55 protein-coding genes and 1 tRNA gene are annotated in these 51,261 nt (G+C 56.8%); 27 read left to right on the plus strand and 29 right to left on the minus strand.

Features of this window, described 5'->3' with window-relative positions:
* Positions 1-70: 70 nt before the first annotated feature.
* The 15 genes from APR53_10685 to APR53_10755 all read right to left on the minus strand — a co-directional run bounded on the left by APR53_10685 (position 71) and on the right by APR53_10755 (position 12,543).
* Positions 71-994, minus strand: coding sequence for an ATP phosphoribosyltransferase (locus APR53_10685; protein ID KQC04301.1), 924 nt, complete (start codon positions 992-994; stop codon positions 71-73).
* A complete protein-coding gene (locus tag APR53_10690) occupies positions 930-2,135 on the minus strand; it encodes an S-adenosylmethionine synthetase (GenBank protein ID KQC04302.1) in 1,206 nt (401 codons plus the stop codon). The genes APR53_10685 and APR53_10690 overlap by 65 nt, the downstream gene beginning before the upstream one ends.
* A 149-nt stretch (positions 2,136-2,284) precedes the next feature.
* On the minus strand, positions 2,285-3,091 hold the full coding sequence (locus tag APR53_10695) for a hypothetical protein (GenBank protein ID KQC04303.1): 807 nt from the start codon (positions 3,089-3,091) through the stop codon (positions 2,285-2,287).
* On the minus strand, positions 3,088-3,954 hold the full coding sequence (locus APR53_10700) for a succinate--CoA ligase (protein ID KQC04304.1): 867 nt from the start codon (positions 3,952-3,954) through the stop codon (positions 3,088-3,090). The genes APR53_10695 and APR53_10700 overlap by 4 nt, the downstream gene beginning before the upstream one ends.
* Entirely contained in the window at positions 3,951-5,036 is a 1,086-nt protein-coding gene (locus APR53_10705) for a succinyl-CoA synthetase subunit beta (protein ID KQC04305.1), read from the minus strand. Before APR53_10705 ends, APR53_10700 begins: the two co-directional genes overlap by 4 nt.
* Positions 5,033-5,569 carry a 2-oxoglutarate ferredoxin oxidoreductase subunit gamma gene (locus APR53_10710; GenBank protein KQC04306.1) on the minus strand — a complete coding sequence of 179 codons (537 nt, stop codon included), beginning with the start codon at positions 5,567-5,569 and terminating at the stop codon, positions 5,033-5,035. The genes APR53_10705 and APR53_10710 overlap by 4 nt, the downstream gene beginning before the upstream one ends.
* A complete protein-coding gene (locus tag APR53_10715) occupies positions 5,566-6,354 on the minus strand; it encodes a 2-oxoglutarate synthase (GenBank protein KQC04307.1) in 789 nt (262 codons plus the stop codon). The genes APR53_10710 and APR53_10715 overlap by 4 nt, the downstream gene beginning before the upstream one ends.
* Positions 6,351-7,451 (minus strand): 2-oxoglutarate ferredoxin oxidoreductase subunit alpha, encoded by a 1,101-nt coding sequence (locus APR53_10720; GenBank protein ID KQC04308.1) that lies wholly within the window; start codon positions 7,449-7,451, stop codon positions 6,351-6,353. Before APR53_10720 ends, APR53_10715 begins: the two co-directional genes overlap by 4 nt.
* A complete protein-coding gene (locus tag APR53_10725; protein ID KQC04309.1) occupies positions 7,448-7,720 on the minus strand; it encodes a 4Fe-4S ferredoxin in 273 nt (90 codons plus the stop codon). Before APR53_10725 ends, APR53_10720 begins: the two co-directional genes overlap by 4 nt.
* An 81-nt stretch (positions 7,721-7,801) precedes the next feature.
* Positions 7,802-8,353: a fumarate hydratase gene (locus tag APR53_10730; GenBank protein KQC04310.1), complete on the minus strand. Its 552-nt coding sequence runs from the start codon at positions 8,351-8,353 to the stop codon at positions 7,802-7,804.
* Positions 8,350-9,189 carry a fumarate hydratase gene (locus tag APR53_10735; GenBank protein KQC04311.1) on the minus strand — a complete coding sequence of 280 codons (840 nt, stop codon included), beginning with the start codon at positions 9,187-9,189 and terminating at the stop codon, positions 8,350-8,352. Before APR53_10735 ends, APR53_10730 begins: the two co-directional genes overlap by 4 nt.
* A gap of 102 nt (positions 9,190-9,291) precedes the next feature.
* Positions 9,292-9,798, minus strand: a complete 507-nt coding sequence (locus APR53_10740; protein ID KQC04312.1) for a hypothetical protein — start codon at positions 9,796-9,798, stop codon at positions 9,292-9,294.
* Positions 9,799-9,859: 61 nt separating this feature from the next.
* On the minus strand, positions 9,860-10,621 hold the full coding sequence (locus APR53_10745) for a nitrate ABC transporter ATP-binding protein (GenBank protein ID KQC04352.1): 762 nt from the start codon (positions 10,619-10,621) through the stop codon (positions 9,860-9,862).
* On the minus strand, positions 10,618-11,412 hold the full coding sequence (locus tag APR53_10750; GenBank protein KQC04313.1) for a sulfonate ABC transporter permease: 795 nt from the start codon (positions 11,410-11,412) through the stop codon (positions 10,618-10,620). Before APR53_10750 ends, APR53_10745 begins: the two co-directional genes overlap by 4 nt.
* 135 nt (positions 11,413-11,547) lie before the next feature.
* Positions 11,548-12,543 carry a sulfonate ABC transporter substrate-binding protein gene (locus APR53_10755; GenBank protein KQC04314.1) on the minus strand — a complete coding sequence of 332 codons (996 nt, stop codon included), beginning with the start codon at positions 12,541-12,543 and terminating at the stop codon, positions 11,548-11,550.
* Positions 12,544-12,840: 297 nt separating this feature from the next.
* Between APR53_10755 and APR53_10760 the strand changes: the two genes are divergently transcribed.
* The 20 genes from APR53_10760 (at position 12,841) to APR53_10855 (ending at position 31,189) form a co-directional block, all read left to right on the plus strand.
* Positions 12,841-14,319 carry an argininosuccinate lyase gene (locus APR53_10760; protein KQC04315.1) on the plus strand — a complete coding sequence of 493 codons (1,479 nt, stop codon included), beginning with the start codon at positions 12,841-12,843 and terminating at the stop codon, positions 14,317-14,319.
* 44 nt (positions 14,320-14,363) lie between these two features.
* Positions 14,364-15,560 (plus strand): glutamyl-tRNA amidotransferase, encoded by a 1,197-nt coding sequence (locus APR53_10765; GenBank protein ID KQC04353.1) that lies wholly within the window; start codon positions 14,364-14,366, stop codon positions 15,558-15,560.
* Positions 15,550-17,379 (plus strand): glutamyl-tRNA amidotransferase, encoded by a 1,830-nt coding sequence (locus tag APR53_10770; protein ID KQC04316.1) that lies wholly within the window; start codon positions 15,550-15,552, stop codon positions 17,377-17,379. Before APR53_10765 ends, APR53_10770 begins: the two co-directional genes overlap by 11 nt.
* Positions 17,380-17,440: 61 nt before the next feature.
* On the plus strand, positions 17,441-17,740 hold the full coding sequence (locus APR53_10775; GenBank protein KQC04317.1) for a hypothetical protein: 300 nt from the start codon (positions 17,441-17,443) through the stop codon (positions 17,738-17,740).
* Positions 17,741-17,802: 62 nt separating this feature from the next.
* Positions 17,803-18,159, plus strand: a complete 357-nt coding sequence (locus APR53_10780; protein KQC04318.1) for a hypothetical protein — start codon at positions 17,803-17,805, stop codon at positions 18,157-18,159.
* Positions 18,146-18,673, plus strand: a complete 528-nt coding sequence (locus tag APR53_10785; protein KQC04319.1) for a nitroreductase — start codon at positions 18,146-18,148, stop codon at positions 18,671-18,673. Before APR53_10780 ends, APR53_10785 begins: the two co-directional genes overlap by 14 nt.
* 22 nt (positions 18,674-18,695) lie before the next feature.
* Positions 18,696-19,034, plus strand: a complete 339-nt coding sequence (locus APR53_10790; protein ID KQC04320.1) for a hypothetical protein — start codon at positions 18,696-18,698, stop codon at positions 19,032-19,034.
* Entirely contained in the window at positions 19,031-19,927 is an 897-nt protein-coding gene (locus tag APR53_10795) for a sugar kinase (protein KQC04321.1), read from the plus strand. The genes APR53_10790 and APR53_10795 overlap by 4 nt, the downstream gene beginning before the upstream one ends.
* A 27-nt stretch (positions 19,928-19,954) precedes the next feature.
* Positions 19,955-21,694, plus strand: coding sequence for a hypothetical protein (locus APR53_10800; GenBank protein ID KQC04322.1), 1,740 nt, complete (start codon positions 19,955-19,957; stop codon positions 21,692-21,694).
* A complete protein-coding gene (locus APR53_10805; GenBank protein KQC04323.1) occupies positions 21,691-21,912 on the plus strand; it encodes a hypothetical protein in 222 nt (73 codons plus the stop codon). The genes APR53_10800 and APR53_10805 overlap by 4 nt, the downstream gene beginning before the upstream one ends.
* 85 nt (positions 21,913-21,997) lie before the next feature.
* Complete coding sequence (locus APR53_10810; GenBank protein KQC04324.1) at positions 21,998-22,378, plus strand: hypothetical protein; 381 nt, start codon at positions 21,998-22,000, stop codon at positions 22,376-22,378.
* A 251-nt stretch (positions 22,379-22,629) separates the two neighbouring features.
* Positions 22,630-23,079: a hypothetical protein gene (locus tag APR53_10815; GenBank protein KQC04325.1), complete on the plus strand. Its 450-nt coding sequence runs from the start codon at positions 22,630-22,632 to the stop codon at positions 23,077-23,079.
* A gap of 7 nt (positions 23,080-23,086) precedes the next feature.
* Positions 23,087-25,003: an ATPase gene (locus APR53_10820; GenBank protein ID KQC04326.1), complete on the plus strand. Its 1,917-nt coding sequence runs from the start codon at positions 23,087-23,089 to the stop codon at positions 25,001-25,003.
* Positions 25,004-25,154: 151 nt separating this feature from the next.
* The gene (locus APR53_10825; protein KQC04327.1) at positions 25,155-25,367 is read left to right on the plus strand and encodes an ATPase; all 213 of its coding nucleotides are present in this window, start codon (positions 25,155-25,157) and stop codon (positions 25,365-25,367) included.
* A gap of 72 nt (positions 25,368-25,439) precedes the next feature.
* Positions 25,440-26,024, plus strand: a complete 585-nt coding sequence (locus APR53_10830; GenBank protein ID KQC04328.1) for a hypothetical protein — start codon at positions 25,440-25,442, stop codon at positions 26,022-26,024.
* A gap of 1 nt (position 26,025) precedes the next feature.
* Positions 26,026-27,075, plus strand: coding sequence for a hypothetical protein (locus APR53_10835; protein ID KQC04329.1), 1,050 nt, complete (start codon positions 26,026-26,028; stop codon positions 27,073-27,075).
* Positions 27,068-27,385, plus strand: coding sequence for an ATPase (locus tag APR53_10840; GenBank protein KQC04330.1), 318 nt, complete (start codon positions 27,068-27,070; stop codon positions 27,383-27,385). The genes APR53_10835 and APR53_10840 overlap by 8 nt, the downstream gene beginning before the upstream one ends.
* Positions 27,386-27,391: 6 nt before the next feature.
* Positions 27,392-29,128 (plus strand): ATP synthase subunit A, encoded by a 1,737-nt coding sequence (locus APR53_10845; protein ID KQC04331.1) that lies wholly within the window; start codon positions 27,392-27,394, stop codon positions 29,126-29,128.
* Positions 29,128-30,525: an ATP synthase subunit B gene (locus tag APR53_10850; protein KQC04354.1), complete on the plus strand. Its 1,398-nt coding sequence runs from the start codon at positions 29,128-29,130 to the stop codon at positions 30,523-30,525. Before APR53_10845 ends, APR53_10850 begins: the two co-directional genes overlap by 1 nt.
* A 1-nt stretch (position 30,526) precedes the next feature.
* Positions 30,527-31,189 (plus strand): ATPase, encoded by a 663-nt coding sequence (locus tag APR53_10855; protein ID KQC04332.1) that lies wholly within the window; start codon positions 30,527-30,529, stop codon positions 31,187-31,189.
* A gap of 36 nt (positions 31,190-31,225) precedes the next feature.
* Here the strand turns inward: APR53_10855 and APR53_10860 are convergent, their stop codons facing one another.
* From APR53_10860 to APR53_10910, 11 genes are all read right to left on the minus strand, one after another.
* Positions 31,226-31,558, minus strand: coding sequence for a hypothetical protein (locus APR53_10860; protein ID KQC04333.1), 333 nt, complete (start codon positions 31,556-31,558; stop codon positions 31,226-31,228).
* 253 nt (positions 31,559-31,811) lie between these two features.
* A complete protein-coding gene (locus APR53_10865; protein ID KQC04334.1) occupies positions 31,812-32,483 on the minus strand; it encodes a hypothetical protein in 672 nt (223 codons plus the stop codon).
* Positions 32,476-33,876, minus strand: coding sequence for an ATP synthase subunit B (locus APR53_10870; GenBank protein KQC04335.1), 1,401 nt, complete (start codon positions 33,874-33,876; stop codon positions 32,476-32,478). The genes APR53_10865 and APR53_10870 overlap by 8 nt, the downstream gene beginning before the upstream one ends.
* A complete protein-coding gene (locus tag APR53_10875; GenBank protein KQC04336.1) occupies positions 33,873-35,660 on the minus strand; it encodes an ATP synthase subunit A in 1,788 nt (595 codons plus the stop codon). Before APR53_10875 ends, APR53_10870 begins: the two co-directional genes overlap by 4 nt.
* Complete coding sequence (locus APR53_10880; protein ID KQC04337.1) at positions 35,657-35,989, minus strand: hypothetical protein; 333 nt, start codon at positions 35,987-35,989, stop codon at positions 35,657-35,659. The genes APR53_10875 and APR53_10880 overlap by 4 nt, the downstream gene beginning before the upstream one ends.
* Complete coding sequence (locus tag APR53_10885; protein KQC04338.1) at positions 35,986-37,182, minus strand: hypothetical protein; 1,197 nt, start codon at positions 37,180-37,182, stop codon at positions 35,986-35,988. Before APR53_10885 ends, APR53_10880 begins: the two co-directional genes overlap by 4 nt.
* Positions 37,183-37,189: 7 nt before the next feature.
* A complete protein-coding gene (locus tag APR53_10890) occupies positions 37,190-37,786 on the minus strand; it encodes a hypothetical protein (protein KQC04339.1) in 597 nt (198 codons plus the stop codon).
* Positions 37,787-37,802: 16 nt separating this feature from the next.
* A complete protein-coding gene (locus APR53_10895) occupies positions 37,803-38,531 on the minus strand; it encodes an ATP synthase subunit K (GenBank protein KQC04340.1) in 729 nt (242 codons plus the stop codon).
* Between the two features lies 1 nt (position 38,532).
* Complete coding sequence (locus APR53_10900; GenBank protein ID KQC04341.1) at positions 38,533-40,488, minus strand: hypothetical protein; 1,956 nt, start codon at positions 40,486-40,488, stop codon at positions 38,533-38,535.
* A complete protein-coding gene (locus APR53_10905; GenBank protein KQC04342.1) occupies positions 40,460-40,822 on the minus strand; it encodes a hypothetical protein in 363 nt (120 codons plus the stop codon). The genes APR53_10900 and APR53_10905 overlap by 29 nt, the downstream gene beginning before the upstream one ends.
* A 267-nt stretch (positions 40,823-41,089) precedes the next feature.
* Positions 41,090-41,707 carry a hypothetical protein gene (locus tag APR53_10910; GenBank protein ID KQC04343.1) on the minus strand — a complete coding sequence of 206 codons (618 nt, stop codon included), beginning with the start codon at positions 41,705-41,707 and terminating at the stop codon, positions 41,090-41,092.
* Positions 41,708-41,990: 283 nt separating this feature from the next.
* On the opposite strand from APR53_10910, the gene APR53_10915 reads away from it, so the two are divergent.
* Positions 41,991-42,075: transfer RNA gene (locus APR53_10915), tRNA-Leu, on the plus strand.
* Positions 42,076-42,418: 343 nt separating this feature from the next.
* Positions 42,419-42,922 carry a hypothetical protein gene (locus tag APR53_10920; GenBank protein ID KQC04344.1) on the plus strand — a complete coding sequence of 168 codons (504 nt, stop codon included), beginning with the start codon at positions 42,419-42,421 and terminating at the stop codon, positions 42,920-42,922.
* A gap of 140 nt (positions 42,923-43,062) precedes the next feature.
* Here APR53_10920 and APR53_10925 read toward each other — a convergent pair whose 3' ends face one another.
* Entirely contained in the window at positions 43,063-43,413 is a 351-nt protein-coding gene (locus APR53_10925) for a hypothetical protein (GenBank protein ID KQC04345.1), read from the minus strand.
* Between the two features lie 169 nt (positions 43,414-43,582).
* On the opposite strand from APR53_10925, the gene APR53_10930 reads away from it, so the two are divergent.
* Both APR53_10930 and APR53_10935 read left to right on the plus strand, forming a co-directional pair.
* Positions 43,583-44,269: a hypothetical protein gene (locus APR53_10930; GenBank protein KQC04346.1), complete on the plus strand. Its 687-nt coding sequence runs from the start codon at positions 43,583-43,585 to the stop codon at positions 44,267-44,269.
* A 70-nt stretch (positions 44,270-44,339) separates the two neighbouring features.
* Positions 44,340-44,825, plus strand: coding sequence for an ArsR family transcriptional regulator (locus APR53_10935; protein KQC04347.1), 486 nt, complete (start codon positions 44,340-44,342; stop codon positions 44,823-44,825).
* Positions 44,826-44,897: 72 nt separating this feature from the next.
* Here the strand turns inward: APR53_10935 and APR53_10940 are convergent, their stop codons facing one another.
* Both APR53_10940 and APR53_10945 read right to left on the minus strand, forming a co-directional pair.
* The gene (locus APR53_10940; GenBank protein KQC04355.1) at positions 44,898-45,638 is read right to left on the minus strand and encodes a hypothetical protein; all 741 of its coding nucleotides are present in this window, start codon (positions 45,636-45,638) and stop codon (positions 44,898-44,900) included.
* 593 nt (positions 45,639-46,231) lie between these two features.
* Complete coding sequence (locus APR53_10945) at positions 46,232-46,822, minus strand: hypothetical protein (protein KQC04348.1); 591 nt, start codon at positions 46,820-46,822, stop codon at positions 46,232-46,234.
* 522 nt (positions 46,823-47,344) lie between these two features.
* On the opposite strand from APR53_10945, the gene APR53_10950 reads away from it, so the two are divergent.
* From APR53_10950 to APR53_10960, 3 genes are all read left to right on the plus strand, one after another.
* Positions 47,345-48,250 (plus strand): glycine/betaine ABC transporter, encoded by a 906-nt coding sequence (locus APR53_10950; GenBank protein KQC04349.1) that lies wholly within the window; start codon positions 47,345-47,347, stop codon positions 48,248-48,250.
* A gap of 352 nt (positions 48,251-48,602) precedes the next feature.
* Positions 48,603-50,558 carry a hypothetical protein gene (locus APR53_10955; GenBank protein ID KQC04350.1) on the plus strand — a complete coding sequence of 652 codons (1,956 nt, stop codon included), beginning with the start codon at positions 48,603-48,605 and terminating at the stop codon, positions 50,556-50,558.
* Positions 50,559-50,720: 162 nt separating this feature from the next.
* A complete protein-coding gene (locus tag APR53_10960; protein KQC04351.1) occupies positions 50,721-51,158 on the plus strand; it encodes a hypothetical protein in 438 nt (145 codons plus the stop codon).
* Positions 51,159-51,261 lie beyond the last annotated feature (103 nt).

A 51,261-nucleotide genomic window follows, 5' to 3' on the forward strand; every position in this document is an offset into this window, starting at 1 on the left:
CTGACTCCCTGTACAAGCTGGACGCATCGTCCCCCGAGGATATCGACGGCAGGGAATATTTCCATCAACGTCACCTGATTATGCGGTCAATCGGCATGACAAGGATATCTCTCGCACCCGCTTTCTTCAGCAGGCTGATGAGCTGATAGATCCGCTCTTCCGCCACGACGGCGTGCACCGCCACCAGATTTTGGTCGGATGCGACGTCCATTACCGTCGGGCCCGACAATCCCGGCAACACCGTTTTGACCTCATCGAGTGCCTCACGATGAACATTCATCATTACATATGCCTGTCCCTGCGCACGAATCACGCTCTCGAGGGCGAGCCGGAGCTCCTCGATCTTTCCTGCATGAGATGTCATGCTGTCCGGGTTGGCGATAAGGATCGTGCAGGACTCGAGGATCGTATCAATTACCCTCAGGCGGTTTGTCCGGAGCGTATTGCCCGAGCTTGAGAGATCCACAATTGCATCGGCGATGCCGAGGTAGGGAGTCGCCTCGCACGCTCCGCCGACCGGGACTATCGTTACATGGAGGCCGAGGCCCGAAAAATAGCCGCGGGTGATGGCGGGAAATTCGGTCGCGATCTTTGCACCGTCCAGATCGCGTGGGTTGGCGACGCCTGCATCGTCGGGCACCGCAAGGACAAGTGTTGCGGCACCGATGCCGAGGTCGAGCAGTTCGGTGACGGTTGATCCCCGCTCCAGCACCATATCCCTCCCGGTGATGCCGATGTCAGCGGCACCGTTCGCGACATATTCGGGGATGTCGATCGGGCGTGCGAAGAGGATTTCGATTGCGGGATCGCATGTCCGTGCAATGAGCTGCCTGTCACCGCCGTTCGTCACATGCAGGCCGCTTTTTTCGACCAGATCCATAATCGGCCGTGCGATCCGCCCTTTGTTCGGAACGGCAAGTCGCAGGCGGTCAGAAGGTTTTGAGTTCACCTTTGATGACCCTCTCGGTGATGGTGGTGATGTTCGCAAGCTCATCGTTGATGATTGCCTCGACATCGCGAGAGATGGCGGTCGTGTCCGCACCCGGGAGCGGGATATACTGGACGCCTGCAACCAGCGGGTGGTCGATGGGTTTGCCGATCTGGGAGAGCAGACGGACATACATCTCCTCGATTCCCTCGACCCGGGCTACACAGTGCTGGGCCATTTCCGTTGCCAGCAGGTTGTAGATTTTTCCGATATGGTTGATGGGATTCTTGCCGCTGGTCGCCTCCATGCTCATCGGACGGTTGGGAGTGATCAGGCCGTTTGCCCGGTTGCCCCGGCCGACCGAGCCGTCATCGCCCATCTCGGCGGACGTCCCCGTTACCGTCAGGAAGAGATTGCCGGTTCCGTAATCGTCACCGGTATTGACCGCAACGGAAATTTCCCGGTCGGTATATTTCCGTGCCTGTACCGCGACTTCGTCCTGCATCATTTCGACGGCGGTGATGTAATCGTCGAGACCGGCACAGAACCGGTCGATCATCGCAGTACACAGGGTAAGAGTGATCCTGTCCTGGTCCCGAAGGCCCATGATCTTGATATCCGTCCCGATGATCGGATTTCGTGGCCGGATCACGGTGTCGATATAATCGCTGACTTCTCTCGTGATTGTTTCCAGCTCGGAGAACGGTGCGTGCCCGACTCCGAACGATGTATCGTTTGCGTGGGGAATCGGGTTGCTCCCGCCCGCCCTGAAGACTCCCTGCAGGTCGGACGATCCGCGCCCCATTCTGCAGTCCACGATGACATCCTGTTCGAGATCGAGGTAGGTAAGCGTGGAACGGAGGTAGTTGCGTGCCGCCCTCACGGCGATGGCGTCGGTCGGAATGATCCGGCCGTTGACGTCTTTTGACGCCCGTCCCGTCAGGAGAACGTAGACCGGCCGGGTGACCCTGCCACCCCCGAATTTTGGAAGGGATTCGCCTGCGACAATCTCGCCCTGGTCGGTATTGTGATGAAGCACTGCGCCGCATTCTTCAATATACGCGCTCGATAATGCCCTGCTGATGGATTCGGCGATCCCGTCCGCAAGACTGTCGGGGTGCCCGATCCCTTTGCGTTCGACGAGTTCAATCTGCTGCTTTTCAATAGGAACCTGCTGCAGTTTTTCTACTTTGATATTCCGTGTCATGTCGGCCCTCGAATCAGTCAGAATAAATATAGTAAAATTGCCGGTGAGTCACTTAACGATTTCCTTACGGATAAGATCCGGGCATTTTTCCGGCATCCATGTGCTGCCCGAAAAAGCGGGCGGCGGCATCCACCCCCCGGAGTCTTTTCTTACTGGTCGTATCTCACAATCCTAAGATCCGAGTTGATGGAGAGCTTGCACTCCCCGTCACGAAACACCCGGACGATACCGCCGCTTTCCGAAAGCGTCACACCGACGACCGGGAGTTTTTTGGTTATGGCCGCGGCGGCTCGATGCCGTCCACCGAGGCCCGCCGGTATCCGGACACAGCCGCCGTCCATATCGAGGTACCTGCCTGCCGCCCGGATTATGCCGTCCCGTTCGACGACAAAGACACCGTCGAGCAGGGAAAATTCCTTGATGCTTTCCCAGTTGTCCCTGTTTTTAATATCGCAGTCTTCCGGTTTCTGTCCGAGGAAAGGATTGAGGATTGCCTGGTGTGAGTGGGCGAAGATCTCATCGGAGTCCCCGATGATAAATGCGGTGCCCACCGGCCGCCCTTCCCGGCCCTGAACACCGATCTCCGTCGCGAGGCTGATCGCAGCGAAGATGATGTCACGCGGTACGATATCCTCATATTCCCGGATATTGATGAAATTCCGGGCCTGCTTGATGTCATAGATGAGAATGGCGTACGGGAGCACGCCGACCATCTGGCCTTCCTCAAACCGCCGTGAGAGATAGATCTGGACGGCAGCGTCAAGCAGGTGCCGTTCCGAGACTTCAAAGATGTCCTGCATCGTCAGTTCCTTCAGAACGTCAATCTGCAGATCCTGCACCCAGATGACGGGTATCTCCGACTCAAAAGGAAAGGGTTCGACAAATGAGACGATCGCCTTCGCGCCGATATGTGTGGCGAGGTCCGCCGCCGTATGCATCAGGATTTTCTGGATCATAGCAGGCTGCGTATCATTCCGGGAATTTCCGAGGGTTTCGATGCAACGGGAACCGACATCTTTTGCAGTCGCCGGATCTTCGAGCGGGCGTCGCCTTCGCCTCCTTCGATGATGGCGCCGGCATGCCCCATCCTCTTTTCAGGTGGGGCTGAAACGCCCGCGATGTAGGCAACAATCGGGATGTCGCAGCCCGCCGCCCCTTCTTCTTCAAGATGCCCCCCTACTTCGCCGATGAGAACGACGGCCCGCGTTTCGCCATCATCTTCGAACCGGCGGAGCACGTCGGAAAATGTCTGGCCGATGATGGGATCACCGCCGATTCCGACGACTGTGCTCTGGCCGATCCCTGCACGGGACAGCTCGTCGACGACTTCGTAGGTGAGCGTCCCGCTTCGGGAGATGACGCCGACGTGCCCCCGCGAGAAGAGATGGGACGGCATGATGCCGAGCTTGATCGCGCCGGGAGAGAGGATGCCCGGGCAGTTCGGGCCGACGACGGTGCAGCCCTCCGCTCCGGCATAGGCGATTGCCCGCATCGCATCGTGGACCGGGATATGCTCGGTGATTGCGACAACAAGATCGATGCCTGCGTGGGCGGCCTCCATGATCGAGTCTCCTGCCGCCCGCCCCGGCACGAACAGGACGCTTGCACCCGCATCGTGCTCCTTCATCGCCTCGCGCATGGTGTTGTAGACCGGGACGCCGTGCACAACCTGGCCCGCCTTCCCGGGCGTGACGCCGGCAACCACACCCCGTCCTCCCACGTCCCGGGCATACTGATTCATGAGGTCGAGATGGAATGCTCCCTGGTTGCCTGTTGCTCCCTGTACGATAATTCCCGTCGATGCGTCACCAAAGATCATCCGGTCGCCTCCACTGCCGCCTGCACGGCATCCTCCATGGTATCAAGCATTCGGTACCCTTTCTCCTCGAGAATACGCCGTCCTTCGATTTCGTTGGTACCTGCCAGCCGGACGATGACCGGCTGGTCGACACCGGCATCGACGATGCCGCGTGCGACTTCATCACAGCGGGTAATCCCGCCGAGCAGGTTCACCACTATCACGGATACGCCCGGCATCCCGGCAACGAGGCGTACAGCCCTGCAGACACGCTCACGGCCCGCCCCGCCACCGACATCAAGGAAATTCGCAGCCTGCCCCCCGTACTGCCCGATGAGATCGAGCGTTGCCATCGTCAGTCCCGCTCCGTTGCCGATTACACCTATCGATCCCGCGAGCTCGACGTAACTGAAACCATGCAATTCCGCCTCTTTTTCACGATCGGTCAGATCGCGGTTTACCGTGATACCCTGACGTCCGAGAGCATTGTCGTCCAGAATCAGTTTTGCATCGGCGGCATATACCCCCTGTTTCGTCGTTACGAGGGGATTGATCTCCGCAAGCAGCGCATCTTTTTCGACAAGCACGTGGTAGAGCTGGTTGATGACCGGAGCGATCTCCTTCGGCGCATCGCCGGTGAGGAACCGAAGCAGAAACTGCGGCACGTCAGCAAGCAGAGGATTGACGATCGCCCGACGGACGGCGTCAGGATCGTTTCGCGCCGTTTCTTCGATCTCCACACCGCCGGTACCGGCAAAAAGGATCATGATCTGTTTGCTCGACCGGTCGAGGGTGATGCTGAGATAGTATTCGTGCTCGATGGGCAGCCGCTCCTCGACAAGGATCTTGTCCACGGGGACGCCCTTAATCGTCCGCGAAAACAGGTCGCGTGCGGTATCGGGCGCACGAGCGGCATCCGCCATCAGGATCCCTCCTGCTTTCCCCCGTCCGCCTACGTCAACCTGTGCCTTTAAGACGACATGAGGGCCGAGTCCGGGCAGATGGAGCATCATTTCGTCCGGACTGTTGATGACCACTCCCTCGGGGATACGAATGCCGTGTTTTTCAAAAATATTTTTTGCTTCATATTCGAGCAGTTTCATGCTTCTCCCCTCTTTCCCAGTTCAAAACCTCTCTGGAGCGCTTTCATATTAAGTTCCTCCGTTCCTTTCGGCACACTGTCAAGCACCGCTTTTTCAATGGCCGAAGTGCTGACGACGCCCGTCGCCGTGACCAGTGCCCCGAGCATGACGATATTTGCAACGATCACCCGTCCGAGCGTCTTTTTTGCCTCGGCTGTTGCGGCTATTTCCCGGCATATGCAGGCGGGCCGCGAATGGACCAGATCGGAATCGATGAGCATTATCGCCTCTTCCGGCGCATCGGCCCCGTATTTTTCATACCCCTGCTGGGACATGATGACATAGATGTCGGGATGCGTCACCTTGGGAAAGAGGATCGGCTCGTCATCGATGACCACGGCACTCATTGAGGCACCGCCGCGGGCTTCGGGACCGTATACCTGTGTCTGCACGGCGTACTTCGCGTCGTAGAGCGCCGCCGCCCTGCCGAGAATGACGGCAGAGAGGATTATTCCCTGACCGCCAAATCCGGAAAACCTCACTTCGTGCCTCATTTCAGCACTCCCTGCGCCGGGCGCGCCCGCCGGACGAATTCTCCCACCGCGAACATATCCGCGGGAACCGTCTCTCCCTCCTCTTCCATCCGCTGTTTCTTCTGTATGAGCAGCGCGTGGGTCTTCAGATACGTCATCATGTCCGATACCTGCCGGAGCTTGTTCCTCCTCCCGTACGCGGTCGGGCACTGCACCATCGCTTCGATAAATGAAAATCCGGGTGTTTCGAGTCCTGCCCGTACCGCTTTTGTCAGTTCGGTCACATGGTAGGATGTCCACCGTGCAACATAGTTTGCCCCCGCCGTAACGGCAAGCGCTGAGAGGTCGAAAACCGGTTCGCACATACCGTAGGGGGTGGTGGTCGAGATTGCGCCCGCAGGCGTGCAGGGGCTTCCCTGCCCCCCTGTCATCCCGTAGATCATGTTGTTCATGCACACGCCCGTGATATCGATATTCCGGCGGCACGCATGAATGAAGTGATTGCCGCCGATTGCCGCAAGATCGCCGTCTCCCGTGAATACGACGACGTGGAGCCGCGGGTTTGCGAGTTTTACACCGGTGGCGAAGGCGAGGGCCCTGCCATGCGTCGTATGGAGCGAGTCGGTGATGATGTACCCCGGTGCCCGGGAGGAGCAGCCGATGCCGGAGATGAACACGGTATCATCGCGTTTCCATCCCATCTCCTCGACCGCCTCAAGTGTGCAGTTTATTACGGTCCCGTTTCCGCAGCCGGTGCAGAAGATATGCGGCAGCCGGTCTTCCCTGAACCAGTCCTCAAAACTCATCGGAACGCCTCCGCAACTGCCAGAAGCTCGTCGGGCGTGTGGAGCTCGCCTCCGAGTTTGGGCACGGAGAGTACCGCCGCGCAGGTATGCCGTTCGATCTCACGGGCAATCTGGCCGAAGTTCATTTCCGGGACGATAAATGCCCGGGCATGGGGGAATTCCGCGAGCATATCTTCGGGAAACGGCCAGACTATCCGCAGCTGCAGGTGCCCGAACGCTTTTTCCGGGTTGTCGTGCAGCACCTGCCAGACCGTTCGTGTCGGCGGGCCGTAGGTGACGAAGACGATCTCCGCTTCAGGATTTACCAGAGTGACATCGGCTATCGCGTGGCGTGCATCCTCCACCTTCCGGACGAGCCGTTTGACCAGGGCGGCGTGGAGCGCAGGATCGGTCGCTTCGGGATACCCGCGTTCGTCATGCGTAAGGCCGGTCACATGCACGCCGTACCCTTTCCCGAACTCGGGAAATCCGGGAACGCCGTCGTCACCTGCCGTAAACGGGAGCACCCCCGGTTCGAGGGGGCGGCGCGGGACGACCTTTACCGTGTCCGGGATTTCAATGCGCTCCCGCATATGGCCCACCACCTCGTCGGACATGACAAAGACCGGGATCCTGAATCTGTCGGCCAGATTGAACGCTTTCACCGTCAGGTCGTACATCTCCTGCACGCTTGCAGGGCAGAGTGCGATCGTGCTGTAATCGCCGTGCGACCCGAAGCGGCACTGGAGCATATCGCCCTGCGCCGCCATGGTCGGCTGTCCGGTGCTCGGACCTCCCCGCTGGATATTGATGATTACGCACGGTGTTTCCGTCATTGCCGCATAGCCGATATTTTCCATCATCAGGGAAAAACCCGGCCCGCTCGTGGCGGTCATTGCACGGGCGCCGGTCCACGACGCCCCGATGACGGCGGCGATGCTGCCGATCTCGTCCTCCATCTGTACGAAGACGCCGTCCATCTTCGGCAGACGCCGGGCCATATGTTCGGCAATCTCCGTCGACGGTGTGATCGGATAGCCACCGAAGAACCGGCATCCCGCGGCAAGAGCTGCTTCCGCACACGCCGTGTTCCCCTGCATGAATTCGATTTTCGTCAAAACTCGATCACCACCTTCCGGGCTTCGTAGGGCTTCTCTTCCTCCCAGGAAATAGCCTGATCGGGACAGATCATCTGGCAGACGCCGCAGAGGCGGCGGCCGTACAGTCCCTGAAGCCTGCAGTTCGTACATCGTTCGGGCCGGTCGAGTTCGGGAATGATAATACCCCGGTCGTTGGGCCGTGTGCCTTCGCGGAAAATGCGGTACGGGCAGACCATCGTGCACAGATTACATCCCTTGCAGCGGCGTCCGTCGATTACGAGTTTCATGAGGCATTTCCTGTATCATATCTGTTTGTATTCAAAGCCATCCTTTTCTTCCCCGGGTGATTGCCTGTCCTCTGCCGCCCTTTACCACCCGTGTTCCCTGCACAGCGTCTCAAACCTCCGGTGAGCCTGCAGTTTCACATCGTCAAAGAGGTCCCCGCCGTGGGCGTCCATCCCGACGACGAGGGGAAGCCGGTCGAGATCGATTGCCCAGACCGCCTCCGCCATACCGAGATCTTCGAACCACACACCCGCAAGGGTCATGCGGGAGGCGGCGAGAGCGGCGCACCCCCCGGTGAAAGCGAGGTACACCCCCCGTCCGGCAAGGGCCCGGCGAACCGTTTCGTCCATGCCCCCTTTTCCGATGAGTGCCCGCACTCCGGAATCGAGCAGAAATTCCGTGAGGGTGTTCATCCGCGCCGATGTCGTCGGCCCTGCGGCGATGATCCGGCCGTCCCGCACAATCGGGCCGCAGTGGTATACTGCCGCTCCTTCGGGATCAAAGGGAATCCCTTCCTCCTGCATCCGGAGGTGAGCCTCGTCGCGGGCGGTATACACCCGTCCCGAGAGCGTGACAGGGTCACCGGCCCGGAGCGAGAGCACGTCATCGCCGAGGGGTGTTACGAGGTCTGTCATGGAACGATTACCTTCTCTGTCGCCCGCCGGCAGGCCCAGCACTGGACATTCACCGCCACCGGGAGCGAGGCCGTGTGGCAGTCTCCCCTGCGGACTTTCACGGCAAGTGCCGTCGTATCCCCCCCGAGGCCCATGGGGCCGATGCCGAGTGAATTGATCGCATCGCAGAGTTCCTGCTCATAGTCGGTCATTTCATCAACGGGCTGGAGAAGCGCCTCTTTTGCGAGCGCCGCCGCACCGTCGAAGGTGCTCCCGATGCCGACGCCGAGCACGACCGGCGGGCAGGGCTTTCCCCCGGCACGCAGCATCGTTTCGGCAACAAACCGGCCGATTGCGTCTTTCTCCGACGGAAGCAGCATCCCGATGCGGGAAACGTTTTCTGAGCCCGCTCCCTTGGGAAGCACTGTGACGTCACACGCGTCCCCGTGCCGCACGTGGATAGCGGGCATGCCCCGGCCGCAGTTGTTTCCCGTGTTGGCACGGCTGAGAGGATCGACCACGTTCGGCCGCAACGGGATGGCGGCTGTCGCCGCTCGTACCCCTTCCGCGACGGCGTCGCCCATGTGGCTGGTATATGCCATACCCTCAGGAAGGGTGAGATAAATCACCGGAACTCCGGTGTCCTGGCAGATCGGAACGTTTCGCGCCGCCGCTTCGGAAATGTTCGCAAGAATATTCTCCAGTTCGGCCCGGGCGGTCGGATTCGTTTCGGTGCGGGCCGCATGGGCAAGCCTCCGCATGATATCGCGCGGCAGCTCAATCTCAGCCTTCCTGAGTGCCGATTGGGTCGCCTCCGCAATGGCGCTATAAAGGGGCGTCTGCTCCGGATGTGACATCCTTTATTAGTAAAGGTTGTATGCCTTAAAAAAATTCATGGTTGTCCGGACACGTTTTCACCGTATCCCGGCACACATGCCTGAAAAAATAGATATCCGCAATCAGTCGCGCTTCGTAATGACAACACGACCGGGTGACGGGAGTTTGTAGATACCGTGGCGGAGGGCGTCCTTTGCCTTGTCGAGATATTCTTCCGAGGTATAGATGGTAAAGATCTTCTGTTTCTCTGAAACCCGTGCCGCCGTCCCGACTGCCTTGCCAAACGCCGCCCGCATGCCCTCGGAAACACGGTCCGCGCCCGCACCGGTTGCCTGCTTGTTCTCCCGGAGAACCTGGTGGGGGTAGGTGCGGAGTTTGAGGTGGAAATTCATCCTTCCGACTTCCTTCATGAGCCTGCGGTTGATATTCACACGCGCTGCTTCAAGGGCGGTGTGGCGTATCTGGCATGCCTCTTCGACAAGGATTGATGCCTCGTACGGGAAGTCTTCCCGCAGGTTGCCCATATCGAACTGGACAATCTTGCTCCCGGGGACACCTCCCATGTATTCACGCCGAGTATATGCCTTTTTTGTGATATTCCTGTACATTTTCGCTGGTTTTCTGACCATTGACAGACACCCCTCGTTCTGTTAAACGTGCTTTAAAAAAAGGTTATATTTCCTAATAAACCTACCGACCCACCTGGCAGTGCTGCATCAGCCCGAGGACATGCCGCCGGAGTTCTGCGAAATTAGCGGATGTCCGCTCCCGGGGCCGCGGGAGATCCACCGCGATGTTTTCACAGATCCGTCCCGGCCGGGGGCTGAGGACGATGATGCGATCGGCAAGGAAGACCGCTTCGTCCACGCTGTGCGTTACGAAAACGACCGTCTTCCGGGTTTTCTCCCAGATTTCCAGCAGTTCCTGCTGCATGACATTGCGCGTCTGCGCATCGAGCGCCCCGAAGGGTTCGTCCATCAGAAGCACGTCGGGATTGTTTGCGAGTGCCCGGGCGATTGCGACCCGTTGCCGCATTCCGCCCGAGAGTTCGAACGGATAGGCGTCCCTGAACTGTTCAAGGCCGACGAGTTCGAGGTACTCCGCGGCGATCCGCATCCGGGACTCACGGTCCATTCCCTTCATTTCGAGCCCGAACGTGATATTGTCCCTGATGTTTCGCCACGGAAAGAGCGAGTACTCCTGAAACACCATTCCCCGCCTCGGATCGGGCCCGGTGATCTGCTCGCCGTCGATCGTTACCGATCCCCCCGTCGCCGTGTCGAGTCCGGCAATTATCCTGAGAAGCGTGGTCTTTCCGCATCCCGACGGCCCCACGAGGCATACGAATTCCTCGTCCTCGATATCAAGAGTGATCTCCTCGAGTGCAACGGTCGTTACTCCACCCTCTTTTTCGAAAATGCGGTTTAAATTCCGTATGGATACGCCGCTCATGACCGCACCTCCCCGGCACGCCATCGCTCCAGCCTGCTGTCCACATAATAGCGGAAGATCATGTCGATAACAAGGCCGATCAGGCCCAGCAGGAGCATATATACGACGACATTTGCGGTCTGGTGCAGGTTATAGTAAAACCAGAGTTTCTGGCCGAGGCCGAACCGCCCGCCGCCGGCTCCGAAGAGTTCCGCCGCCACAAGGCACATCCATCCCACACCCATTGCAATGCGGATCCCGGCTGCAATGGAGGGAACCGCGGAGGGGAGTGCGACGTGACGGATAAGGCTCAGGTTCGTCGTGCACCCGAGCACCCGTGCCGCCTCGACAAATATCCTCGGCACGCTCTTCAGGCCGGTATAGGTGTTGATGAGAATCGGGAAGAATGCGCCCACGAAGATGACAAATCCGGCTGACTGGTGCGTCAGTCCGAACCAGATGATGGCGAACGGGATCCATGCAAGCGGCGGAATGGGCCGGAGAATTTCGACGATCGGATTCGCGATCCGGTCGATCTCACGAAACCATCCCATCGCGATGCCGATCGGCACGCCCAGAAGCAGTGCGGCGCCGAGCCCGATGACAAAGTGCAGCAGGCTGATTCCAAAGTCGGTGAGCAGTGTCCCGCCCCCGATAAGGGAGATGAACGAGAACAGGACATCCGTAAAGCTTGGAAGGTAAAACCGGCTTTTAACAATCAGATCCGCCACTGCCTGCCAGATTATGATGGCGGTGATGATCGATGCTATCCCGAGCAGTGTGCTGTTCCTGTTATTCCGGTCCCTGTGCATGTGATACAATTCCGTTGTGGTGGTAATCCGGGAGTCTCCGTCATGCCTGTTTTTCCTGTCAGCCGGAAAAACCGGTCGTTTCTGTGCTCCCGTCCATAGTCAGTTGGTGCCCGGGGAAAAAAAAGATGCCCGTGGTTACCCGCGGGCCGTTTCGTAGAAGGAGAGATCAAAGATCTCGTCGCGGGTAAGCGGTGTCGTGATGTACCCCAGCTCGTACTGGATGTCGGTATACCCGACGACGGAATCGACGATCACATTCGGATCCGAGATCCATGTTCCATCCCACTCGTCCAGGGATTCCCTGACAAGCTCGACGTCCCACCCGGTTTTCCGGGCGAATATCTCTGCCGCCTCATCCGGATTGGCGATATTGTAATCGGTCGCTTTGATGTGGATGCGGACGATCTCGGTGACGAGATCGGGATGATCGCGGATCAGGGTCCCGCTGGCAACCAGCACGCAGCATGCATGCTCCGGCGCCATCTTCCCCGACGTGACCACGGACCTGCCGTTTCCTTCGCTTTTGATGATGCTGGGTGCGGGATGCGGGAGGAAAACGCCGTCGACCTGTCCTGCCGTGATGGCGGTGATGGCATCACCCGGGCCCATGCCGATGATCGTGACATCTTCCACGGGATCGAGACCGTTTTCTATCAGCCAGTTCCTGAGCAGTGTGTCCTGAATGGTCCCGGGGGGGAATGTGGCTATCTTCAGGCCTTTGAGATCCCCGGGTACTTCGTAGGCAATCTCGTTCCTGAGCACGAGATCCGATCCCTGTGTCTGCACAGCGGCGATGATCTTTGCATCGAGCCCGTTTGCGAGGGCCGATATCACCGGTGCGGCACCGACGTAGGCGATGTCCAGTTCACCGGCAAGCATCGCCTGCATTTCCGGGGCACCCGTCGGGAATTCGAAGTCCGTTACTTTTTCAACACCGAAACCTTCGAGATCCTGCGCCCACCAGCCCTTTTCCAAGGCGGTCATCTCGGCAATCTGATGCGTACTGGGCTGGTAGCCGATACGCAGTTCTGTCACCTTCTGTTCGGGTGCTGTGGATGTACAGCCGCAGATGAGTGCACATGCGAAAAATAACGCGATGGCGCCGACAATAATTCCTGTGCGTGAGTTCATGGTTCTTACCTCATGGACATCTGGAGTCCTGTTGTTACACACAGGTTTCGGGTGTCGCTATAAAATAGTATCGGATTATGGGAAATTAATTTGTCTTAAAAGGTAAGTTTATTTTAAATTTTAATACTAATGTTGTAAATCCTCTCAATAAGTGTCCACGATGGACCGATCTCCGCCGCAGGCGAATCCGCAGCGGCTGCCGGCCTGATCCGGGCCCGGAGCAGAGGGGAAGGACAGCACGGGGCGTGCCCTTAATCTCATTTCAGCGCATTGGTATGATCAGGGACGGGAGATACGATGCATGGTGATCCGCTACGGAAAGGACGCCTCGGAACCGGCCGCCCCCCCGCTGTCGCGGAGTTTCTCTCCTCGATGGAGGCGGACCGCTGGATTGCCGGGGCTGACGTCCTCGTTGACATTGCCCATCTCCTGATGCTGCGCCGCCAGGGGATAGTCGGGGAGGAGCACGCAGCTGCCGTGCTCAGGGCGCTCGTCGGGATGGCGGAGGACGGTGTGCCGGAGACCGCTTTTGATGACCGCTACGAAGATATCCACGCCGGTATTGAGGCGCACCTGATCGAGGTTGCGGGCACGGATGCGGGCGGGCGGCTGCATATGGGGCGGTCACGGAACGACGAGGTGGCGACCTGTCTGCGGATCCGGCTCCGACGGGAGATGCTTCTGCACATGAAAGCCGTGAATTCCCTCCGTGCCGTGCTCCTCCGTCGTGCGGCCGCCCATACTCATTCGGTGATGCCGGGATTCACCCACCTGCAGCATGCGCAGCCAACGACGCTCGCCCATCATCTCCTCGGGTATGAACAGGCGTTTGCCCGGGACTTTGAACGCCTCCGGGATGCGTTTGCCCGTGTCGACCGCTGCCCGCTCGGTGCAGCGGCATTTGCGTCGACGGGTTACCCCATCGACAGGGCGTATGCGGCGGGCCTGCTCGGATTTCCGGCACTTGCCGAAAACACGATGGATGCCGTGTCCGCACGTGATTTTGCTCTTGAAACGCTCTCCGCCTGGGCAATTCTGATGGCCACGGCAAGCCGGCTCTGCGAGGAGCTGATTATCTGGAGCTCCGCTTTCGTTGATTTTGTCCGGCTGGACGACGCATACTGCTCGACGAGCTCGATTATGCCCCAGAAGAAGAACCCCGACACCGCGGAAATCCTGCGGGCCAAAACGGGGACCACCACAGGGGCGCTCCTGGCCGCTCTCACCTGCATGAAGGGCCTTCCCATGAGCTACAACCGCGATCTGCAGGATCTCACCCCTCATCTCTGGCGTGCGGCAGAAACGGTGGGCCGGTGCCTTCCCCTGATGTCAGGCATGCTTGATTCCGCAACCTTCATGACAGCACGCATGCACGAAGAGGCGGGAAGGGGGTATTCGACCGCCACGGATCTTGCCGACGTGCTGGTCCGAGATTTCGGGCTGCCGTTCCGGACCGCTCACGGCATTGTCGGGCGGGCGGTCCGCATGGGATCGCTCACTCTCGCCACGCTGGAAACCGCAGCGCGTGAGATGGCCGACATCTCTCTTGTCGGGCGTGGCGTGACCGACGATGTCGTCGGGCGCGCTCTCGATGTCACCTTCTCGGTGACAAGCCGGAACCAGCCGGGCGGACCCGCACCGGAGGCGGCAGCCGCTTCCATCGGCGGACATGAGGAGCGGCTGGCCGCCGACAGAAGGTGGGTGGAGGACACGGAGGAACGGATCGATACGGCACTTTCGGAGCTTGTTCGCACAGCACAGGATGTGGTACGATAACTGATACGGATACGGCACGGAGCGGTGACCGGGTGTGCTGCACTATTGCCGGAACAGAACTTACCGGAACGTACATCACGTCCCGGGGGCATCATGCGGTCGTGAAACTCGACAACGGATACAATATCGGGGTGCCGGCTGCGTCGATCGTCTGCAGGGAAGCGGCTCCGGCCGTCGCCCCGGTCGTCTCTCCCGCCGAACAGAACCCGGATCTCCCCGATGTGGCGATTATCTCGACCGGCGGCACAATCGCGAGCAGAATCGACTACCGGACCGGCGCGGTCACGAGCCAGTTCTCCGCGGATGACATCCTGCGGGCGATACCCGGGCTCGCAGAGATAGCGTCGTTCCGTGCCCACCAGCTTGCCACGATCCTCTCGGAGAATATGCACTCCGGTCTCTGGCAGGATATTGCCCGCTGCATCTATGACGAGATCCGGCGCGGTGCGGAGGGCGTTATCGTGACCCACGGCACCGACACGATGTCCTATTCTGCGGCGGCGGTGAGTTTCATGCTGGAGACTCCCGTGCCGGTGATATTCGTCGGATCCCAGCGATCCGCGGACCGTCCGAGCAGTGACAACGTGATGAACGCCCTGTGCAGTGCGCAGGCAGCGATCAGCAATCTCGGCGAAGTTGCGGTTGTTATGCATGCATCGACGAGTGACGACCGCTGTTCGATTCACCGGGGCACCCGCGTCCGGAAGATGCACACGTCACGGCGCGATGCTTTCAGGAGCGTCGGCATTCCGCCCATCGGCACGGTTGAGTACCCGTCGCTCGAGGTCTCGCTCAGCCCCTCCGCCGTATTGCGCGGCAGCACCGAACCGGCACTCCGGGACCATTTTGACAATCACGTCGGCCTGGTTGCGTTTTACCCCGGGATGGATGCCTCCGCCATTGCCGCGTACGCGGGATTCCACGGGCTTGTCATCTCGGGGACGGGCCTCGGCCATGTCTCCGCCGACTGCATCCGGACGATCTCCGGACTCATCCGTGACGGGACGAATGTCGTCATGACGTCCCAGTGCTTAAACGGGCGTGTCTGTGACCGCGTTTACGACACCGGGCGCGATCTTCTCACGGCTGGTGTTATCGAAGGGGAAGACATGCTGCCCGAGGCGGCTCTCACGAAGCTCATGTGGGTGCTCGGCTCCACGGACGATCCCGACGAGGTGAAACGGCTCATGCAGACGAATCTGCGGGGTGAACTCGGGAGGTGCAGCCCCCATGGATTATGAAGCAATCGGCCTGAAGGCGGGAATCGAAATCCACCAGCAGCTTGACACGGCAGAGAAACTTTTCTGCCACTGTCCGACCCGGCTCCGGGACATTTCGGAGAGGAACGGGGAATTTTTCCGGTACTTACGTGCGACCGAGAGCGAGCTCGGCGAGATTGACCGGGCGGCGAGAGAGGAGATGAAGGAGGTTCGGCGCTTCTCCTACTATGCCTACGATACGACATGCCTTGTCGAGAACGACGAAGAGCCTCCGGCACCTCTGAATCCCGAAGCTCTCATGGTCTGCCTCACGATTGCCAAGATGACGGGCGCAACCCCGATCGAACAGGTGTACGTGATGCGCAAACTTGTCATCGACGGATCGAACACGAGCGGATTCCAGCGTACGGCATTAATCGCGCTGAACGGCGTGATCCCCGCCGGTGCCCGGATCGAGACGCTCTGCCTGGAGGAGGAGGCGGCGCAGCGGGTTCGCGACAGTACGTTTTCCCTCGACAGGCTGGGTATTCCCCTTGTCGAGATTACCACGGCTCCGGATATGCGCACACCGGAGCAGGTGAAGGAAGTGGCGGCATACATCGGCATGCTCCTCCGCTCGACCGGGCGGGTCAAGCGCGGTATCGGGACGATCCGGCAGGATGTCAACATCTCGATTGCGGGCGGTGCGCGTGTGGAGATTAAGGGGGTGCAGGAGCTCGATTTGATCGACGAGGTGGTTCGCCGGGAGGTCGTGCGGCAGCAGCAGCTCCTCCTCATCCGGGACGAGCTGCATGCCCGCGGGGCGGTGGCGGATCCCGTCCCGATCCCGGTCGGGGACCTGTTTAAAGAGACGAAATCCGCTATCCTTAAAAAAGCACCTCACATCCTCGCGATCCGGCTCCGGGGTTTTGCGGGCATCGTGGGCCGGGAGATACAGCCGGGCCGCCGCCTGGGCAGCGAGATGTCCGATTATGCGAAGAAATGCGGTGTTGGCGGCATCTTTCACACCGATGAACTGCCCGCATACGGCGTGACGGCGGAGGAAGTCTCCCTGCTCAGGGCACGCGTCGGAGCGGACGATGCCGACTGCGTCGTCATCGTGGCGGCCTCACGGCAGAAAGCCGAATGTGCGGTGCAGCAGGTTGTCCGGCGGGCACAGTATGCACTGGACGCGGTACCGGAGGAGACCCGGAAGATGCTTGAGGGGGGGAGCACGGCATATATGCGCCCCCTTCCGGGCGCCGCACGCATGTACCCGGAGACCGACGTGCTCCCGGTTTCCCTGAGCCGTGAGTGCTGGGACGGGCTGCCGGTTCCCGAACTTCTCTCCGACAAGGCCGGGCGTTTCTGCTCGGCATACGGGTTTGATGAACAGCTTGCCCGCCAGCTCGTCTATTCGGACCGGCTGTCGCTCTTTGAGCGGGCGGTGGCAGAGGGAGTGAAGCCGATGCTTGCCGCACGGGTACTCCTTGCAACGCTCCGCGAACTGCAGCGTGACGGTGTGGAAACCGGGGCTCTTGCGGACGATGCCATTCTGTCCGTCCTCGGGAAGGTCGAATCCGGCGATCTTGCCAAGGAAGCGATCCCGGACGTGCTCCGTGAGGTGGCAGCCGGGGCGGGCGTGGAGGAGGCGGCAGAGCGGATCGCGCCGCCGATCACGTCCGCCGAACTCGTGTCAATTATCAGGGCGATTCTGCTCGAAAGAGAGGAATTCGTCCGTGAACGCGGTATGGGCGCCCTTGGCCCCCTGATGGGGGTCGTCATGCAGGAAGTGAGGGGACGTGTTGACGGCCGGCAGATTGCGGAGATCCTGAAGGAGGAGCTCGCGGCACTGCTCTGAGGGATGATGCCAGCAGGTATCTTTAAGAGTATTCTTTCCCTAATTTATAAGGAGTTGTTTTATGGGTAAAACAGGCACTACAACGTGGATTCAGGTAAAAGGGGTAAACGGACAGATCCGCCTTGTACCCCAGCAGGAAGGTTCATATAAAAAACCCGGCCCGAACCAGCGGTTCAAGTCGGGCGGTCCGCTCCGGAAGGCAACGCAGACGTCGCAGGACGACAGGTTCCGCCGGGGCGGCCGGGGCGGCGGCCGGGGAGGACGGGGTCGCGGCGGTGCCCAGATCGACAAACGGTTCCGCAGGCGCATCAAGCGTGCGACATCGAAGGTCATGGGGCCGAAGCAGGCATCGAAGCGCTGATATTCCGGAATTTCCGGACGTCTTCATACATTTTTATATAGCCTCGTTTTGTTACTATGAGTATGGATCTTAAGGATGCCGTTCTTCAGTTCTCCTATGCTGAGCGTGCAAAATCCGAGTTGATAATCGTATCCGCCCTCACCGGATCGCTTGAAGGCTATAAGGGAGACGAGCGAACCGGTGCCCGAAGGATGCTCAGCTCAGTGTCGGGAGCGGTGAGCTCCGAATTGGCGTTTGCCTCGCAGGCGACATCCAATGAGGACTTTACACGGGCTGTTTCCCTGCTGAACGAGGCAATGAGCCGGATCGACGGCGAGGACTATTCGGGTGCATCGGAGACGATTGGCAGGGCTATTTCCGCCGTGACAACGGCAGCGCAGCGTGCCTGGCAGGTGCTCAGCGACAATGAACTTGTCTGATTTTTTAACGTTTCTGGAGACGCGGTCGTCGGTGCGCGAATACGACCCCGTGGTGCCCGATCCCTCCCTGATATCCTCCCTCCTCCGGTGCGCTTCACGGGCACCGAGTGCCGGCAACCGCGAGGCATGGGATGTCGTTGTTGTTACGGCTCCCTCTCTCCGTGAGGGACTGATGGAGGCGGCGTACGAACAGCGGCATATCGGGGAAGCACCGGCGGTTCTTGTGGTCTCGGCAAATTATATCCGTTCGATGAGCCAGTATGGCGAAAGGGGCATCCTCTATGCACTGCAGGATGCAACCATCGCCGCGACCTATATGATGCTGGGCGCCCACGCCGCGGGACTCCATACGTGCTGGACGGGAGCGTTTGACGAAGAGGGAGTCCGCGAACTTCTCGGCCTCCCCCAGCATTCACGCCCCGTCGTTCTGCTGGCTCTCGGACACGGGCACCTGCCCGCATACCGGACGGAGCGGATGCCCCCCGAAGAACATGTGCATTATGATACATGGTAGGATCATGTAACAGGAGGATGAAATGCCGGATTATGCCGTGGTTCTGGAATCTGCATGGGTAATTAAGGATGCAAAGACACTTGACGACGCGATCGGGATAGCGATAAGCGAGGCGGGAAAGCGCCTTAACCCGAGTGCCAAGTTCGTAGAGATCGAGATTGGCGAGCTCGCCTGCCCTTTCTGCGAAGAGGAGCTCAACAGCGGCCTCATCGTTGCGAATACGGCACTCGTCGGGCTCGTTCTCGAAATGAAGGTGTTCCGCGCCGAATCTCCGGAACATGCCTCCCGTATTGCAAAATCCGTTGTGGGGCGGGCGCTTCGGGACATTCCTCTGAAAGTACAGGACGTGCAGGAACTATGATAGCCGTTGTCGGCCATACCGCCATCGATCATATATTTCGCGTGCCGGATCTTCCGAATCGCCACCACTCGACATTCATTGTCGATCACAAGGTCTATTACGGCGGCGGGGCCGCGAACATCGCTGCCGGAATCGCGCGGCTTGGAGAGGCGTGTTCTCTCGTCTCCGCCGTAGGAGACGATTTTCCGGGCGGTGATTACGACCGGTGGCTGGAACTTCTCGCGGTATCCAAACAGCTGTATATCGTTGAGGGGGCGAGGACGGCAACCGCCTATCTCTTCAATGACGAGGCGGGCGACCAGATGACATTTTTTGAATGGGGGGCTTCATCGGCGTTTGCCGGGATGGAGGCTCCCGCTCTCAATTTTGTTCATATGGCAACGGCCGATCCCGAATTCAACGTTCGTGTTGCGGAAAAAAGTACGTTCGCATCCTTTGACCCGGGCCAGGATCTCCTGCGGTATTCGAAGGAGCAGCTTGATACCATTCTCTCGAACATCGATATTCTCTTTGCCAACCAGCACGAAGTGCAGGGGATGTGCACAATCCTCGGTGTATCCTCCGCGGATCTCATCGCCCGTGTGCCGTGCGCGGTTGTGACGATGTCGGGCGAGGGCAGCGTGCTCCACCTGGACGGGGCCAGACACCGGATTCCCGCGGTCCCTGTGCCGCTCGCGGATCCCACCGGTGCGGGCGATGCCTACCGGGCAGGTTTTCTCACCGCCTACGTCCGCGGATACACTCCGCAGCAGGCCTGCAGGATCGGAGCAGTGACGGCATCCTTTGTGGTCGAGAAGGTGGGGTGCCAGACAAACCTCCCTGACTGGCAGCGGATGAAAGAACGGTTCGAAGGCCATTTCGGTATGCTCGGGGAGCCCGGGCCGTCCCGTTGACGCGGGAAAGAGGGGAGGACTGAGTGCATGGCATCGGACGGTGATGTGAGGATCGAGGGGCTGACCCGGTTCCTCTTCACCGCCCCCTCATGGCGCCGATCGCTTGCCATCATTATTATCCTCGGGATCGTCATCGACGGTGCCGGCCTCCGCACCGGCCGGGCGATCCATTTCTTCGGGACATTCGGGTATATCCTCCCTGCGCTGGCATCATTCCTGCTGACAAAACCGCTCGTGGAATTCTTTGGAAAGAGCATCACGTGGAACCGTTCGGCTCTCCTTGCGATGGCCTGCGTGGTCTTCGGCGTGATTACCAGCCTCTCCCCTATTCTTCTCGTGGTGCAGGGCATCTTTCCGCTGCTCTTCGCCCTGTCCCTCGGTGTGATCTTCGCCATCCGCCTTCTGGTGCTTGTTGCAATCGCGGACTACCGAATCTCGCGCATGCTCCTCCCTGCGGCCACCCAGAGCATTGTCGGTGTGCTTGCCGGCACCATGTTTTTCGGGTTTCAGTTTACGACCTTCGCGCTTGTCCTGCATCTGCTCTTCGGCTCCGCCATTATACTCTTTATCTGGCTCGTCGAGCGGCCGTTGAAACGCAACTTTCACATCAGCGCCCTGAATTTTATCAATGCCTTCATCGCGCACAATACCGACGGCTCCATGCAGCTCGAAACCTTCTTCCGGGAGATCGGCGAGGCGGTTTACGTCCCGCAAACAAGCATCTTCTTCCGTCGCGAGGGTGGAAACACGGCTCTTCTGACGGTTCCGAACGTCCACCCCGGGCCCATGGGAGAGATCGGGGGCGGCAATCTCCCCCTGATCATCCACGACGCCCTCGGGAAGGATACCTTCGTTGCCCATGGCTGTGCAACCCATGACTTCAACCTTGTCTCCTCTTCCGAGGTGGACAAGATCATAACCGCCGTCAGGGACTCGGCGGATGATCTCCGGTATACATCGAAGGCGGGGAAATCGTGCCGTTTCGAGTACGGCTCGGTTCATGTGCTTGCGCAGCCTATCGGAGACACGCTCCTGATGATTGCAACACGCGCGCCTGCAATGACCGAGGACATCGATTACCCAATAGGGCTTGCAATCATGGCCGAAGGCCGGCAGCACTTCGGTCATATCGCATTTATCGACGCTCATAACAGCATGGTTGATGTGACGAGCCCCGTAATGCCGGCGTCCCTGACCGCCTACGAGTACATGCGCGCCTGCGAACTGGCAGTTGAGGGATGCCGCGGAATGGAAGTGCAGGACTTCTCAGTCGGCATTTCGCATGTGCGGGTGCCCTTCACCCGCGAGGAAGGATTCGGTGATCTCGGCATTCAGGTGCTCGTCGTCCGCGTTGGAAACCAGGATACCGCCTATGTGCTCTTCGACGGCAATAATATGGCAAGCGGGGTCAGGGAAGTGATCCGGGAGCATCTCATCGGGATTGTGGACGAGTGCGAAGTGATGACCACCGACTCGCACGTTGTCAACACTATCACCGGCAAGAATCCGGTCGGATACCGTGTATCGGCAGATGCCATGCTCCCCTACATCATCGACGGCGTCAGGCAGGCGGTGGATGACTGCCGGCGGGCGGAGGCGGCCGGCTCAACCGCCTGGTGCGAGGGCATCGTCGTCTTCGGTTCGCACAGCGTCTCCCAGCTTGCGAGCACGGTAAATGCAATGCTCGTCTATATCGCACCGCTGGGGCTCGCGATTACACTGTTTGCATTTCTGCTCTCTTTTGTCGCGTATGTGGTTCTGGTGTGACGGGTCGTATCCTTTCCGGAATTCCCTGTCGCAGGCAGGCTCTCTGCAAAAAAGATGTCCCGGGCTTTGAATCCTCAGGCTGCCGGAAATGTGTCCGCGGAATTGATCCCGTGCACGCCCGTAAGAATGCCGCGCCCGATCTGCTTCCGTCCGCATACAAAATATTTAATATTATGTTCAGGATAATAACCGCTTTAACAGGGGATTTTCCCGACTGAGGTTTGCCGTACCGGAAAGCATCCCGTCATCACCCGGGGTGCCACTATCCCCGCCATGATATCCGCGGAAACGGAGTGAGAGAAGATGAATGAAACGGCCGCACTAAAGTGCTATGAATGTGCTGTTAAAGCCGACGGCCAGATGGATCTCATTCTCAGCATACTCGGAAAACTCCACACAATCAGGTCCAATGGCGATCTCGGGGAGCGGGAGATCGGGAATGCACGGGAAGTTGCTCTCATTGCATTGTCCGAAGCGCTGAAAGAAACCAAAATGGCTCTCAATTCAACGAAAGAAGGCCGTTTCGAAAATATTGCCGAAGGCCTCGGCAGGGCGATCAGGCTTGTCGAAAGGGACAGATATTACGAAGCGGGCGATGTTGTGGCGGAGCTTGCATCAGATCGTGCCGCAATATCCCATCAGGCCATCCAGAAGATGTTCAACCGGACGCAGTCGCTCTGGTGACCATATTCGGAAAAACTGTGACCTTTTCCCTCTTTTCACTCCGATTTTCGGGGTTATGCGGGATTTATGCATATGCGCGTTCCGGGGGCGGTGTTACCTCTCGTATGCCTGAATCTCCATATTTTATAGATATATTTTTATAATTAGACGTGCATTATGTATGCCCTGAGGAAATGTATCCTCGGACAGGCCGATGACCGACATACGACTGAAAATGATTCAAAATCTGAAAAAAGTGGCGTTAGAGCGGTGTGAAGAGAGAATCCGGAGAGCACGGGAACGAAACGGACAGATCGTTCCGGCACCCGAACCGACAATCCCGGGGTACGGCATCGCTCTGCGGTGCAAACAACGCCACGGTTTATGATGAGGGTGGCATAATGGATGCAGAAAAAAGCCTTTTAACGGAGATCAGGGCCATCGAGGATGAATGCTCCCGAAAGCTCGAAGGAGCGAAGAAGCACTCGGAAGAGACCATAGCTTCCGCACAACAGGAAGCGGCGCGGAAGATTGACCGGGCGGAAAGCACTGGTGCGGAGGCGGCACGCGAGTACCTCGAAACGGAATTACGAAATATCCGGACCGAAACTGAAAAAATCAGGGAAGCTGGTGCTTCCGAGCTTGATGAGGCCAGGATGAAAGGTGAAAAAAACCTGACCGATGCACTTCAGAAAATCATGAAAGCTGTCGTTTCGGAGTGAGGCGGATATGCTCCAGAAGATGAGGAAGATCCTTGTGACGGGTTCAAAACGGAACTCGCAGGAGGTGGTTGATGTGCTCTACCATGCCGGCACGCTTCACCTTGAGGATGTTTCCAACCGCATCATGGAGATACGGCTTGACAAATGGGAGCCGGAGATTCGGGAGGAGATTACCGCGCTGCTGGTTAAAATCGGCGGACTCCTTCTGACACTGCCTGAAGTGAGGGTGGATAAGGAGCACCGGAACCAGGTATACGATGAGATATACTGGATGAAATACCCCGACCTTGTCGGGCGGACGCATGCAGTACTCAGCGCATTTGAGCACAGCGTGAAGGATCTGTCCGCCAGAAAGTCGGATCTCGGGCTTGCCCTGACCGCACTGAACCGGTATGAAAAGACGATACAGAAGATCCAGTCGCTCGAGGATCAGCTCCCGTATCTGGAAGGCTATGAAGTAACGGTACTCCTGATCCAGAAGGAATTCGAAGATGTTATCCCGGTAATCAGGAACGAGCTGATGAAGATTACCCGGAACCAGTGTGAAATGGTGGCTGCCGGGATCGACGAGGACACGATTGCAGCTATCACTGTTTTCAATAAACGGATGTCTGAAGAGGTGCACTCCTTTATCTTTTCGAAAAATGTCAATGAAGTGCGCCTGCCCCCCGAATACATGGGAATGCCCTTTACCGAGGTGCTGCAGCATATCGAGGGGAGGCGTAAGGAAATCCTTGATGAGATCCGGGAGATCGACGGCGAACTGAAAGCCCTCTCCGCCTCCGGGTTCGAGGAAATATCCGTGCTGAGAGATGTTTTGGTCGACAGGAGCAGGGAAATCGAAGCATTCGATCAATTCGGGCAGACCGGGCATTTTTTCATGGTCATGGGCTGGGTGCCGGAGATCTATCTCGACACGACCCGGGATGCACTCTTCTCCCGCTTTGGGAACCGCGTGGTGGTAACCGAGCTCAGCCTGTCCCGTGACGAATGCGAGCATGCGCCGACGTTCTATAACAATCCGCCGATTGTCCGGCCGTTCGAGTTCCTGATGCAGCTGGTGCGCCCCCCGAAATACATGGAGATTGATCCGTCTCCGCTGCTGGCGTTCTTCTTTCCCCTTTTCTTCGGGCTGATGGTGGGCGATATCGGGTACGGGCTTGTTATTCTCATCTTTGCACTCGCGGTAAAAAAGCGGTTTAAGGACCTCGACTGGGCCCAGAGCCTGATGACCATCATGATCATATCCGCCGTCCCGACGATATTCTTCGGCTATCTCTACGGAGAGTTTTTCGGCGACTTCGGAGAGCTGATGGGGTGGCTTCACCCCGTCCATCTCTTCGGGATTACGTGGAACCGGATAGAGGCGATGCTCCCTCTCCTGATCTTTACGATTGCGCTCGGGGTCGTCCATGTTTTTCTCGGTCTCTGCCTCGGCATTGTGAATGCGGTGAGGATGAAGAACAGGAAGCATCTGTGTGAAAAGGTGGGAATGCTGACAGCGGTCACCGGTATCATTCTGGTGATAGCCGCCTCTGCCGAATTAATTCCTGTCATCCTTGTATCCGCAGGAATAATTGTCCTGATTATCGCATTTCCCCTGCTCATATACGGGGGGGGTGCGGTGGCCGGCCCGCTGGAGATTATGGGCACAGTCGGCAATATCCTCTCGTATGCCCGGATTATGGCAATCGGCATGGCATCGGTGATACTAGCCATGGTGGCAAATACGCTCGGAGGTTCGATGGATGTGGCTCTCCTCGGTGTGCTGGTGGCATCCCTTATCCACATTTTAAACATCGCTCTGGCAATGTTTTCCCCGTCTCTCCACTCCATACGTTTGCACGTGGTCGAATGCTACTCGAAGTTTTACGAGGGCGGGGGGATCCCGTACAAGCCGTTTAGGAAGAAACCCGAGATATGAAAACCGGCCTGCCGGGCCCGGAATGCCCCGCATTTTTCCTATTTCGAGAGATAAAGCGACGAATAGACCATATTACTATAAATAATATTTAATATTCGTCATAAGATAGCAATATTAATATATAATATAGATATTAATTGGGGTTTTATTCATGCCAGATTTTGGACAGTCATTGGGAGCGGCAATCGCCATCGGCCTTGCTGCAATAGGTACGGCGTGGGCACAGAGTCGCATTGGATCCGCAGGTGCAGGAACGATCGCGGAAAATCCCGACCTGGTTGGTCCGGTGATTATTCTGGAGGCAATTCCTGAGACAATGGTCATTCTCGGGTTTGTGGTAGCAGCGATGATACTGATGCTCTGAGCAGTAGGCCGGAGCGCTTTCGAAAAATTGCCATCGCCGGCATAAACTGCCGGTAATCCGGGGAATGATGCCATGACACTGGAGGAATTACGACAGGAGATTGAGGAGCGATCGAAGGAAGAGATCAAACAGGTGCAGGAGAGGGGTGAGAGCGAAGCGGCAATCATAAAACAGAAAGGCGAGGAAAAGGCAGCACTGGTTCGGAAAATGCATATGGACCGGGCGCAGGAGAAGGTGAGGCGGGAACGGGTTCAATCGCTGTATACCGCATCATCGGAAATGAAGAAACAGATCAATCAGGAAAAAGAACGTATATTTCAGTCGGTTTTCGAAAAAGCCCACAATGATCTCGTAAATTTGCGGGAAAAGGATTCTTATGCACGTGTTTTCCGAAATCTGGTCGAAGAGAGTATCCGTATCGCCGGAAAGGAAAATATCGTTCTCCACGTTGATGGTAGGGATGAAAAACTCTGTAAGCAGGTTCTCGGTGATCTCGGGATTTCGTGTGAGATAGTCCCTGATCTTGAGTGCTGCGGAGGTGTGAACGTCAGTTTCACGGACAGCCATGCCACCATCTACAATACATTCGAATCGAGAATCGAACAGGCAAAAGAGATTCTGAAGCTTGAAATTTACGCCTCTCTCTACGGTGACTGACATGGACATCGGGTATGTGAATGCCAGGGTTCGCGGTATGAAAAGCCGCCTCCTCGTCCGGGATGAACTTGAAAGGCTGATGCATAAACCCGATATCGATGCGGTAGTTTCGGAACTCGAACGGTCTCCCTACATGCCGGAGATCGAGAAAGCGAGCGTACGGTACTCGGGCATCCATTGCATCGAAAACGCCCTCAGGGCGGATCTTGCGGGAACATCCCGGAAGATCCTGCATATGGTGCGGGATGAACCGTTTGAGAAGTATGTTCGCATCTCTCTCAACAAATGGGATATCCAGAACATCAAGACGGTGCTGCGCGGAAAAAACATCCATGTCCCTGCCGCGGAGATTCTTGAATGCGTGGTGCCTGCGGGGGAGCTTGACGAAGCTACCTTCGTTGAGCTGGCGAAACAGCCCGATATCCGGTCGGTAATCGATCTGCTTGCCACATGGGAGGTCGAGTATGCAATGCCGCTCACCCGGAATTATGATAAGTTCCACAAAAAGCGGGATCTTGCCGTACTCGAATATGCGCTCGATAAATATTATTATCGACGTGTTCTCGCCATCCTGAAGGGCATGTCGCACGAGGAGGCCGTTGTACGCGATTTTGTGAAAACAGAGATCGATGTCATCAATATCAAGAGCATGCTCCGGATGATCCGGGACGGGGTTCCCCCTGAAGACGGAAAAAGCATCCTGATAGAGGGGGGGAGCATTTTCACTCCCGCAATGCTTCTCGATCTGATAGGGAAAAGGAGTATCGGGGATGCGCTGTCAGCGCTCGCCGGCACACCGTATTCATTTGTCACGGACCTTCCCGTCACATGGGCAGACAGCGGGAACATATCGGGATACGAAAAAGAGCTCGACAGGTTTTTGATTCGGAAGGGGATTCAGGCCTTTCGCACCGATCCCCTGAGTATCGCTGTGGTGATTGGATACCTCTGGGCAAAAAACAATGAAATTACCAATATCCGGATCATTTCCCGCTGTATTAACGCGTTTATTCCGGATGACGAGATACGGCAGGAGGTGCTGTATGTATAGATTTATGATCGTGACGGACCCGGATAGCGCCCCGGGCTTCCGGATGGCAGGTGTCGATGTGATTGTCGCATCCGGTGTCGAGGAGGCGGGTCTTCTGCTCCCGACTCTCCTTCTGAAGGACGATACGGGGATTGTCGCGGTCAATGAGGACTTTATGGAGTCCATTGATGAAAAGCTGCTTGATAAAATCGAGAAGACGTACCGGCCTATCATTATCCCGATTCCTGCAGGAACCAAAGGAATGGACCGATCGAACTATGTCGAACGGTTGATCCGGAAAGCGATCGGCCACAACATCGTGGTGGGGTGAAGTGTAATGGCAGAAGGATTGATTTCGAGAATTACCGGCCCGGTGGTCATCGCCGAGCATATGCAGGGAGCAAAGATGTACGATATCGTCCTCGTGGGTAACGAGCAGCTGAACGGCGAGATTATCCGGCTTGACGCCGATGAAGCGGTTATCCAGGTATACGAGGATACATCGGGCCTCACAATCGGTGAGAGGGTGGCAACGACCGAACAGGCGCTCAGCGTCGAATTGGGCCCCGGTCTGATCTCCTCGATCTACGACGGCGTGCAGCGGCCGCTTCCCGTGCTGGTGGAGCGGACGGGAAATTTCATTTCGCGCGGCGTAACCATTCCCGGCCTTGACCATGAAAAAAAATGGGAATTTGTTCCCACGGTGAAACCCGGCGATAGGGTTGGACCGGGCGACATCATCGGGACCGTCCGGGAATACCATATCGAACACCGGATCATGGTGCCCCCTTCGGGCGGGGGGATTGTCAGGGAGATATCGGGCGGCGATTATACGGTTGACGACACGGTCTGCATCCTTGAGGATGGCACCGGGATTACGCTCATGCAGCGGTGGCCGGTGCGGAAGGGGCGACCGTACCGGAAAAAACTCGATCCGACACTACCGCTGCTTACCGGGCAGAGGATCTTCGACACGCTCTTTCCGGTGACGAAAGGGGGAACCGCCATGATCCCCGGCGGATTCGGGACCGGCAAGACGGTTTCCGAACAGACGCTGGCAAAGTGGTCCGATACGCAGATTGTGGTGTATATCGGGTGCGGTGAGCGGGGGAATGAGATGACGGATGTCCTGACGGAGTTTCCCGAACTGACGGATCCGAGGACGGGGCACCCTCTTATTCACCGGACGATCCTTATTGCCAATACCTCAAATATGCCGGTCGCTGCGCGCGAAGCCTCGATTTATACCGGTATCACCATCGGCGAGTATTTCAGGGACATGGGGTACGACGTGGCGCTCATGGCGGACTCCACCTCGCGGTGGGGTGAGGCGCTCCGCGAAGTCTCGGGCCGGCTTGAGGAGATGCCGGGTGAGGAAGGGTACCCCGCATACCTTGCATCGCGCCTTGCGGCATTCTATGAACGGGCGGGGCGCGTCACCTGCCTGGGCACGGACGAGCGGATGGGATCCGTCACCATCGTGGGCGCTGTTTCACCCCCCGGCGGGGACTTCTCCGAACCGATCACCCAGAACACGCTCCGGATTGCGGGCACTTTCTGGGCACTTGATACGACGCTCGCGCACGCACGGCATTTTCCGGCGATAAACTGGATTAAAAGCTATTCCCTGTACCTTGACTCGGTACAGGAGTGGTTTGCCGACCATGTCTCCGAGGACTGGCGGGAACTCCGGGAGAGGACGATGTACCTCCTGCAGAAAGAGGTCGAATTGCAGGAAATCGTGCAGCTGGTCGGCCCGGACGCTCTGCCGGAGAGTGAGAAGGCAATTCTGGAGATCACACGGATGCTCAGGGAGGATTATCTCCAGCAGAGTGCGTATGATGCCGTCGATTCATTCTGCCCCCTCGATAAGCAGTACTGGATGCTGAAGGTGATTCTTGCGTATTACGACGCCATTGCGAAAGCAATGAACAGCGGGACGTCTCTGAGGAACCTCGTGAACCTGCCGGTGAAGACCGAGATCGCGAGAATGAAGGAGCGCGGGGATGTGAATGAAATCAAGGCCATTCTCGGGCAGATTGACGAGAACATTAGTACAGTTGAGGGTGCATGATGCAGCAGAAAAGCCTTGTTTCAAAGGAGTATAAAACCTTAAATTACGTATCCGGACCCCTGATATTCGTCGAAAGGCTCACGGGAGTCTCATTCGGGGAGATTGCCCGCATCACACTCCCGAACGGGGAGGTGAGGACCGGTCAGGTGTTGGATATATCGAAGGATCTTGGCGTCATTCAGGTATACGAGGGAACCAGCGGGATCGATGATCTGCATACCACGGTGAAATTTACCGGCGAACCGCCGTGTATCTACGTGTCGTACGACATGCTCGGACGGGTGTTCAACGGTGTGGGCATCCCGAGAGACGACGGCCCGGAGATCATCCCGGAGGATCACCTTGACATCAACGGCATGCCGATCAATCCCTATGCACGCGACAAGCCGGCAGACTTCATCCAGACCGGGATCTCAGCAATCGACGGCCTGAACACGCTGGTCCGCGGGCAGAAACTGCCGATATTCTCCGGTGCCGGATTGCCGGCAAGCGAACTTGCCGCCCAGATCGCACGGCAGACGAAGGTGCTCGGCGAAGGGGAGAATTTTGCGGTTGTCTTTGCCGCGATGGGGATCACCTACAAGGAAGCGTCATTCTTTATGCGTGACTTTGAAAGAACCGGTGCCCTCGAACGCGTGGTCTTTTTCATGAACCTTGCCGACGATCCCACTATCGAGCGGATTGCGACGCCCCGATGCGCCCTGACCACGGCTGAATTCCTTGCCTATACGCACGGCCTCCATGTTCTCGTGATCCTCACCGACATGACGAATTACTGCGAGGCACTCCGTGAGATCTCAACTGCCCGCGAGGAAGTCCCGGGAAGGCGCGGGTACCCCGGGTATATGTATACCGACCTCGCGTCGATCTACGAGAGAGCGGGGAGAATTCAGGGCAAAAAAGGATCCATCACCCAGATACCGATCCTCACGATGCCCGACGACGACATCACCCACCCCGTACCGGATCTTACCGGGTATATTACCGAGGGGCAGATCGTGCTCTCCCGCGACCTTTTCCGCCGGGGCTTAAATCCCCCGATCGACGTCCTCCCCTGCCTCTCCCGGCTCATGAACCTCGGGATCGGCCCTGAAAAGACACGGGAAGACCACAGGAACGTTGCGGACCAGCTCTATGCCTCCTATGCCTATGGGAGGGACCTCCGGAAGCTGGTTGCTATTGTCGGGGAAGAGGCGCTCACCGAGCTGGATAAAAAGTATCTGTATTTTGCCGATGTTTTCGAGAAAGAATTTGTATCGCAGGGCGATGAGGACAGGTCGATTGAGAGGACGTTTGAGATCGGATGGAACCTCCTGTCGATACTGCCCGAAACAGAGCTGAAGCGGATCAAGATGAATTTCATCGAGAAGTACCACCCTGACCATCAAGAGGCCTGATATGGAGCAGGTAAATCCGACCCGGATGGAGCTGATGAAAATACGGGCCCAGATTCGTCTTGCGGAGCAGGGCAAAGACCTCCTGCAGGGTAAGATGGATGCGCTGATGAAGGAATTGCGGCCCATCGCAAGAGCTGTTACGGAATCGCGAAATGAACTCGATTCCATTTCCGAGGATGCCCAGCGTTCCCTTCTCACAGCGCAGGCCGCCGATGACCCTGTTGCGCTTACATCCGCTTCCTTCGCCACAAAACGGCAGGTCAACCTGGCAATCACGGGAAAAAACATCATGGGTGTGCCGGTCCCGGTGATCCAGAAACTCAGCGTGTCACGGAGAATATGCGAACGGGGCTACAGCATTCTCGGAGTGAGCGGACGAATCGACGAGGTTGCGGAGAAGTACGAACGTGAAATCGACCTGATTATCGGGCTTGCCGAGACGGAAACAGCACTCCGGCGGATTGGAGGTGAAATCCAGATGACACGGCGCCGGGTGAACGCCCTCGAGCAGGTTATGATTCCCGAACTGAAACAGCAGGCGAAGTATATCAGCATCACCATCGATGAGCGGGAACGTGAAGATCTCTTCAGGCTGAAAAAAGTCAAAAAGATACTTGAGCGGAAAAAGAAGGAAAAAAAGAGGGTTCGGGCTCTGGCGGAATAACCTTTTTTCAGGGCAGTGGCCGGATTTCCCCCGGGATCATTCAAACGTCCGCTTGAGAATTGCCGCCAGATTGTTCATGGCTGTGTCTTTTCCGGTTTTTCGGGCCCTGAGATTCTGCCCGATAGTGATCATGGCGTTTACGTCGTTTCGCGTGAGCCGGGAAAATGCAGATTTTTCCCAGTCGCTCCGGTCAATCCGGACCCATGCCTCGCCGAGGAGGTCGATGAGGATCTCGCGATCCGATGCGGGAATAGATGTCCATTCGGGACCCAGATGCATACGTAATTTTGCAACGACCTCTTCTACGTTCTTTTCTTTCTGCAGGAGAAAGATCTTTCTCCCGAGTTCGTCATCGGTCACCTCAGGCATGTGTCCACGTTCCGTACTCTGGGTTGGAGGAGCAGGGTTAAATATTTTTGTTAAAATAAAATCTCGGATATCCTCTCCGGGAGGCGCTGTGCCGGGAACCGTCATGCCTGATCGAAGAACGGGGGCCGTCTACAGAAGGACGAGCAGCACCAGCACAACCGCTCCGGCGGCGACCGCACAGCCCGCAGCGATCTGTATCAGGATCATAAGGACATGCAGCTGTGCCCGCACTCCCGGGCCTTCGAGCAGGTGTTCAAGCCATCGATCCCTCATCCTCCTCTCCCGCCTTCTTCCGGTGGATCAGTTTCGTTCTCTTTCTCCGGAAGAGATTTTCCCGCTCAAGCTCTTCCAGGTGCGATTCGATGTGCTTTTGTGTAGCCGCGATCTGCGGGATGAGAACCGTCTCCAGCGCATTGACCCGCCGTTTTGTCTTCTCGATCTCCTGTGCAATCCTCCGGAGGGTGTTCTCGCTCTCCGCCGCACGGAGCGCCAGTGCGAGGAGCCGATCAAACGAATCTGCCGCCTCGTCGAGTGCGGCGGTCGTGCCGGTGTACCCATAGCCTCTGCCGCCCGGATGCCTCGAATCCGGCCGGGTACCGATCACGGGAACGGGAACCCCCATGATGTGGCGGGCACGGATGGGGACCTCCCCCCGGTCGGGCACTGCACAGACGGCATCCGCCACTCCGCCCTCGCCGGCCAGCATCTGCGCAACAGTAAGTTTTTCAAACGCCTGTACGGATTCCCGTTCGAGCATGCGCCGGATATCGGCAAACTCCTCCACCATCCTGAGGAATTCGATGATCATCGCATCCCGCTTCTCCTCAAGCAGGTCATGCCCTTTCCTGGCCAGGAGCTCACGCTTCCTCAGTTTCAGGAGTTCGATGCGCGTGGGCCTGATGCCTTTGATGATTTTTTTATGCATCGTTCTCCCTTCGGTGGTCAGGATGGTACCGGGCAATCAGCTCCGGGTCAATCCGTTTGAGTTCGGGTTCCGGGAGGATCGCGAGGAGTCTCCACGCGGCATCGAGCGACTCGTCGATACTCCTCCCGATTTTCGCACCCTGGTTGATGAACTCCCTTTCGAAACGGTCCGAAAATGAGAGGAATGTCAGATCCGTGCGACTCAACCCCTCCTCCCCGACCACAGCGACAAGGCTCCGGAGCTTTTTGCCCTGTGCGTAGGCGGAATAAAGCTGGTTGTTCACGTCCTGGTGGTCCTCGCGAGTCCGTTCCGACCCGATTCCTCCCTGCATCAGCCGCGAAAGGCAGGGGAGCACATCAATCGGAGGATAGATCCCTTTCCGGTGCAGTTCCCGCGAGAGAACGATCTGACCCTCCGTAATATACCCCGTCAGGTCGGGAATCGGATGCGTGATATCGTCATCCGGCATCGTCAGGATTGGCATCTGCGTGATGGAGCCGGGCTTTCCCTTCACGCGGCCGGCACGTTCGTAGAGCGATGCAAGATCGGTATACATATACCCGGGATACCCGCGCCTTCCCGGGACTTCCTCGCGAGCCGCCGCGATTTCTCGGAGTGCCTCGCAGTAATTCGTCATGTCGGTGAGGATCACGAGAACATGCATGTCCCTGTCAAATGCAAGGTATTCTGCGGCGGTGAGGGCTATCCGGGGGGTGACGAACCGCTCAATGACGGGATCGTCCGCAAGGTTGAGGAAGAGGAGTGTCCGGTCGAACGCGCCCGTCTCCCTGAAGTCACGGATGAAGAAATTGGCCTCTTCGTGAGTGATCCCCATCGCAGCAAAGACGACTGCAAAATCCTCTTCTTTTCCCGGCACGCGTGCCTGCCGCGTAATCTGCGCCGCGAGCATGTTGTGGGGAAGCCCGGCTCCCGAGAAGATAGGCAGCTTCTGTCCCCGCACGAGGGTATTCATGGCGTCGATGGTCGAGATGCCGGTCTCGATAAAGTCGCGGGGAAAATCCCGCGAGTGCGGATTGATCGAGTAGCCGTGGATGTCCCGTACCGTTTCGGGAATGACCGGATCGCCGCCGTCAATCGGGTGGCCGAGCCCGTTTAAAATCCTCCCGAGCATCTCCTCGGACACCGGGATTGTGAGCGTTTTTCCGGTGAACCTGACGGATGTGGCATCGGTGTCGATATCCCGCGTCCCCCCGAAGACCTGCACAACGGCAAGGTTCTGCCGCGCTTCAAGCACCTGCCCGAGGCGTTTTTCCCCGGAGGGCATCGTGATGCGGGCAACCTCCCCGTAGGCGACATCCGCAATCTCATTGACGACGATCAGCGGACCGCTCACCTTCGTTATCGTTGAATATTCCCTGTTTTTCGAGATCATGGCTCTCCCCCCGCATCCCGTCCCGGTACGCCGAGCGATTCGAACTGGGTGCGCATCTCGTCGCACACTGCCCGCCACTCGTCATCGAAATTGTCGTCGGCAACGGTCCCGAGCCGTGCCATCCGTGTTCTGACGGGGAGTTCGCCGATCATCTCGTACCCCGCTCCCCGCCCGAGTGCTTTCCGGGCCATGTCGTGGAACGCGAGAATGGCGCGCATCATGGCGTACTGCTTCTCCGGCCCGCAATAGGTGTCGACCCGGTGAAACGCATGCTGCATCAGGAAGCTCTCCCTGATGATCTCCGCGATGAGGAGGATTAGTTTATCATTCTCCGGAAGAACGTCCGCTCCGACAAGCTGCACAATCTCCTCCAGTTCGCTCTCTTTCTGGAGCGTTGCCATCATGGACTTCCGCATCTCATCCCACTTCTCTCCCGCACGCTCCTGCCACCATCCGCGTATCTGATCCGAATAGAGCGAATAGGACTCGAGCCAGTTGATTGCGGGAAAATGTCGTTTGTAGGCGAGTTCGGCATCAAGCGCCCAGAAGACTTTTACAATCCTGAGCGTGTTCTGCGTGACCGGTTCGGAGAAGTCACCGCCCGGAGGGCTTACGGCTCCGATAATGGATATCGATCCGGTGCGCGCCTCCGTACCAAGCGTGGTGATCCGGCCGGCCCGTTCATAGAAATCCGCAAGGCGCGATGCAAGGTATGCGGGGTATCCTTCCTCACCCGGCATCTCCTCAAGCCGCCCGGAGATCTCCCGCATCGCTTCCGCCCACCGCGACGTGGAGTCCGCCATCAGTGCCACATCGTATCCCATGTCCCGGTAGTACTCGGCAATCGTTATCCCGGTGTAAACACTTGCCTCACGGGCAGCGACCGGCATATTGCTCGTGTTGGCAATAAGGACCGTGCGTTTCATGAGCGGTTCCCCGGTCAGGGGGTCTTCCAGCCGGGGAAATTCGCGGAGTACGTCCGCCATCTCGTTGCCCCGCTCACCACACCCGACATATACGATGATGTCGGCATCAACCCATTTTGCCAGCTGCTGCTGCACCACTGTCTTCCCCGAACCGAACGGTCCCGGCACTGCGGCGGTGCCTCCTTTTGCGATCGGGAAGAACGTGTCGATAGTCCTCTGCCCGGTGATAAGAGGAATGGTCGGCTCCAGCTTGGTGGCAAACGGCCGTGCCCTTCGTACCGGCCAGTACTGCAGCATCCGGACGGAACGTTTCTCACCCCGGGTCTCGATCGTGGCAATCGTATCTTCAATCCGGTACGAACCCTTCGCGGCAATCTCACGAACCGTGCCCTCCAAGCCAGGAGGGACGAGAATCCTGTGCGTCATGGTCGCGGTTTCGGGAACGGTACCGATGACGTCTCCCGAGACAACAGAATCCCCGGGTGCTACCGCGGGGGTAAAGTCCCACGAGGCCGAACGGTCTAGCGGATGAACCTGAATGCCCCGCTGGATGTAAAAGCCGCTTTTTTCCTCGACGACCGTCAGGGGGCGCTGGATGCCGTCGAATATGGTTCCGAGAAGGCCGGGTGCGAGTTCGACCGACAACGGCATCCCGGTGCCGATGACCGGTTCGCCCGGCGTAATCCCGGACGTCTCCTCGTACACCTGGATGGTGGCAACGTCTTTTTCGAGCCCGATGATCTCCCCGATGAGCTGCTCTGTGCCCACTCTCACCAGCTCATACATGCGTGACCCCGTCATGCCGCCTGCTGCGACAACGGGGCCGATAACCCTGATAATCGTGCCCTGCCCCTTCATGATTTCTCATCCTCCATGCTGACGGTCCGTCCGACCGCTGTCTGCATCAGTTCCCGGACGGTCTCTTCCCCGTGCCCCGCCTCATCTTTTCCCGGGACCGCGATGATGACCGGTGAGGGGAACGGCTCTTTTCCGGCTGATCTGACCGCCGGCCTGATGAGATCTGCAAAACTTTCCTGGATAATGATGACACCGATCGTGGGATCGCGGAGGAATGCGGCAAGCGCTGCCTCCGTTTCATTCACGCTGCCGGCCGTGCAGGTATTCTTCAGCCCCGCAAGCCCGAATCCCGCCACCATATCCCGGTCGCCGATTACCGCAATGTTCATCCTCTCACCCGCTCCCGGACCGTCAGGTCCCTGATTGTGCCGCCCGGCGCCGCGCCTTCGATTCCCCTGAGTATGATCCCGAGATTGCGGATTTCAATCTTTCGCGCAACAAGAAACCGGATCAGCGGCCCCGGTCCGTACCGGTATATGGTGGAGAGGTCCAGTACGGTTTCGAGGAGGTACAGATCCAGCGCCGCTTCAAGAGGAATGAGGCTCCCTGTCCGGCCGGAGGATGAAATCGCCTCGTTTATGGCGGAATGCAGCTGGAGCGCATCCAGATCGCCCAGCAGTTCCTGCAGGGTTTTCGACTCGGCCATGGTCTTCAGCGCCGGTGCGGACAGCCGGCTTCCTCCGGGGAGAAGATACTGCACAACCGTCTCCGCATCAAGCAGGTCCCTCTTTGCCCTGAGCAGGATCCGGATGTTGGTCGTGTCCACGTAGGCCCCGACAAATTCCTGCGCCGGCCGGAAATGCTCGGCATCAATAATCAGCAGTGCTGCCTGGAGTTCCCCGAAGGTGAACCTGTCGAGTGCGAGTTCGAGGGGGAGGGGAATCTGCAGATCATGATAGTGCTGGAGTGCACCGGAGAGTGCCTCCCCGTACGGCGTGGCTCCGAGCAGGGCGACAAGATCATCAACAGAGCGGGCTTCTCTCATTTTCCGGACGAGATCCGGCGTGAGCGATCCGACCGGAATAAGAGTTCCTTCCGTTTTTTCGGGAGGGTGGCCGGCATGCTTCATTCGTATGGCGTGTTTGAGCTCGTCCACCTCCTCCGTCATGCAGTACGCCCGGAACAGGGGCTTCACCGATTCGGGGGCAACGGCTTCAAGGGTGTCGCACTCGGTATGGTAGAGGGTTTTCAGTGCCTGCTCGATCTCGCCGGCTGAGGGTGCTTCACCCGTACCTACATCGATTCCGGCACGCTGCGCCTCGGAAACTGCTTCCGCGATATCCCGTGATGCGATAATGCGATCGATATGCTCCTCTGAAAGCAGGGGATTTCCCCTGACGGTGACAAGGGCGTTCGGGTACGTAAACTGTGCAATGGTTATGATAATCCTGAAATAACCCATGAATTTGATCAGGAACAGCACAACCAGCGCTATCAGTCCGAAGACGACCAGTATCACGTCCGCGGGTGCGGCTGCCAGGAGCTCCGGGAATTCCCCGATGATTTCAGTAACGGCGGACATGAGATTTTCACCTTCCGTAGAGTATCTTTGCGATGCCGAACAGGAGGTCGTCCTGCATTCGCTCCATTCGTGCCTCGAAGGTATTGTTGAGTGTGATTTTACCGGATTTTGACCTGAGTATCACTCCGCCGCCCGCGATGGCGCATTCGGACAGCAGCGTAAGGGGGGGTGCCCGACCGGACAGGTCTTTGAGGAGCGCGGCAACGAGAGTCCGGTCGCGCTCGGTGCATACCACGGAAACCTCTTCCGCACCCAGTTCGGCAAGGCCGCTCTGGATCAGGTTTTCCAGAACCTGCCTGTACCCGCTCGTCCCGACGAGGACGGTTAGCGCCTTCTCCGCTTCCATGAAACAGTGCGAGATCCCTGCCTCACGCTCCACCCGGACGATGCGCCGGGCATCCATCGATGCCTGCGAGAGGATCTTTTTCACGGCAGCACGGATCTCCCGTTTCCCGTCCGCGAGGATGCGTGCATACTCCGCATCGGCGGTTTTACGGGCATCGGCGACTATTGCCCGGACCTTTTTTTCGCATTCGGACTGTATGCTCTGGATTTCGCTATCCGTATCCGCATCAATCCGGCTGATGATGGTTTCAAGACTCATGGTTCCGATCGGCTGTTTAAGCCCCTCCGAAAAGTCCGATTCCGAACATGATCAGGATAGCTATCAGGAGCCCGAAGATCGCGAAGGTCTCGGACATCACCGCGAAGATAAGAGCCCTGCCCATGACATCGGGATTCCGGGCGGTGGCGACGATGCCCGCTCCCGCCGTGATGCCCTGACCTATCCCCGACAATCCGGCAAACCCGATGGCAATGCCGCTCCCGATTGCCGCAAAACCGACCGCCGCGGGCAGGGTGTAGACGCCCGTGAACATGCCGGTGAACGCCATCAGCAGGATGGCAACCAGCAAACCGTAAATCGCCTGCGTTTCCGGAAGGACCGAGAACACAAGGCCTTTTCCAACCGCCTCGCTGTCGCGTCCCGCGACGGCAACCCCGCTGCTTGCTGCGATGCCCTGTCCGATTGCGGAAAGCCCGGACAACCCGACTGCGATGCCGACACCGAGCGCCGTAAGGCCGACGGAAACCGGTACGTCCGCGGACCCGCCGCCAAGGACGCCCGTGCTCATGAGGAGGAGAATTGCAATAAGCAGCCCGTATATCCCCTGGGTCTGGGGGAGTGCCTGGAATACGAGGGCGACGCCGAATTTATCCTGATCGACCGCAGTGACTCCGGCGGCAGCTGCTCCTGCAATTCCAACGCCTATACCTGCTCCGAGTGCTGAGATTCCCACAGCCAGACCCGCTCCGATGATGACAAGAACCGTACCCACACTTAGCACCATATCACTCGCCTCCCTGAAGCTCTGTTCTATCCCGGCGAACGAAAAACGGTGCGAACTCCTTTCCGCCGCCACTGTAAAATTTTCCGAAAAATTCGACGAACTGCAGCCTCAGCGAGTGGATAAACGCACCGAGCGTCTGCAGGACGAAATTGAATGTCTGCCCGATGACAAAGACGGCGACCGCCGCAACCATCATCACCGGGTGGTCACCCGATACCATCTGGGTGAGAATATTGACGGTCATCGCGATTCCACCCGTTGCAAGGGCAAGCGCGAGAAGCCGGGCGTAAGAGAGCCAGTCACCCAGAAATCCGGTAAAGTCGAAGAGGCCCAGGAGGCCCTTGTCTGAGAGGACCAGTGCCACCCCGATGAGTGCCGCCGCGTAAGCCGGAATCCTGAGAAGAGTGCCCGGCGCCCCCCATCCGAAGAACTCAAAGATCATAACGGCGGCCCCCGGCTGGATCAGAAACCATGACAGCTGTTCGTGCATGAGAAGGCGCATCCGCTTTTTCCGCAGATTCTGGTGTGCGGCCAGGAGAAGGCCGAGATTGATCTGGAGCACCCCGATTATGAGGGCGATCTGCAGGAACTCTATGGGAGACTTCAGTGCATTGAAAATGACAAACGGCGGCTGTATCCCGAAAAAGCGGGGCAGAACATCTCCCATATACCCTCCCTGAAGAATGCCCGAAACAACGGTGGCTGCTCCGGCAACCATCAGGATGATGCTCATGTCCCTCATGGACGGGCTTACCCTTCCGAGCCCGTTTTTCAGCAAGGCTCCGAGCAGCACGATGAAGAGGCCGTAGACCGCGTCGCCGAGCATCAGGGCGAAGAAGATGATGAGGAGCGGGGCGGTAAAGAACGTCGGATCGATCTCATCGTAATTCGGCCGGGCAAACATCGTCGTGATCAGCTCAAACGGACGCAGCCACGGGGGATTGTCGTACACGATCGGGACGTCCCCGTCATCGCCGGGATCGGCAAACGAGCAGAATGCATGCCCATCCGTGACACCGAGGCAGAGTTTTTCACATGCCGCTGCGTTTTTTTTCGCCACCCACCCTTCGATGAAGACGGTATGGTTGGTTTTCCCGAAGTTCATGCGGGAAAGCATCCTGACTTTCTCTATCCCCAGCTCCTCGTGGACGGTGAGCAGCGGCGTGGCGAAGCGGTCATCTATCTCTGTCAGACGGGCCTTCAATGCCTTTTCCTGTTCCTCAAGCGCTACAATCTCGGCATCGATCTCCGCTATGACGTCGGCGGGTCTTCCGGATACCGGATCGTAGTCGAGAACGGCGATTCTTCGGTCGCGGAGGATTTTCTGCACGGCTTCGCGGTTCTCGCGAAGCGTGGTGATGACTGCGATGTACCGGTCCCGCATTTCCGCTGTTGCGATCACGAGTTCGTCTCCTCCGGCATCGCGGAGGGCGGCCTGGACGCTGTTCCATGCCTCCGGCGGAGCTGATACCGGAATGGTGCAGAGACAGGCGGATTCCCCGAGGTGCCGGAAATCGATATCCAGCGGGGAGAGGTACCCGGCGGTTTCACGTGTTATCTCCCTGCGTCCGATGCGTTCCCGCAGGGATTCGAGTTCCCTCCGGATGGCAAGGGCGTCATCGGCACCCGACGTCACAGCCTCCCGCTCGCGGCATAGTTCGGAGAAGTCTTTTTTCCTGACAGGTATTTTCGGAACGGGGCGGGGGAAGAGCATCTCCCGGATCGAGCGGGGTGTGGTGTCATGCGATCCGTGCAGTGCATCGAGGATCACGGTGACCTTCTGGAGTTCCTCCGTGCACCTGTCGATATCCGGCGTTCGTTCCGCCTCATGAAGCAGTGCAGAGATGTCACTCGCCCTGTCCCAGATGTTGATGATCTCCATGATACCGGCTTCATGAAGGGTTGCGATGATCGTATCCTGATATGATTCATGAACCCCGATGATTGCCTTCTGCATCTCCAGAGGTAGAAACATCCCTCTCACCCGTTACCGCGTCGAGGATAATCCGCACTGCATCCGGAATGTTCCGGCTTCGCTGCTTTTTGATGACGTCCGCTTTTTTACGGGCATCTTCCCTGATGCGGTCTGCTTCAGCGATTGCAGCCTCTTCGGCCTCGAGGCGCATCGAGAGGACGGTGTCGCCGGCTTCCTGCCTCCTTTTTAAAAGGAGGTCCGTGGCATCTTTTTCTGCCGCGGAAATCCGGGCTTCACTCTCGTGTCGTGCAGCCTCGAGGCGTGCGATCGCTGCTGCTTCCGCATTTTTAATCTCGTCAATTTCGTTTCGGGCCATAATCGATTCCCGATCCCGACGCAATACAATTAGCAGTGTGTATTACACTACTTATATTTGTTTTTTATTTGACATTATTCATAAAATTTATAGGATCCCGGTAATAATTGCACATTTTTTACGGTTGATCTTCCTGCGTCGGTGTGCAGGTCAGGGAACGTGAGATTTTGTACCCCTTTCGTGGGATGTCCCGCCCTGCATGCGATATGGCAGTTGTCCGCTGATCCCCGCGTGTCCCGGCAGGCTGATGCCTGCGGGGACCTGTCGTCACTTGCCGGGCCCGGTGCGGATCAGGGCACAGATGATCAGGAATACAAGCCCCGATGCAGCGGCCGTTTCGATAAAAAGCCCTGCCAGGAGTGCTGCGGAAAAGAAGGCCTCATATCCGGCTGTCCCGGCGGTTCCCAAGGCCGCCGCACCCGCATCGAAGGCTATGCCGAGGACGGGCAGGCGGTCCGCGAAGAGCGGTGAGGGCCCGCCCGGCCATGTTTCCGGGTTGGCGAGCAGGGCGACGAGGAACGGGAACTGGAAGACGGCACCGGCAATGAGGGCGTTTCGTCTCACGCTCCCTGACAGGCGCCCCGGAAATCCCGCAAACGGCATGAGGACACCCGTTGCCGACACCGTCGCGATTGCCCCGAGGATGGCCGCAGCCCCCGCCGCTCCGGTTCCGATCAGCCCGGCCGTCATGAGCATGACGGCCGCGAGTGCGGCGAGTGCGGCCACGATGAGGAGGACGGCGACGGGATGCCGGCGGCTGCGTGCGGAAAGGGCTTCGGGCCCGATGATGAGCCGGTCAAGGAGAACGGGATAGGCGATGACGGCTACAAGTGCGAGCACCAGCCCGGCCGGCAGGATGAATCCCGGCACACCGCTGCCCGCCATATCTCACACCGCCCCCGTCCGCATTCCCGGTCCCGTCATCAGTTCTTCAGGGAAATATCCCCGCCCGGCGGGATAAACATTTCTCGGATCCGGCGGGAGAATGGCCGAAGCGTCCGGAGCCCCTGACCCCGGGACCACCGGGGCCTGCACGCAGGCCGGCGGGCATGACCTCCGGAGACTTCCCGGACCCACAGGCCACGAAGCCCTCACACCCGGATCCCGGGGCCCTTCACTGAAAAAGGTTACTATCTCTCAGGAGAATATACGTGAGGCAAGTATTTGGGCGAGGGTTGCTGAGCCTGGCCAAAGGCGCCGGACTTAAGATCCGGTCCCGCAGGGGTCCGTGGGTTCGAATCCCACCCCTCGCATCTTTTTGTGGGGTTATTACTAAGACGAAAAAAGGCGACATTCTGATTCTGGGTGTACGCGATAGCTGATCACCCCCCTCTGTCAAGTGTTACAATTTCTACTGGGGCATTGACTTAGAAATTAGGTATAGGAAATCGACATATTTTTCTCAATATATACATGTGATAATCGGTACCGATACTACGCTATGCATGGCAGAAATTTTTATTTTATTATTTTTAATAACGGGTTGTCATATTATACTCACGTGATACTATCACCCACGTATAATGACGTTCATTGAAATTATTAGGGGGATGTCATATGAGGAAACGGATTGTACTGGGAATATTGCTGATAGCAATGTGTATTATTGGTACGGCAAGTGCAACAAAGGATTTAGAATTTGGTATTCGGGTTGATGTCGTTGCCACACCCGATCCCGTTGCACCAGGTGGTATTCTGGAGTATTACATCGACTATTCTGTTTTTAGTCTCTCACAGATTGGTGCAGATGGTAAACAAACTATAGGTATATCCTATGATCCGGCTGACCTGGAATTTATTTCGGCATCACGTTCAGCGTTGTCCGAGTCTCCGGGTGTTGTAGCGTTTGATTTAGGTTTCGGATCCGGATCGATGTCGATATACATGAAAGTACTTCGCGCAACGCCGGGTATCATCGCAACCGAATTTCATTCATTAGCCCTAACGGGCCCTCCGGAATTCTCCTATATAGGCGAAAGTCGCAGTACGATTACCACTGACGTGACAATTCCAAGTGCGGTTCCTGAATTTCCCTCGATGGCAATTCCGGTCGTGATTATTATAGGAATGGCATTTTTGATTCTCTTTATTCGTAAGTGAACGAGGGAATATAAATCATTTTTTTCAAACACTCGTTCTTGGAGATGTGACAATTCTCGCCCTCCCGCTCCCCCCCCTTGCCGGCCTGCTTTTCACGGTTGTGGCGATACGGCGGAAGAAATAGCATTCCTTCTTTTATTTCATCCCCGTTTCTCCAACCGCTTCCGCACATGCCTGTTCATCGTGAATGGCTTGTCTCTCATCGCATTCTGTTTCAGGTAATGCAGCATCACTTTCCGTGCACCCGTAGGCTGCAGTCGCAGTGCATACCTTTCCGTCCTCACAAAATCCTTCGCCGTCATCACATCTGTTTCAACACGATTGATGATCGCCATATCCACAAGGAACCGGAATAGCTCCTGCAGGTCATACGCCAGGCTGTTCTTGCCCGGCTGCATCTCGTGCAGGAACCCTACATGAGCATCAAGGCCGGTGGCGTTGATCGCCAGGAGGCATTCCGCTTCAAGAAGCGAATACCCGTAGTTCAGCATATTATTGACCTAATCCCCCGCTCCGGATGGCCGCATATTACCGGTAACGCCACGGGCGGATTCGATGATTTTACTTCCTGCGGAAGTGCATTGCATATCTTTAAGCCAATTAAAAGTTACCGGACAAGTGACTCCGGACAGGGAGTAATGATAACGGAGCGTGAAAAGCATGAAAAGTCTGGCAATCTGTACATTCGCTGTGCTTCTGCTGGCACTGGTGCCGGGTGCGGCAGCGGTTGATGTCACCATGTATGAATGGGACCTGAATGTGGATGGCGTTCTCTATAGTGCGGGAGGATCCGGCTATCCGGCCGGGGTGGACCTTACCGGTTTTGATCCTTCCACGGGACTGGGAGTAATTGCTGTCCGGGTAAACAAACCGGGAACACATACCGTTCTTGGATTTTTCGATGCAGAAATCGATGAAGTCATCAACACGTACTTCAATGAATTCGGAGACACTCACGGCTCCCCTGCTCCGGGGCAGGTCTGGGAAATTGATGAACCGGGTTATGTGTATGGGAATATCCATGATAATTTCATCGGCATGACGCTGGACAACACGAACGGTGTGCCCGCTTCATTTCCTGACGACGTATCCATGGCGACGGGATGGCATCAATTCACCCTTGGAGATGGGCAGGCGGCAACAATCCTTTTCTCTCTCTCAATGACGCCTCCTTCCTCGGGATTTTACCTTCTGCATACGGACCCGGAATCTTCTGCGACGATCTATTTACAGAGTTCGCTCGCAATTGAACCCGTCTCCGTCCCCGAATTCCCCACCCTCGCTCTTCCGCTCATCACCCTCATCGGCCTGCTGTTCACGGTCGGGGCAGTGCAAAGGATGAAGTAATTCATTCTCTTTTTCATAAATAGAGTAGTAATGAAGAGTTCGAATGCCCGTGCACAATGGGGGAGAACCAATGCGTGTAATAACGATATTCTATTCATATTCCGGGATCACCCGGGGCATTGCAGAGAAAATACAGGAGGCCTGCGGGGGTGACCTTGTCGAGGTGAAAGCCGTTACGCCCTATTCCACGATCACCGCGTACTCTCTGGGGTGCTACCGGGCAATGAAGGGGGAGTGCGACGAAATAGAGCCGGCTTCCATCGACGTTTCCGCATCCGATAGTATCGTGATCGGAACTCCCGTCTGGGCGTTTCGGGCGACTCCCGCGATCAACGGTGCGGTCGAGGCGCTCACCGGATGCGAAGGGAAAACCGCCGTCCTGTTTGCCACCTGCGGCGGGATGGCAAAGGATACGCTCCCATTCCTTGCAGAAGCGCTGGCGGCAAAGGATGTCCGGATCGCAGGAGAGTATGTGTTCGACAAAAATGACGTGGGGGACAGCGATACAATCGACGCCCTGATAGCTGCGGTCAAATTCGCCGGAGGTTCTGACTGAAAAAATCTTCTCGCCGATCTGTCATCAGATAAAGCGTAATACTTTTTAAAAATAAAAACCAAGGCGAAATCCTCAACCCAGTCTGAATGCCAGAATCCGGTGTGCTTTCTTCGCGGCGGAAAAAAGGCCGGCGATCCTGAAGATCAGTCCGTAGCCTGCATCCAGCTTTTTAATCTCGTCCGAATCAGTGAAATACCATTCCTCGACGAATGATATCCCGTCATTCCAGTCTTCGATTTCCCCGGCCTCGTCGATCCCCCAGCAGACCTCCGCACCGGTTTTATCGATGGAGGGATGCCTCGACATCCCTTTTACCGCCCGCTTGCTGAATGAGTCGAATACCAGCAGACATCCGGGAAAAGTCTCCTGCAATTTAAGAACCAGGGATTTGACATCCTCCTCCCGGAGGTACATGAACAGTCCCTCGGCGATTATGAGAAAAGGTCCCGGATTTCCGGCAGGAATCTCCGTCCAGCTCAAATCCGTCACTGATGAGGGAATCAGATGGTAACGATCCGATGCATCATGGAAATGCCTTCTCAGCTCAATCACGTCCGGATAATCAAGGTCGTACCATTCCACACGCCCATTGTCAACCCTGAAAAACCGGGAATCCAGACCGCAGCCCAGATGGAGAACCGTGCCATTCGGATTATTTTCAAGAAACGCTCTCGCGTAGTGATCGAACTGTTTCGCCCGGATGCAGATCGTAACATGGGTCTGTTTCGGCACTTTCAATAGCGAAAAGTCATAATCGATGCTCTCAACCATTCTGACGGCATTTTGATCCGATATTACAGGATTATCCTTCATGGTTTCACGGGCTTTGCAGATGAGAGGAACCAGCAGTGTTTCCTTCTCTTTATCAAATCTGATCTTATAGTGTTCCATATATGCCCCCAAACCGGTCAGGATAGCTGTTGTTGTGATGATTATTCAGAATCAGACGTTATCCATGTAATTTACTTGAAAGATCATTCAAGATTGAACAAAGAAAAAGGTATTCTCTATCAAAATTTTTCAGGCATCAGCTGTCTCTCCGGTTATGATGCATTATCTCTGGATGTTTTCCGGTACATCACTCCCTGAAAGATGGCAATCCGTGTCCCTTCCCCATCAATGATGATAACGGTATAGAAAACAAGCTTTGGATTTATGCAAATTCCTTAGCGTCTGCTATAGTGTGCCTTCCCGTGCGGCCGTGAGATCTGAGATATGGGCGTTGATGGCGGGGGGATTTTGGTGCCTGGGATGAGAAGGCTGAAGTCGCTGACTGGATCCTCCGTTGTTAATATCATTGAGGCCGGGTATTGCAAATCTCAGGCTGATAAGCGGGGGAGATTGACCGGGTGCCCAAATTCATCCGGTTAAAAATGACCATAGCCCTTTCAGGGAAAAAAAGTTGTTCAGACCGGGAGCACCCGGCCGCCATAGATCTCGTTGATGACTGCGGCAATACCCATGTAAAGCGCCAGAGCGCCGGCAACAATACCGGTAAGACCGGCAAGGGTATGGATCAGGTGCACGCCCGTCAGGTTTGCGGCCACGAGGAGCACCACCAGAAGCACGACTGCCGCGAGGGTGATCTGCAGGAGACGGTGCATTTTCAGGCTGCAGATAAAGAGCCCGACGATCAGGATACCCCAGACAGACAGGAATGCCGCGAGATCAACAGGGGTTGGTGCCGTGGCAAGGCCGAGCGCCGGCATCATCAGGATTGCCGCGAAGGAGATCCAGAACAGCCCGAAACTCCCGAAGGTGACCATGCCGAAGGTGTTGTTCTTCCTCCATTCCATAAGACCGACGATGAGCTGGGCAAGTCCGCCATAGAAGAGCGCCATCGAGACGATGGGGCTGGTCAGCCCTGTTGCTCCGGCATTGTGGATGCTGAGCAAAATTGTGGTCATCCCGAATGCACAGAGCCCGAGTGGTGCAGGGTTTGCGGTATTGTCAATCAGGAAGAGGTTGTTCCTGCTCTTTTCTTCGATTGGTTCCATAAAATTTCACTCACTCCTATAAACCGGTGCAGAAAAACCCTGACAAGCTGATAAAATTCGGCTATGATGCACCGTGCCGTTAACGTTATGGTGCATACTATTAAACGATTTTTATCTGATCATGATATAAATTAGGGGTGGTGCACCATTTTTTCGACTATGATGTGATGGTGCACCAAAATTGATCCGCACTCCGGAATACGTTACATATGGCCCCGGCGAAGCCTTCCTGAAAATGCAGTATAATGCACCCTTTATTATAACGCCGGGTGGAAACCCTCAAAATGGTATGTATTCATTGCTATTTGCAAAAATATCGCATGAATTTGGTTTTTAACGGGTCATGTTACCGTGATCCGGATTTATAGTATAGGGAGTTTGTTTTTTTTGCAAAAACGTATATTCTGGTCTTTTTTGTAAAAATACCTGCGCAGTAACACTTTTATGAATTCAGACAAAATATTGTATGTAAAATTTTTCCGGTGTTATCTTAAAATACCGGTCTGAATTGGTTGTGTTATCGTGTTAGGTAAAAGATTGAATGTGTTTTTCATTATTGGAATTATTCTGTGCGCAGGAATTCTGGCTGCGGGATGCACGGGCCAGGATGGGAACCTGCAGGCAACGGATGGGGGGACAACGGACACCGGAGTGAAGGAAAAAGTAGTCCTCATCGCCATCCCCTACGATACCGAAACCTCCAGCGGAAATGTTCTCAAGCTGGTATTTGACCAGGCAGGATATGATCTTGAGATAAAGGCCGTCGATGTGGGTCTTGCATGGCAGGGCCTTGCCGAAGGCTCCGGTGACTTCTTCGTGGGTGCATGGCTCCCGACCTGTCACGGGCAGTATCTGGAGAGTGTGGGGGACGACATTGAGTTTGTCCGGATCAACATGCAGGGTACCCGGTGCGGCCTCGCGGTCCCGTCATACGTCACCATCGACTCGATTGAGGAACTGAACTCCGTAAAGGACAAATTTGACGGAACGATCATCGGCATTGAGCCCGGCGCCGGCATCATGCGGGGAACCGACAAGGCAATCGAGGACTATGGCCTTGAATATACGCTCCAGGCCGGCAGTGAAGCCGGCATGGTGGCATCATTGAAATCGGCGATAAAAGACGGGGACTGGATCGTTGTCACCGGTTGGTCGCCACACTGGAAGTTTGTCAAGTGGGATCTCAAGTATCTCGACGACCCCCAAAACATCTACGGCGGTGAGGAGTATATCGCCACCTACACCCGGATGGGTCTGGCGGATGAGATGCCGGAGGTCTATGCCATCCTCGAGCGGTTCCACTGGGAGGCTGCTGATATGGAATCCATCATGCTCGACATGAATGAGGGGATGACAGAGGAGGATGCCGCCTTGAAATGGGTGAATGCTCATCCCGAACAGGTCGCCGAGTGGCTCGGAAAGGCCTGAAAATCCACCTTTTTTACTATTTATTTATCCCGGCTTATTCCGTAAAAGATGGCACTTTCGTGATATATCCCGAAACTGTCCGTTCATTGCTCCGCCTACCGCACCGTACCAATCGCTGGGGAGATCTGTCGGATGGCAGGAGCCGTGGCGTTTACCGCCTGATCTTTCGTGGGGGGCCGGATGGCTCGTGCTCCGGTGGAGGAACGTCATCTCGAAATTGTGCCGGCACACGGCGATCAGGACGGTCCGTTCTACAATGTTTGTATATCCAATAGGTTTATCACTAGTGATAACCGAATCTCACATACGGCAGGCCTTCTCCTTATGCGGACTCGCGGGGTGAGTGAATTTTATGAAAGACTTCAATCCTGACTGGGTGGATGCGAATATTCCATGGCTAAAATCAAAGATTGGTATACTGGAACCCTTTGATCCCTCGTCCGAATTTTATAAGCGTCTGGGAACTGCAGTCTCGAGTACTGAGTTCGCAGAGGCCTGTTCACCCCTCTTCCGGCATGTAGGGCGTCCTGCCCTTACTATTGAATTCGGAGGATTATTCGGGGATACACCCGGCATGTATTCCTGTGGCATCCTATCCAACGGAGCATTGATAAACCGGACTATTAAGATCTCTGCGAATTACCTGCATATCAGGGATTCTGTTGCCCGTGGGCGCACTATCGGTGCGATAGTGGCACATGAGCTTACCCACGACGTTCTTTTCAGCAAGGGGATACAGCGTGAACACGATGCGAATGAAACCCTTACTGATCTGGCATCCATCGCACTCGGATTGGGCAAGCTCATCCTTAACGGCAGGGTTACGGAGATGGACAATAAAATATGGCATCTTGGCTACCTTTCCGAGATTGATATGGTTTATGCCTATAGTAACGTGAACACGCGTACGGGCATCCCTGCAGATCGCCAGATGCGGCTCCTTACGGAGCACGCGAAAAAAACCGTCATCGACAGACTTCGCGACATCGAGAACCACCGGATACGTGAGATGCGGGACCCGGCCCTCGATACAATGAACGAACTGCTGGAGGAATGTTCCCGCCTCGCAGAAAAGCACGGGGATCTTGTGAATCGATATGCCATTATCAGAGAACGCCAGGATCAGTTAAATGCCACACATGCTTTCTGGGAGATCAGCAGCGAAGACAATCAGGTTTTTTCCGCTCTTACTCTTGATATCCATTTTAATAAAACCGAAAAGAGTCTTGCAGAGATCCCGGGTGTTCTTCTGTCCATACGGAAGGAGTGCGACGCCGGTACCGCACGACTCCGGGCATCGCGAATCACGGAAGAGATCGTCAAAAGCGAGAAGGCGAATGCTGTGGTGTGCGAAGCGAACCTCGCATCAGTTGAGAGAAGGCTGGCCGAATTCGCTCAGCATCTGTCCGTTTTTGAAGCCACTCAGGAGAGATATTTCGGACGCCTTGAGAGTTTTACGGCACTCCTTAACATCTGCGAGACTGACATCTCCGCAGTGATATCAGCCAGGTCGGCACTGGCAACCCGGTTTGCCGCATTCACCCGTTTGCCTGATATCCGGAAGAATATCCGGTCACTCGGACCGACCATAGAAGAGATATCGGGATATCTGGTTGATCTTAATAGCCAAAGCGAGGAGAAATGCATCAGGGACTGCATTCAGCGTCTTCAGGCGCTCCTCACAACAAAACCTGTTGATTTCCAGCGTATTTCCCGGGCCTATCCGTCGGTTTCGGATCTTGATCTTTTTATTGCCGATACCAGAAAACGCATAAACCGCCTTGCTTCATACGGATCCCGCTACACTGTTGATTTCACCCGCGTTGAGGAACCATATCTCTCGCTTCTCGATGGTATTATCCTGGGATGCGAAGAGCTGGTTACCGTCACCGACGGAATCACCGCAATGTGCAATCAGATAATCAGCAACCAGCAGCGCATCGAAGCCGGGCATGCCTCACTCCGGATACAGCCGGAGGACGGGGAAATTATTCAGGAAACCATCAGGGCGATTCGTACACGTGAGGTCGAGGATCAGCTTTATCTTCTTCGCAGGGATATCTCCGGTCTTTGCAGACGGGTGAAGGCGCTGCGTGCGGAGATCACGCAGCCTGAGACCGGATCCGGTTTTGATGCGGATGACGGAACTGCCGAATTCACGAACGCCCTCGAATCGATCAAATCGCGTGCCGCAGCACTGGATGCGACGGTTCGGTCCCGGTTGGCGGTGCAGGAGCGATATATTTCTCTCCTCGAAGCAAGCCGCCTCGGGCGTTTTATCCGCGGATTGTTCACGGCTTTGGTATGACATCATCAGCCGGGCCCGCTGTGGAAACAATAGACAGGTATCTTATGGTACGCGGTGAGACATACCCGGCAATGATTGTGCCGTTGCGCGGATTGCCCGGTGTCCGGGGGGCCTGTCGCCATCGCCTGTGAGTGCTGCCAGTGCGGCGACTGCTGCAGCCACATGCAGCTCGTTCACAGCATTACGAAGGACCTCGACAATTACACGTTCGTCGTGTACAACTCCTATTCCGGCGACGTGAAGGAGGTGCGGGTCGATCCCGACAAGATTTCCCTCTTTGAAGACAGGAGCAGTATCGAGACGCTGCCGGAGGCATGCCCCTTTCTGAGGTTTGATCCGGCCGGGAAGGCATGGTGCACGGTCCATCGGACGCGCCCCGATATCTGCCGGGATTATTGCTGCTGGCGCCTGCTGATTCTGGATTCTCGGGGGCGGCGGGCCGGGCGTGTTTTTTACCAGCGTACTTTTATTCCGGATAGTGCCGAACTCGGCCGGCTCTGGGAGCAGGTAAAGCCGACACTGAACGGGCTCGGTGATGCCGAATGGGATGATGCGGTCATCGGCATTCTCACGGCCTCCGGGTACCGGGTGCGGTGGTAGGAGCCGCGTTATCTCCCTTTCCAGTTCCACGATCGGAAGCTAAAGCGCCGGTGATGGTAACAGATTAGTGAGAAAAAAGAAAAATCAGGGTTGTTTGCAAATA

Source organism: Methanoculleus sp. SDB (assembly GCA_001412355.1).
GTDB lineage: Archaea > Halobacteriota > Methanomicrobia > Methanomicrobiales > Methanomicrobiaceae > LKUD01.

Bases quoted from the DNA above. Each gene is read 5' to 3' on its own strand.
- APR53_10685 (KQC04301.1), bottom strand. From the start codon at position 994: ATGAGCTTGCGAACATCACCACCATCACCGAGAGGGTCATCAAAGGTG.
- APR53_10690 (KQC04302.1), bottom strand. From the start codon at position 2,135: ATGACACGGAATATCAAAGTAGAAAAACTGCAGCAGGTTCCTATTGAA.
- APR53_10695 (KQC04303.1), bottom strand. From the start codon at position 3,091: ATGATCCAGAAAATCCTGATGCATACGGCGGCGGACCTCGCCACACAT.
- APR53_10700 (KQC04304.1), bottom strand. From the start codon at position 3,954: ATGATCTTTGGTGACGCATCGACGGGAATTATCGTACAGGGAGCAACA.
- APR53_10705 (KQC04305.1), bottom strand. From the start codon at position 5,036: ATGAAACTGCTCGAATATGAAGCAAAAAATATTTTTGAAAAACACGGC.
- APR53_10710 (KQC04306.1), bottom strand. From the start codon at position 5,569: ATGAGGCACGAAGTGAGGTTTTCCGGATTTGGCGGTCAGGGAATAATC.
- APR53_10715 (KQC04307.1), bottom strand. From the start codon at position 6,354: ATGAGTTTTGAGGACTGGTTCAGGGAAGACCGGCTGCCGCATATCTTC.
- APR53_10725 (KQC04309.1), bottom strand. From the start codon at position 7,720: ATGAAACTCGTAATCGACGGACGCCGCTGCAAGGGATGTAATCTGTGC.
- APR53_10730 (KQC04310.1), bottom strand. From the start codon at position 8,353: ATGACAGACCTCGTAACACCCCTCGGCGATGACGTGCTCTCGCTCCGG.
- APR53_10735 (KQC04311.1), bottom strand. From the start codon at position 9,189: ATGTCACATCCGGAGCAGACGCCCCTTTATAGCGCCATTGCGGAGGCG.
- APR53_10740 (KQC04312.1), bottom strand. From the start codon at position 9,798: ATGGTCAGAAAACCAGCGAAAATGTACAGGAATATCACAAAAAAGGCA.
- APR53_10745 (KQC04352.1), bottom strand. From the start codon at position 10,621: ATGAGCGGCGTATCCATACGGAATTTAAACCGCATTTTCGAAAAAGAG.
- APR53_10750 (KQC04313.1), bottom strand. From the start codon at position 11,412: ATGCACAGGGACCGGAATAACAGGAACAGCACACTGCTCGGGATAGCA.
- APR53_10755 (KQC04314.1), bottom strand. From the start codon at position 12,543: ATGAACTCACGCACAGGAATTATTGTCGGCGCCATCGCGTTATTTTTC.
- APR53_10760 (KQC04315.1), top strand. From the start codon at position 12,841: ATGCATGGTGATCCGCTACGGAAAGGACGCCTCGGAACCGGCCGCCCC.
- APR53_10770 (KQC04316.1), top strand. From the start codon at position 15,550: ATGGATTATGAAGCAATCGGCCTGAAGGCGGGAATCGAAATCCACCAG.
- APR53_10775 (KQC04317.1), top strand. From the start codon at position 17,441: ATGGGTAAAACAGGCACTACAACGTGGATTCAGGTAAAAGGGGTAAAC.
- APR53_10780 (KQC04318.1), top strand. From the start codon at position 17,803: ATGGATCTTAAGGATGCCGTTCTTCAGTTCTCCTATGCTGAGCGTGCA.
- APR53_10785 (KQC04319.1), top strand. From the start codon at position 18,146: ATGAACTTGTCTGATTTTTTAACGTTTCTGGAGACGCGGTCGTCGGTG.
- APR53_10790 (KQC04320.1), top strand. From the start codon at position 18,696: ATGCCGGATTATGCCGTGGTTCTGGAATCTGCATGGGTAATTAAGGAT.
- APR53_10795 (KQC04321.1), top strand. From the start codon at position 19,031: ATGATAGCCGTTGTCGGCCATACCGCCATCGATCATATATTTCGCGTG.
- APR53_10800 (KQC04322.1), top strand. From the start codon at position 19,955: ATGGCATCGGACGGTGATGTGAGGATCGAGGGGCTGACCCGGTTCCTC.
- APR53_10810 (KQC04324.1), top strand. From the start codon at position 21,998: ATGAATGAAACGGCCGCACTAAAGTGCTATGAATGTGCTGTTAAAGCC.
- APR53_10820 (KQC04326.1), top strand. From the start codon at position 23,087: ATGCTCCAGAAGATGAGGAAGATCCTTGTGACGGGTTCAAAACGGAAC.
- APR53_10825 (KQC04327.1), top strand. From the start codon at position 25,155: ATGCCAGATTTTGGACAGTCATTGGGAGCGGCAATCGCCATCGGCCTT.
- APR53_10830 (KQC04328.1), top strand. From the start codon at position 25,440: ATGACACTGGAGGAATTACGACAGGAGATTGAGGAGCGATCGAAGGAA.
- APR53_10835 (KQC04329.1), top strand. From the start codon at position 26,026: ATGGACATCGGGTATGTGAATGCCAGGGTTCGCGGTATGAAAAGCCGC.
- APR53_10840 (KQC04330.1), top strand. From the start codon at position 27,068: ATGTATAGATTTATGATCGTGACGGACCCGGATAGCGCCCCGGGCTTC.
- APR53_10845 (KQC04331.1), top strand. From the start codon at position 27,392: ATGGCAGAAGGATTGATTTCGAGAATTACCGGCCCGGTGGTCATCGCC.
- APR53_10850 (KQC04354.1), top strand. From the start codon at position 29,128: ATGCAGCAGAAAAGCCTTGTTTCAAAGGAGTATAAAACCTTAAATTAC.
- APR53_10855 (KQC04332.1), top strand. From the start codon at position 30,527: ATGGAGCAGGTAAATCCGACCCGGATGGAGCTGATGAAAATACGGGCC.
- APR53_10860 (KQC04333.1), bottom strand. From the start codon at position 31,558: ATGCCTGAGGTGACCGATGACGAACTCGGGAGAAAGATCTTTCTCCTG.
- APR53_10865 (KQC04334.1), bottom strand. From the start codon at position 32,483: ATGCATAAAAAAATCATCAAAGGCATCAGGCCCACGCGCATCGAACTC.
- APR53_10870 (KQC04335.1), bottom strand. From the start codon at position 33,876: ATGATCTCGAAAAACAGGGAATATTCAACGATAACGAAGGTGAGCGGT.
- APR53_10875 (KQC04336.1), bottom strand. From the start codon at position 35,660: ATGAAGGGGCAGGGCACGATTATCAGGGTTATCGGCCCCGTTGTCGCA.
- APR53_10880 (KQC04337.1), bottom strand. From the start codon at position 35,989: ATGAACATTGCGGTAATCGGCGACCGGGATATGGTGGCGGGATTCGGG.
- APR53_10885 (KQC04338.1), bottom strand. From the start codon at position 37,182: ATGTCCGCCGTTACTGAAATCATCGGGGAATTCCCGGAGCTCCTGGCA.
- APR53_10890 (KQC04339.1), bottom strand. From the start codon at position 37,786: ATGAGTCTTGAAACCATCATCAGCCGGATTGATGCGGATACGGATAGC.
- APR53_10895 (KQC04340.1), bottom strand. From the start codon at position 38,531: ATGGTGCTAAGTGTGGGTACGGTTCTTGTCATCATCGGAGCGGGTCTG.
- APR53_10900 (KQC04341.1), bottom strand. From the start codon at position 40,488: ATGCAGAAGGCAATCATCGGGGTTCATGAATCATATCAGGATACGATC.
- APR53_10905 (KQC04342.1), bottom strand. From the start codon at position 40,822: ATGGCCCGAAACGAAATTGACGAGATTAAAAATGCGGAAGCAGCAGCG.
- APR53_10910 (KQC04343.1), bottom strand. From the start codon at position 41,707: ATGGCGGGCAGCGGTGTGCCGGGATTCATCCTGCCGGCCGGGCTGGTG.
- APR53_10920 (KQC04344.1), top strand. From the start codon at position 42,419: ATGTGTATTATTGGTACGGCAAGTGCAACAAAGGATTTAGAATTTGGT.
- APR53_10925 (KQC04345.1), bottom strand. From the start codon at position 43,413: ATGCTGAACTACGGGTATTCGCTTCTTGAAGCGGAATGCCTCCTGGCG.
- APR53_10930 (KQC04346.1), top strand. From the start codon at position 43,583: ATGAAAAGTCTGGCAATCTGTACATTCGCTGTGCTTCTGCTGGCACTG.
- APR53_10935 (KQC04347.1), top strand. From the start codon at position 44,340: ATGCGTGTAATAACGATATTCTATTCATATTCCGGGATCACCCGGGGC.
- APR53_10940 (KQC04355.1), bottom strand. From the start codon at position 45,638: ATGAAGGATAATCCTGTAATATCGGATCAAAATGCCGTCAGAATGGTT.
- APR53_10945 (KQC04348.1), bottom strand. From the start codon at position 46,822: ATGGAACCAATCGAAGAAAAGAGCAGGAACAACCTCTTCCTGATTGAC.
- APR53_10955 (KQC04350.1), top strand. From the start codon at position 48,603: ATGAAAGACTTCAATCCTGACTGGGTGGATGCGAATATTCCATGGCTA.
- APR53_10960 (KQC04351.1), top strand. From the start codon at position 50,721: ATGCAGCTCGTTCACAGCATTACGAAGGACCTCGACAATTACACGTTC.